The sequence below is a fragment of the Fictibacillus barbaricus genome, assembly GCF_031457135.1.
Taxonomy (GTDB): Bacteria; Bacillota; Bacilli; order Bacillales; family Fictibacillaceae; genus Fictibacillus; species Fictibacillus barbaricus_A.
Genome location: NZ_JAVDWA010000001.1, coordinates 346,028 through 403,698, shown reverse-complemented (window position 1 = coordinate 403,698; position 57,671 = coordinate 346,028). Strand labels below are relative to the sequence as shown.

At 38.3% G+C, this 57,671-nt stretch carries 62 protein-coding genes and 1 pseudogene (1 of these 63 cut by a window edge); 22 read left to right on the top strand and 41 right to left on the bottom strand.

Translation table 11 applies throughout. The features are described from left to right. Window positions 1-51, bottom strand: the 5' end (the start) of a protein-coding gene (locus tag J2X07_RS02125) for a nucleotidyltransferase family protein (RefSeq protein WP_310256030.1). Its footprint begins 519 nt before the window's first position; 51 of the gene's 570 nt are visible here — the first part of the coding sequence; its start codon is at window positions 49-51; its stop codon lies off the left edge, out of view. Window positions 52-96: 45 nt separating this feature from the next. On the opposite strand from J2X07_RS02125, the gene J2X07_RS02120 reads away from it, so the two are divergent. Next, a complete protein-coding gene (locus J2X07_RS02120; RefSeq protein ID WP_310256028.1) occupies window positions 97-561 on the top strand; it encodes a hypothetical protein in 465 nt (154 codons plus the stop codon). Here the strand turns inward: J2X07_RS02120 and J2X07_RS02115 are convergent. The 7 genes and pseudogenes from J2X07_RS02115 to bglX all read right to left on the bottom strand — a co-directional run bounded on the left by J2X07_RS02115 (window position 537) and on the right by bglX (window position 11,173). Further along, a complete protein-coding gene (locus J2X07_RS02115) occupies window positions 537-1,379 on the bottom strand; it encodes a helix-turn-helix transcriptional regulator (protein ID WP_310256027.1) in 843 nt (280 codons plus the stop codon). The two genes, J2X07_RS02120 and J2X07_RS02115, sit on opposite strands and share 25 nt — an antisense overlap. A gap of 46 nt (window positions 1,380-1,425) precedes the next feature. Further along, on the bottom strand, window positions 1,426-2,658 hold the full coding sequence (locus J2X07_RS02110) for an MDR family MFS transporter (RefSeq protein WP_310256026.1): 1,233 nt from the start codon (window positions 2,656-2,658) through the stop codon (window positions 1,426-1,428). 281 nt (window positions 2,659-2,939) lie between these two features. Then, window positions 2,940-3,245 (bottom strand): annotated as a pseudogene (locus tag J2X07_RS02105) (bifunctional 4-hydroxy-2-oxoglutarate aldolase/2-dehydro-3-deoxy-phosphogluconate aldolase); the annotation flags it as partial. Window positions 3,246-3,260: 15 nt separating this feature from the next. After that, window positions 3,261-4,223, bottom strand: coding sequence for an NAD(P)H-dependent glycerol-3-phosphate dehydrogenase (locus tag J2X07_RS02100; RefSeq protein WP_310256025.1), 963 nt, complete (start codon window positions 4,221-4,223; stop codon window positions 3,261-3,263). A 149-nt stretch (window positions 4,224-4,372) separates the two neighbouring features. Further along, window positions 4,373-5,338: a LacI family DNA-binding transcriptional regulator gene (locus J2X07_RS02095; RefSeq protein ID WP_310256024.1), complete on the bottom strand. Its 966-nt coding sequence runs from the start codon at window positions 5,336-5,338 to the stop codon at window positions 4,373-4,375. A 315-nt stretch (window positions 5,339-5,653) separates the two neighbouring features. Next, entirely contained in the window at window positions 5,654-8,995 is a 3,342-nt protein-coding gene (locus J2X07_RS02090) for a GH36-type glycosyl hydrolase domain-containing protein (protein WP_310256023.1), read from the bottom strand. Between the two features lie 18 nt (window positions 8,996-9,013). After that, the gene (gene bglX / locus J2X07_RS02085; protein WP_310256022.1) at window positions 9,014-11,173 is read right to left on the bottom strand and encodes a beta-glucosidase BglX; all 2,160 of its coding nucleotides are present in this window, start codon (window positions 11,171-11,173) and stop codon (window positions 9,014-9,016) included. A gap of 638 nt (window positions 11,174-11,811) precedes the next feature. On the opposite strand from bglX, the gene J2X07_RS02080 reads away from it, so the two are divergent. The 3 genes from J2X07_RS02080 to J2X07_RS02070 all read left to right on the top strand — a co-directional run bounded on the left by J2X07_RS02080 (window position 11,812) and on the right by J2X07_RS02070 (window position 14,898). Next, the gene (locus J2X07_RS02080) at window positions 11,812-13,062 is read left to right on the top strand and encodes a sugar ABC transporter substrate-binding protein (RefSeq protein ID WP_310256021.1); all 1,251 of its coding nucleotides are present in this window, start codon (window positions 11,812-11,814) and stop codon (window positions 13,060-13,062) included. A gap of 92 nt (window positions 13,063-13,154) precedes the next feature. Then, entirely contained in the window at window positions 13,155-14,039 is an 885-nt protein-coding gene (locus J2X07_RS02075; RefSeq protein ID WP_310256020.1) for a carbohydrate ABC transporter permease, read from the top strand. An 85-nt stretch (window positions 14,040-14,124) separates the two neighbouring features. Then, window positions 14,125-14,898 (top strand): carbohydrate ABC transporter permease, encoded by a 774-nt coding sequence (locus tag J2X07_RS02070; protein WP_396193574.1) that lies wholly within the window; start codon window positions 14,125-14,127, stop codon window positions 14,896-14,898. A 60-nt stretch (window positions 14,899-14,958) separates the two neighbouring features. Here J2X07_RS02070 and J2X07_RS02065 read toward each other — a convergent pair whose 3' ends face one another. From J2X07_RS02065 to J2X07_RS02055, 3 genes are all read right to left on the bottom strand, one after another. Continuing rightward, complete coding sequence (locus J2X07_RS02065) at window positions 14,959-15,123, bottom strand: hypothetical protein (RefSeq protein WP_310256018.1); 165 nt, start codon at window positions 15,121-15,123, stop codon at window positions 14,959-14,961. A 194-nt stretch (window positions 15,124-15,317) separates the two neighbouring features. Continuing rightward, on the bottom strand, window positions 15,318-16,934 hold the full coding sequence (locus tag J2X07_RS02060) for an acyl-CoA dehydrogenase family protein (RefSeq protein WP_310256017.1): 1,617 nt from the start codon (window positions 16,932-16,934) through the stop codon (window positions 15,318-15,320). A gap of 197 nt (window positions 16,935-17,131) precedes the next feature. Then, window positions 17,132-18,484, bottom strand: coding sequence for a glucoamylase family protein (locus J2X07_RS02055; RefSeq protein ID WP_310256015.1), 1,353 nt, complete (start codon window positions 18,482-18,484; stop codon window positions 17,132-17,134). Window positions 18,485-18,692: 208 nt separating this feature from the next. Here J2X07_RS02055 and J2X07_RS02050 point away from each other — a divergent pair, with 208 nt between their 5' ends. From J2X07_RS02050 to J2X07_RS02030, 5 genes are all read left to right on the top strand, one after another. Continuing rightward, entirely contained in the window at window positions 18,693-19,214 is a 522-nt protein-coding gene (locus tag J2X07_RS02050; RefSeq protein WP_310256013.1) for a DinB family protein, read from the top strand. 62 nt (window positions 19,215-19,276) lie between these two features. After that, the gene (locus tag J2X07_RS02045; protein WP_310256012.1) at window positions 19,277-19,921 is read left to right on the top strand and encodes an alpha/beta hydrolase; all 645 of its coding nucleotides are present in this window, start codon (window positions 19,277-19,279) and stop codon (window positions 19,919-19,921) included. 114 nt (window positions 19,922-20,035) lie between these two features. Then, on the top strand, window positions 20,036-20,989 hold the full coding sequence (locus J2X07_RS02040) for an ABC transporter permease subunit (protein WP_310256011.1): 954 nt from the start codon (window positions 20,036-20,038) through the stop codon (window positions 20,987-20,989). Next, window positions 20,989-22,017: an ABC transporter permease subunit gene (locus J2X07_RS02035; protein ID WP_310256010.1), complete on the top strand. Its 1,029-nt coding sequence runs from the start codon at window positions 20,989-20,991 to the stop codon at window positions 22,015-22,017. Before J2X07_RS02040 ends, J2X07_RS02035 begins: the two co-directional genes overlap by 1 nt. A 125-nt stretch (window positions 22,018-22,142) precedes the next feature. Further along, window positions 22,143-22,466: a hypothetical protein gene (locus J2X07_RS02030; RefSeq protein WP_310256008.1), complete on the top strand. Its 324-nt coding sequence runs from the start codon at window positions 22,143-22,145 to the stop codon at window positions 22,464-22,466. Between the two features lie 46 nt (window positions 22,467-22,512). On the opposite strand, the gene hmpA is transcribed toward J2X07_RS02030, so the two are convergent. Next, window positions 22,513-23,742, bottom strand: coding sequence for an NO-inducible flavohemoprotein (hmpA, locus tag J2X07_RS02025; RefSeq protein ID WP_310256007.1), 1,230 nt, complete (start codon window positions 23,740-23,742; stop codon window positions 22,513-22,515). A gap of 245 nt (window positions 23,743-23,987) precedes the next feature. Between hmpA and J2X07_RS02020 the strand changes: the two genes are divergently transcribed. The 5 genes from J2X07_RS02020 (at window position 23,988) to J2X07_RS02000 (ending at window position 26,540) form a co-directional block, all read left to right on the top strand. Continuing rightward, the gene (locus tag J2X07_RS02020; protein ID WP_310256006.1) at window positions 23,988-24,467 is read left to right on the top strand and encodes a GNAT family N-acetyltransferase; all 480 of its coding nucleotides are present in this window, start codon (window positions 23,988-23,990) and stop codon (window positions 24,465-24,467) included. Then, window positions 24,468-25,316, top strand: coding sequence for an alpha/beta fold hydrolase (locus J2X07_RS02015; protein WP_310256005.1), 849 nt, complete (start codon window positions 24,468-24,470; stop codon window positions 25,314-25,316). It abuts the gene before it with no gap. A gap of 3 nt (window positions 25,317-25,319) precedes the next feature. After that, window positions 25,320-25,682 carry a hypothetical protein gene (locus J2X07_RS02010; RefSeq protein WP_310256004.1) on the top strand — a complete coding sequence of 121 codons (363 nt, stop codon included), beginning with the start codon at window positions 25,320-25,322 and terminating at the stop codon, window positions 25,680-25,682. A 196-nt stretch (window positions 25,683-25,878) separates the two neighbouring features. Then, window positions 25,879-26,298 (top strand): hypothetical protein, encoded by a 420-nt coding sequence (locus tag J2X07_RS02005; RefSeq protein ID WP_310256002.1) that lies wholly within the window; start codon window positions 25,879-25,881, stop codon window positions 26,296-26,298. Window positions 26,299-26,366: 68 nt separating this feature from the next. Then, window positions 26,367-26,540: a hypothetical protein gene (locus J2X07_RS02000; protein WP_310256001.1), complete on the top strand. Its 174-nt coding sequence runs from the start codon at window positions 26,367-26,369 to the stop codon at window positions 26,538-26,540. Between the two features lie 16 nt (window positions 26,541-26,556). Here the strand turns inward: J2X07_RS02000 and J2X07_RS01995 are convergent, their stop codons facing one another. Continuing rightward, a complete protein-coding gene (locus tag J2X07_RS01995) occupies window positions 26,557-27,003 on the bottom strand; it encodes a DUF4385 domain-containing protein (protein ID WP_310256000.1) in 447 nt (148 codons plus the stop codon). Between the two features lie 67 nt (window positions 27,004-27,070). Between J2X07_RS01995 and J2X07_RS01990 the strand changes: the two genes are divergently transcribed. Next, entirely contained in the window at window positions 27,071-27,256 is a 186-nt protein-coding gene (locus J2X07_RS01990; protein WP_310255999.1) for a hypothetical protein, read from the top strand. A 99-nt stretch (window positions 27,257-27,355) separates the two neighbouring features. Here J2X07_RS01990 and helD read toward each other — a convergent pair whose 3' ends face one another. The 10 genes from helD to J2X07_RS01935 form a co-directional block, all read right to left on the bottom strand. Continuing rightward, complete coding sequence (gene helD / locus J2X07_RS01985; protein WP_310255997.1) at window positions 27,356-29,671, bottom strand: RNA polymerase recycling motor HelD; 2,316 nt, start codon at window positions 29,669-29,671, stop codon at window positions 27,356-27,358. 186 nt (window positions 29,672-29,857) lie between these two features. Beyond that, entirely contained in the window at window positions 29,858-30,331 is a 474-nt protein-coding gene (locus tag J2X07_RS01980) for a DinB family protein (protein ID WP_310255996.1), read from the bottom strand. A 197-nt stretch (window positions 30,332-30,528) separates the two neighbouring features. Further along, on the bottom strand, window positions 30,529-31,041 hold the full coding sequence (locus J2X07_RS01970) for a DUF1572 family protein (protein WP_310255995.1): 513 nt from the start codon (window positions 31,039-31,041) through the stop codon (window positions 30,529-30,531). Between the two features lie 58 nt (window positions 31,042-31,099). Beyond that, a complete protein-coding gene (locus J2X07_RS01965; protein WP_310255994.1) occupies window positions 31,100-31,615 on the bottom strand; it encodes a GNAT family N-acetyltransferase in 516 nt (171 codons plus the stop codon). A gap of 82 nt (window positions 31,616-31,697) precedes the next feature. Further along, the gene (locus J2X07_RS01960) at window positions 31,698-32,240 is read right to left on the bottom strand and encodes a hypothetical protein (RefSeq protein WP_310255993.1); all 543 of its coding nucleotides are present in this window, start codon (window positions 32,238-32,240) and stop codon (window positions 31,698-31,700) included. A 206-nt stretch (window positions 32,241-32,446) separates the two neighbouring features. Beyond that, complete coding sequence (locus J2X07_RS01955; protein ID WP_310255992.1) at window positions 32,447-32,938, bottom strand: methylated-DNA--[protein]-cysteine S-methyltransferase; 492 nt, start codon at window positions 32,936-32,938, stop codon at window positions 32,447-32,449. After that, the gene (locus tag J2X07_RS01950; RefSeq protein ID WP_310255991.1) at window positions 32,931-33,839 is read right to left on the bottom strand and encodes a DNA-3-methyladenine glycosylase family protein; all 909 of its coding nucleotides are present in this window, start codon (window positions 33,837-33,839) and stop codon (window positions 32,931-32,933) included. Before J2X07_RS01950 ends, J2X07_RS01955 begins: the two co-directional genes overlap by 8 nt. Then, entirely contained in the window at window positions 33,826-34,401 is a 576-nt protein-coding gene (locus tag J2X07_RS01945; protein WP_310255990.1) for a bifunctional transcriptional activator/DNA repair enzyme AdaA, read from the bottom strand. Before J2X07_RS01945 ends, J2X07_RS01950 begins: the two co-directional genes overlap by 14 nt. Window positions 34,402-34,790: 389 nt before the next feature. Next, a complete protein-coding gene (locus J2X07_RS01940) occupies window positions 34,791-36,005 on the bottom strand; it encodes an MFS transporter (RefSeq protein WP_310255988.1) in 1,215 nt (404 codons plus the stop codon). 46 nt (window positions 36,006-36,051) lie between these two features. Then, entirely contained in the window at window positions 36,052-36,504 is a 453-nt protein-coding gene (locus J2X07_RS01935; RefSeq protein ID WP_310255987.1) for an NUDIX hydrolase, read from the bottom strand. A 115-nt stretch (window positions 36,505-36,619) separates the two neighbouring features. Here J2X07_RS01935 and J2X07_RS01930 point away from each other — a divergent pair, with 115 nt between their 5' ends. Next, window positions 36,620-38,716 (top strand): DNA topoisomerase III, encoded by a 2,097-nt coding sequence (locus J2X07_RS01930; RefSeq protein WP_310255986.1) that lies wholly within the window; start codon window positions 36,620-36,622, stop codon window positions 38,714-38,716. A gap of 98 nt (window positions 38,717-38,814) precedes the next feature. Further along, complete coding sequence (locus J2X07_RS01925) at window positions 38,815-39,117, top strand: antibiotic biosynthesis monooxygenase family protein (RefSeq protein WP_310255985.1); 303 nt, start codon at window positions 38,815-38,817, stop codon at window positions 39,115-39,117. A 324-nt stretch (window positions 39,118-39,441) separates the two neighbouring features. Here the strand turns inward: J2X07_RS01925 and J2X07_RS01920 are convergent, their stop codons facing one another. From J2X07_RS01920 to J2X07_RS01895, 6 genes are all read right to left on the bottom strand, one after another. Next, window positions 39,442-41,259: a PAS domain S-box protein gene (locus tag J2X07_RS01920; RefSeq protein ID WP_310255984.1), complete on the bottom strand. Its 1,818-nt coding sequence runs from the start codon at window positions 41,257-41,259 to the stop codon at window positions 39,442-39,444. A 133-nt stretch (window positions 41,260-41,392) separates the two neighbouring features. Continuing rightward, window positions 41,393-41,653: a hypothetical protein gene (locus J2X07_RS01915; RefSeq protein ID WP_310255983.1), complete on the bottom strand. Its 261-nt coding sequence runs from the start codon at window positions 41,651-41,653 to the stop codon at window positions 41,393-41,395. Between the two features lie 193 nt (window positions 41,654-41,846). Continuing rightward, window positions 41,847-42,077 carry a hypothetical protein gene (locus tag J2X07_RS01910; RefSeq protein WP_310255982.1) on the bottom strand — a complete coding sequence of 77 codons (231 nt, stop codon included), beginning with the start codon at window positions 42,075-42,077 and terminating at the stop codon, window positions 41,847-41,849. Window positions 42,078-42,169: 92 nt separating this feature from the next. Beyond that, window positions 42,170-43,522, bottom strand: coding sequence for a hemolysin family protein (locus J2X07_RS01905; protein ID WP_310257367.1), 1,353 nt, complete (start codon window positions 43,520-43,522; stop codon window positions 42,170-42,172). A 147-nt stretch (window positions 43,523-43,669) separates the two neighbouring features. Next, the gene (locus tag J2X07_RS01900; RefSeq protein ID WP_310255981.1) at window positions 43,670-43,981 is read right to left on the bottom strand and encodes a hypothetical protein; all 312 of its coding nucleotides are present in this window, start codon (window positions 43,979-43,981) and stop codon (window positions 43,670-43,672) included. A 16-nt stretch (window positions 43,982-43,997) separates the two neighbouring features. Beyond that, on the bottom strand, window positions 43,998-44,174 hold the full coding sequence (locus J2X07_RS01895; RefSeq protein ID WP_310255980.1) for a DUF4083 family protein: 177 nt from the start codon (window positions 44,172-44,174) through the stop codon (window positions 43,998-44,000). A gap of 119 nt (window positions 44,175-44,293) precedes the next feature. Between J2X07_RS01895 and J2X07_RS01890 the strand changes: the two genes are divergently transcribed. Together J2X07_RS01890 and J2X07_RS01885 are read left to right on the top strand one after the other, a co-directional pair. Then, window positions 44,294-44,827: a dihydrofolate reductase family protein gene (locus tag J2X07_RS01890; RefSeq protein ID WP_310255979.1), complete on the top strand. Its 534-nt coding sequence runs from the start codon at window positions 44,294-44,296 to the stop codon at window positions 44,825-44,827. A gap of 79 nt (window positions 44,828-44,906) precedes the next feature. Continuing rightward, on the top strand, window positions 44,907-45,557 hold the full coding sequence (locus J2X07_RS01885) for a hypothetical protein (RefSeq protein ID WP_310255978.1): 651 nt from the start codon (window positions 44,907-44,909) through the stop codon (window positions 45,555-45,557). A 51-nt stretch (window positions 45,558-45,608) separates the two neighbouring features. On the opposite strand, the gene J2X07_RS01880 is transcribed toward J2X07_RS01885, so the two are convergent. Further along, entirely contained in the window at window positions 45,609-47,135 is a 1,527-nt protein-coding gene (locus J2X07_RS01880; protein WP_310255977.1) for an MDR family MFS transporter, read from the bottom strand. A 369-nt stretch (window positions 47,136-47,504) separates the two neighbouring features. Between J2X07_RS01880 and J2X07_RS01875 the strand changes: the two genes are divergently transcribed. Beyond that, window positions 47,505-47,945, top strand: coding sequence for an OsmC family protein (locus J2X07_RS01875; protein ID WP_310255976.1), 441 nt, complete (start codon window positions 47,505-47,507; stop codon window positions 47,943-47,945). A 136-nt stretch (window positions 47,946-48,081) separates the two neighbouring features. Continuing rightward, window positions 48,082-48,309 carry a hypothetical protein gene (locus tag J2X07_RS01870; RefSeq protein ID WP_310255975.1) on the top strand — a complete coding sequence of 76 codons (228 nt, stop codon included), beginning with the start codon at window positions 48,082-48,084 and terminating at the stop codon, window positions 48,307-48,309. A gap of 62 nt (window positions 48,310-48,371) precedes the next feature. Here J2X07_RS01870 and J2X07_RS01865 read toward each other — a convergent pair whose 3' ends face one another. The 5 genes from J2X07_RS01865 to J2X07_RS01845 all read right to left on the bottom strand — a co-directional run bounded on the left by J2X07_RS01865 (window position 48,372) and on the right by J2X07_RS01845 (window position 52,721). Next, a complete protein-coding gene (locus tag J2X07_RS01865; RefSeq protein ID WP_310255974.1) occupies window positions 48,372-48,758 on the bottom strand; it encodes a gamma-glutamylcyclotransferase family protein in 387 nt (128 codons plus the stop codon). A 201-nt stretch (window positions 48,759-48,959) separates the two neighbouring features. After that, entirely contained in the window at window positions 48,960-49,280 is a 321-nt protein-coding gene (locus J2X07_RS01860) for a hypothetical protein (protein ID WP_310255973.1), read from the bottom strand. Window positions 49,281-49,455: 175 nt separating this feature from the next. Next, the gene (locus J2X07_RS01855) at window positions 49,456-50,214 is read right to left on the bottom strand and encodes a gamma-glutamyl-gamma-aminobutyrate hydrolase family protein (protein ID WP_310255972.1); all 759 of its coding nucleotides are present in this window, start codon (window positions 50,212-50,214) and stop codon (window positions 49,456-49,458) included. A 268-nt stretch (window positions 50,215-50,482) separates the two neighbouring features. Beyond that, window positions 50,483-50,728 (bottom strand): hypothetical protein, encoded by a 246-nt coding sequence (locus tag J2X07_RS01850; protein WP_310255971.1) that lies wholly within the window; start codon window positions 50,726-50,728, stop codon window positions 50,483-50,485. Between the two features lie 316 nt (window positions 50,729-51,044). Beyond that, window positions 51,045-52,721: a M3 family oligoendopeptidase gene (locus J2X07_RS01845; RefSeq protein WP_310255969.1), complete on the bottom strand. Its 1,677-nt coding sequence runs from the start codon at window positions 52,719-52,721 to the stop codon at window positions 51,045-51,047. Between the two features lie 296 nt (window positions 52,722-53,017). Between J2X07_RS01845 and J2X07_RS01840 the strand changes: the two genes are divergently transcribed. After that, window positions 53,018-53,338 carry a hypothetical protein gene (locus J2X07_RS01840; RefSeq protein WP_310255967.1) on the top strand — a complete coding sequence of 107 codons (321 nt, stop codon included), beginning with the start codon at window positions 53,018-53,020 and terminating at the stop codon, window positions 53,336-53,338. Between the two features lie 41 nt (window positions 53,339-53,379). On the opposite strand, the gene J2X07_RS01835 is transcribed toward J2X07_RS01840, so the two are convergent. From J2X07_RS01835 to J2X07_RS01810, 6 genes are read right to left on the bottom strand one after another with little or no spacing between them, the layout of a single operon-like run. Beyond that, complete coding sequence (locus tag J2X07_RS01835) at window positions 53,380-54,792, bottom strand: bifunctional metallophosphatase/5'-nucleotidase (RefSeq protein ID WP_310255965.1); 1,413 nt, start codon at window positions 54,790-54,792, stop codon at window positions 53,380-53,382. Window positions 54,793-54,803: 11 nt separating this feature from the next. Beyond that, window positions 54,804-55,196 (bottom strand): VOC family protein, encoded by a 393-nt coding sequence (locus J2X07_RS01830; RefSeq protein ID WP_310255963.1) that lies wholly within the window; start codon window positions 55,194-55,196, stop codon window positions 54,804-54,806. Between the two features lie 28 nt (window positions 55,197-55,224). Beyond that, window positions 55,225-55,623 (bottom strand): GNAT family N-acetyltransferase, encoded by a 399-nt coding sequence (locus J2X07_RS01825; protein ID WP_310255962.1) that lies wholly within the window; start codon window positions 55,621-55,623, stop codon window positions 55,225-55,227. Between the two features lie 10 nt (window positions 55,624-55,633). Then, window positions 55,634-56,392: a sugar phosphate isomerase/epimerase family protein gene (locus J2X07_RS01820; protein ID WP_310255960.1), complete on the bottom strand. Its 759-nt coding sequence runs from the start codon at window positions 56,390-56,392 to the stop codon at window positions 55,634-55,636. Window positions 56,393-56,415: 23 nt separating this feature from the next. Further along, window positions 56,416-56,871, bottom strand: coding sequence for a GNAT family N-acetyltransferase (locus J2X07_RS01815; protein WP_310257366.1), 456 nt, complete (start codon window positions 56,869-56,871; stop codon window positions 56,416-56,418). 15 nt (window positions 56,872-56,886) lie between these two features. Beyond that, window positions 56,887-57,657 (bottom strand): alpha/beta hydrolase, encoded by a 771-nt coding sequence (locus J2X07_RS01810; RefSeq protein ID WP_310255958.1) that lies wholly within the window; start codon window positions 57,655-57,657, stop codon window positions 56,887-56,889. Window positions 57,658-57,671 lie beyond the last annotated feature (14 nt).

Genomic DNA, 57,671 nt, shown 5'->3' with positions numbered 1-57,671 from the left:
CGGATCATTTTTGATTAATTGGATAATGTTCTCTTCCGTTTTTATATTCAAGATGAGTCCCACCATTCTATATTTTCACAAAGGAGGCTTGGTTGTGTGAGGTACAATCGTTTTCTTTTGCTTTTTGTTCTATTCTTTTTTCTCATTCATACTTCGAGTGTATCAGCATCTTCAAAAGTGATAGCAGAAGAAAAAACCTGGGGGTACGAATACAAGTTAATTAAAACACAAGATTCGTTTACTTGGAAAATCCGTCAGCATTACATAACAAGTACGATCTCTGAAAACAAAGATAACCGTGAAGAGCTGGACAGGTTCAAAAGTGCAGTAGATAACATTCATCGATATTACATAGATATCCTTATCTCTTTCTTTTATTTAATCATCGCAGTTCCGCTCGTCAAAATCTTTTTAAAGAAGAAGAAAGTAAGTCTAAGAGATGCGAAACTGATCCTTTTTGCCGTTGTAATGCTTGTCTTTTTTTACTCGGTTTCCCCATTCGTTGAATTGTATTCTGCCTACGAGGATGCGGACTATTATTTTTTTGTATTGAGCAGATAATTTTTTCGATAGTCAGAGATCGACATACCAAACCGTTTTCTAAATGTGCGTTCAAAGGTACTCAAGCTTCCGAAGCCCACTTGAAATCCAGCCGTTGTGATGTCGGTGTTTGTATTTTTTAACAGCTCAACCGCTTTTTCCAATCGTACTTGGATGATGAATTGTCCAGGCGTTATTCCCATCACTTCTTTAAAGGTGCGTATTAAATAATACTTACTCATGTTCGTTTCTTTGGATAAGTCCTCTAGCGAAATAGGAAGTGCTGAATTTTCGTAAATATAAGCTGTCAGGTTTTTAATGACAGGATGATGGTTCAACACCACTTCTTTTTTCCATTTATCACTGTATGAACTCGTTTGCAGGGTCAGCAAGGTTTCGGCAAGCTGCCATTCTAGTTCTGCAATCGTTATATCATCCTCCGGCAGCAATAAGCTTTTCCTGATTAGCTCATCTGCAATCTTGATAAACTTTTCAGATGATCCTGTTTCGACCCTGTTAAAAACGATATCTGTTATTTCATTTTTGAATTTGGAAGAAACCACTTCATCGACAAAATGTTTATTCAGGTTGATTAATAAAATCTTGCTTTCTGTATCTGCTGTAAAATGGAGGTGTTTTTCACCTGGAGAAGTGATTGTTCTCAAAGTTGGGCTAAGCAGATTCGTCTTTTGATTCAAATCAATAAAAGGAGTTCCTGAAAGAGGAATTGAAATTTGATAGTCGTCACCGTGATCGTGTTCGATGGGATCGGAAGACTGTGGCGGTAATTGGGTGATCATCAATTTGCTGTTCTGCAGTTTTAAATTTAATGACCTCATTCGCAATCCCTCTTTTCATAAAAATCCTTTCCTCCTCATCATATACTTAACTTACAGAATATTCATCCGCATCTGCTGTAAAAATTTCCTTCTTTTTTGTTAATAAGATTTCACCGAATTTGAAGAACGGAAACGCGCTCACAGCCAGACCACCTAAAATGGCAAAGATGATCACTCCTTGACCAAATCCGAGCGAGCTCAATAATATCCCGCCTAACCAAGCACTGCCGCCTTGACCGATAAACTGCAGACCTGCTGCCCCATAATAAGCGCCACGCAAATGATTTGGCGCGATATCACTGATTAGCACATCCCCGATAATAAAGCATAAAATCTCACCAGCTGTAAAAAGGAACATTGATAAAAGAAGGACCGGTATAGATTTCGATAAGCCAAAACCGAACAAGCCTAAACCAAATAGAATGCATCCCGCTTTTAAGGCTGTTAAATAGCTATATTTCTTCATCAATTTCATAATCGGAAACTGAAAAAGCAGAATGAATACGGTGTTTGAAATGAAAAGAACGGAATAGGCAGAAACATCCACTGTCCCAAGATACTGAGAGAGAGTCGTATCTAAATGTGAGTACGCACCTGTTACAAAAATATTCCCAATTAAAAAGTATCGAAATACCTTATCTCCTGCAATGATTCTCAAGCTTTCAATAACAGAGACTGCGTTCAAATTATTTTCTTGTTGCCCTTTATTTTTGTATTTAAAATGCCAATACAAAATAATGAGCGCATAGATAAAATAAATACCCGCACTGATCAAAAACGGCAGTGGATTTTTTGAAGCCCCTAAAGAAAGGCCAACCAATGGTCCAATCGCGCCTCCTAAATTAATGGCATAATAGCGTGCATTAAATACTGCTATCCGATTATCATCTGGCGTAACATCAACCAACAATGCTCGGGCAGATGGCTCAAAAACCGACCGGCACAATCCGTTCAACGCATTTAAAAGAAAAAATGTAACAATTTGATCCGCAATCGCAAAGCCAACAAATACGAATCCCCAAAGCAACATGGATGCAAACATGACCGATATTCTGCCCAGCTTGTCAGAAAGAGCTCCTCCAAAGAAACTCATAAACGTACTGACAAAAAAACTGACAGCAAGAATTGCACCAGTAGTTGCCGGATCAACCCCTTTCACTTCATACAAGTAAATACCAAGAAACGGCAAGTTCATAAAGAAACCAGCACGTGATAAGAACGTACCAAATATAACGCCCCATGCGAGCGGATGAAAGTTCAGCTTTTGTTTTAAATTCATATTTTAGCGCCTCATTTCGTACAACATATCATGTAAGTTTCATTATTATTTTACTGGAGCACCTGAAGAATGCCCCTTCATAAATTGCTTAAATTACTGGAGCAATAAGTGCCGTTTCGCTCGTATTTCATATATATCGCTCGTAGTTTCTATAAACCGCTTGTATTTCTCTTATATCGCTCGTATTTTTCATCTTCCGCTCGTATTTCTCGTATTGCGATACTATTTCTATCTCAAAACAAAAAAACGGACTCCGTATCATATGGAGTCCGCTTTCTGATTTACTTTATCGATCTTTTTAACCTGAATACCGTGTTTCTGATTTCTTCCGTCGTCCCTTTTGTCAGATTGCCGCCAAGTCCAATCGCGAAGGCACCTGCTTCGAGCCAACTCTTCGCATTTTGGTCTGAAATTCCGCCAGTTGGTATGAATTCCACCTCAGGGAAAGGATCTCGAAGTCCTTTTAAATAAGAAGGACCGAACAGGTTACTCGGGAAAAGTTTTAAAAGGGTAAGTCCGTGGTTGTACGCCATTACCACTTCTGTAGGTGTCAAAACTCCAGGGATATAAAGTACGTTATCTTCTTTACAATACTTTACGGATTAAAACTCAAACTTAACGGGTCTTAAAATCAAATCTTCCAATGTTTTTTTTGCATCTTTATTCTCGAATAAGATTTCATAGATGGCATCACTGATCGGAAGTTCTACGTGATATTGAGCAGAGAGCTCTTTTAATGCCTTAACCGTCGAAACGCCTTCAGCCAGTTTTCCAAAGTCCTCACCTTGTACAAACATCTGGCCAAACTTGCGGTTATGGCTGTGCAGCGAGAACAATGTTGCCTCGTAATCTCCCAGATGGCTTAATCCATAAATCGTCAGATCATTACCGCCCATCGCCCTGACGAGACGTGAGATTTCCCTTGTTCCCCTAGCCATCAGCGAACCTTTCAAACTGCTATAATTCAATCCATCAAGCATACCGGCTGCAATACCCATTACGTTCTTTGTGGCAGCTCCTATTTCGTTTCCAATCAAGTCCTGTCCATAATAAAACCGGATTAAATCACTGTTGAAGGCTTGTACAATTTTTTTCGTGATTTCGATATTCTCTGAGCTAATTACCATGCAGTTCGGGATATGATTGACAAAATCCTGTACGTGACCTGGTCCTACCCAAACGGCAACATTTGTACTTTTACCGAGCTCTTCAGAAAACACTTGAGTCAGCCTCTTACCGCTATCTGCCTCTAACCCTTTCATGCACAAGATGAAAGTTTTACCTTCTATTTCATTCAATTGACTGAGTTGTTTCGCAAATGAACGGAGCTGCTGAGCACTAATCGAAATGATAATCACTTCAGCCGATGTCACAGCGTTTTCTAATGAGTGACTCAATTCGATTTCATCCGGTAATGTCAAATAATCATTTTTTCTGCTGTCCATTAATACTTGAAGATTTTTTGAACCTTGTCTTCCCCATAACGTAACGTCGTGCCCGGCTTTATTCACATACCAAGCGATGAACGTTCCCCAACGTCCACATCCTAAAACAGATACATTCATGATTTCACCTTTTTTCTTTATGTTCAATTAATCAGATTATAAATCATTATCTATTTCTCTTTACCTTAATTATTTCCTTCTTCAGAAGAGAACCTCAATCCTTATTCACAATGAAAAAACCGGCTCATCTCATCTGAGCCGGCTTCCTTTTATCGTTTTCCTACCGAATCACCTTCTACAAGGCTAACGTTGATTCGTTCGTGATCAATTTCTTGATTTTTGATTAGTTTCAATAAAAGTTCTGAGGCTAATGCACCCCATTTAAACTTCGAGTAGTTAATGGTTGCTAGGCGGGGATGAATATATTGAGCTGTTTCGATATTATCGAAACCGATCACATGAACATCCTTACCAATCTTCAGTTTTTTGCCGCTGAAATAGTTGAACATACCAATCGCCATTTCATCGTTCAAGCAAAATACACCGACTGGCCCTGAAAATTCATCATGAATTTTCTTTGCTGCTGTTTCACCTGATGGTTTATTAAAATCTCCGTCAAGCTCGATGTATTCGATGTGAGAATAGCGCTGCACCGCTTTTCGAACAGCTTCCAGACGCTGACGGGCATCAAACGATTCCTCAGGACCTTTCACTACATACACTTTGTTATGTCCTTTTTCAGCTAAATGGTCAATCGCCAAAGTGGCACCAGCTTTGTTGTCGAGCAATACTTGTGAAATGTTCGGATGATCAATTTTTCTATCCATGACAACAAGCTTATGTCCTCGTTCAGCATGGCTTAAAAGTTCTTCCGTATCGTACGTTGCATCAAGTATGATCGCCCCGTCGACCATACGTTCAGGCAGAAAGCGGTGTGATTCTTTTCCGCTGCACACTATTAACTCGTAACCGTTCTGAGTGAGGGTTTCCATCATTCCTTGCAGCAGCTGACCGTAGAATGCACCGCTATAATCTGTTAAATAAACACCGATGATTTTCGTCTCGCGTTTTTTTAAGGAACGAGCTGCTGCACTTGGAATATAGTCGAGTTCTTTTGCAATCGCTATGATTCTCTCAGATGTTTCCTTTGTTACTTTCGTACTCCCGTTCAAGGCATAGGAGACCGTGGATATGGAAACACCTGCTTTTTTCGCAATGTCTTTTATACTTACCAACGAAATTCTCTCCTATCTCTCTTTGTAAACGTTTTCCTCTATTATACCTTTTTTAGAAAAAGTCGGTACAAGCTTTATTTTTTGACCCTTTTCGCAATTCTTGGTTGTTCTTGAAAGTAGTTTATCTCCGTTTCAGGATGCTCGCTTTCCGCGGGGCAGGCGGTGAGCCACATTTGTACGTTTCACGTATAAGTGTCTCTCCTGCCCACCAGTCCCGCAGGAGTCTCGCACCTTCCACTCCAATCAACAGAGCGATGAAGAGAAGTAGCAAATAATCGAAATATGAAAATATATTAATTAGAAAGAAGCTGTTTTTTAGAAATAAATTTCAACTGTATGATTTTCTTCGCTTAGATGGCTGAGTAATTCATCACGGTTTACGATTACTCCACCTTTACGATATACGTTCTTGTATGGCGTTGTGTTTACTTCGTTTCCGTTTACGATGAGACGAGTTGTTCCTTCATTCTTCTTATGATAAACAAACGTCACTGGCTTTTCATTGATCATGTACTGAAATTCTAATCCGTCCATATCATCTGTCAGCACCGGGTCTAAAATAAGATTCTCGCCATTTGGACGAATTCCTAAACAGTTCGTGATTAGTTGATTCATGAAGATTCCTGGCCCAGAAGAATAGATGCGCCAGCCGCCTTTTACTTTCGCTTCCCCTTTTTTCAGTTCCCCAAAGCGTTCTTGAGCTTCATAACGCGTTTTGAAATCTCCGTCTGAGCTGCTGAAATAAGCGTTGCTTTGACGGCGTTCTGCATTTGGAACTTTATCCTGAATCATAACCGGATTGATCTTTTCTAGTCCGCTCCAAACTTCATCTGTTTTCCCTAATTTCGCCATCGCTTCAACAAATCGAATATGTGCATGAACGTATTGAAGCCCGATCTCGCGTCCAAAGTTTGATGCCTGTTCTGCACGTTTAAAGTGTGTGCTGACACCGCCCTTGTAGTGTGCGGGCTTATCCATTAAACGAACGCCATCCGGACAGTAAAATTTATCCATGATTACATCTAAATGTTTTTCAGCTTGTTCTGGCGTCAAAAGCTCTGCAATCATACTGCGTGTCATTGGCAATAAACGATAGTTGATGCCAGTTGTGTTATCTGTCGGGTGGAGCATGAGCTTCGGCTCGTTAGCGTTTTCCATGTATACAAATCCAGGAATAACGTCATTTTGAAGCATGTATTTTTCATAATCATTTTTTATATTTTTCGCTAGCTCGCTTAATTCGGATGCTTTCTCTTCACGCACATTTTTCAGCAATGAAGAGAATTGATTCATTACTTGATACGTTAATGCAACTGTCCATGAACTAACCATGAACTTCTTAAGTTGCGGGTTAGCTGGCTGCAGCGTATCATCCCAGTCACCATCTCCATAGGAAGAAAGGTGTGTGTCATGCAGGAAGTTCGCTTTCATGTAGTCGATCTGTTTTTGAATATGATCGAGCAATGTTGCTTTTTCATCTGTAAAACCAAATGAATGGTCTGTATAAGGGATCGTCTCATCTAAAATGCTGTAATCGTTTGTTGCAGCTAAATAATCCGTTACAGCTTTCAGTGGCCAAACGATGATATCACCATGAGATTCTTCTTGCTGGAATCTGTAATACTCATCAAACATGAACCATTGCGGCCAGTTTCCAGTCTCTTCGTATTGGTGAGAATACACTGTCAGCAAAATTTCTTTTACAGCATCATAATGTTGGGTCGCCAAGAAATACTCTGTTGGGCCCTGACACACATCACGTGTTCCCCAAGCTGCTCCGCCATATTGTTCTAAACCATGTGGCACAGAATAGTGAATCAGCATGTTGTGTGTATACCAATGTGCCAGCGCATTCATTTTTTGAAGCTCTTCTGTTTCTCTTCCGCCTTTTGACAGGTGGAAGCTGCGGTTCGTTTTCTCGATGAACGCACGGTAGCGCTGAATTTCAACTTCTGCTTCTTTTTCTGTAAATGAAATCTCTTTTCCGTCGATTAATCCTTGAACTGTCAACGTCCACTCGCTTACCGGTTCTAAATCACATACAACAAGTGAAGCAGATAGGGGTTCAATATTTTCACCGAAGATCGTCTCATCCGTAACCTTCATTGATGTGCCTGATACCTTCATACGGTAGCTTAACTTTTCGTATGTTTTTCCGCTGTCAGACGAAGCATCTGCAAAGAATGTAATCGTATCGCCCTTTGTTTCCATCTTAAACGGCACTTCATATTCCATGTTGTTCATTGATACTTGATTCGTCACGACGAATCGGTACGCGTTTCCGCTTTCCGTTTTTAGTTCAAGCTGAACTTCCGGTGTATCTACCGTTGTGAAATTCGTGATGATGAACGTCTCACCATCTGTTTTGTAGTACCAGCGTGTATAGTTAAAGCCCATCTCAAACAGGGATGGCATCGTTAACAGCTTCAGTCCGCCATCGATCTCCACATAAATGCGCTGCCCAGATGTTTTCATCACATTCAATGCATTACGTGCGTTCGTCAGCATCTTATGAAAAGAAGTGTTTCCGACAACAAGCTGCGAATTGAACAGACCGTACATGTACGAAGTCGTCGTAATGGTATCTTCTTTCAGATGTACATTGTTTCCTGTTACTAGAATGTGCCCGTGAGGACGTTCTACGATTCTTTCTTTTTCTTTTAATACGATATGCTCGTATGTTGGAGTAAAAAAGGATAACAACGTGTCTCCTTCATACTCTTCTAAAATTCTGTCAGGATACAAATCATCTACTTCATCCTTCGTAAAATCAGCCGTTTTCAACGTTCCTGCAAATTGTTCGCTTCGTTTCACTTGTGGAAGAATACTTGTTTCTTTTTCTGCAATCTTTTGAACTTCATTCCATGATGTTAGAATTTCATCTGTAAATTCAACATCCGTAACCGCTGCTGCATGATCCTCTTTAAAGCAGCCGTAAAATACAAACTGCTTCGTTCCATCGAGATCTATAGCTTCTGTTTGAAGTGCCGTATAGGCAAACTCATATTGGTACACTTCATTCGGAAGGATTTCTTTATAAAGAGCTTCTGGTGTATCTGTCTCTTTGTAAGAACGGCCAAAGAACTGATAACCATCTGTAGAATAGCCGATTGTTTTCGTCAGGGAACCTTGCTGCAAATAAGGGAAAGCTGTACCGTTCGGCTGATTTTGACGAGAACATACGACATAGCCTAACTTTTCATCTTCAAAAATACGATGATCAACATATTGAGCCATATAAGCCTCATTCGTACGGACCGCACCTCTGTCGGCAAGCCCTACATCCTGTCCATAGATGATATCTGCTTTTACATTTGATCCTGTAAGTTCAATATCCCAGTACCAGATCTCTTTATCAGTTAGTGTGAACGTAACTTTGTAAGTTACTTCTTCAAAAGTCCCTTGCCAAAAAACTTGACGATCTGTGTGTGAAACTTTGCTGCTTGAATGAATGCCTAAAAGTGGTGCAACCGATATCCCATCCTTTTTAAAAAGACGCAAATATAAATTATTCAGAGCTCCATCGATCGGGTTGCTAAGCCATTGGTTGATCATCGTACGTTTATATGAAGCTTCGAAAATATCACCCGTGTTTAAAAAAGTAAAACGAATATCGCCGGATTTTATTTCAAAGTTTCCTTTTGTCTTGGTTGTCATCGTTTTCTCCCCGTTTCTCTATTTAGTAAGTTCGAATGTTGCACTTGAAACATCACGGCTGTTCGGACCGACAAAAATCGTAAATTCACCCGCATCACTTGTATAAGAAAGATCTCTATGGTGATAACGAAGCTGTTCTTCCGAAAGCGTGAATTCGATGGTTTTTGTTTCGCCTGGAGTCAATGTTACTTTCTCGAATGCTTTCAATTCTTTTAAAGGACGGATCACTTCACCGACCATGTCACGCACATACAGCTGTACCACCTCGTCACCAGCGAGTTCTCCTGTATTTGTAACGTTAACCGTAACTATTAACGGCTGATCAAGTGTCATCACGCTTGATGAGACAGATAGATCACTATATTTATAATTTGTATAACTCAACCCGTAACCGAACGGATACAACGGTTCATTCGGGATATCCAAGTATTTAGAAACATATTCATCAACGGCAGCATTTTTAGGACGGCCTGTATTGTAATTGTTGTAATAGATCGGAACTTGTCCAAGTGTATAAGGGAACGACATCGAAAGTTTTCCAGATGGGTTCACGTCTCCAAATAAAAGGTCTGCTAGTGCATTTCCTCCTTCAGTCCCAGGGAACCATGCTTCTAAAATGGCATCTGCCTGTCCTTCCATTCCTGTTAGATCAAGTGGACGGCCGTTAAATAATACGACAACTACTTGCTTCCCAAGCTGTTTCATTTTTGAAAGGAGCTCTAACTGAATCTCAGGTAAACGAATATCAGCACGACACCTTGCTTCACCACTCATGCCTGATTCTTCGCCAATTGCCAATACGATGATGTCAGCTTCTTTACCGATTGCGATGGCTTCGTTCATCATTTCTTCTGAGCCTGTTTCAATGTCGCACCCTTTAGCTGTTAAAAGGTTTTCTGCACTCACTTTCTTATGCATACCTTCATATAAACTAACCGCTTCTTCATGTGATCCCATCCATGACCATGCACCTAAGATGTCTCCGCTTTTTGCAAAGGGTCCGATTAATGCGATTTTCTTTTGATTATTTAATGGGAGAGCTCCTTCATTTTTTAAAAGTACAGTTGATTTCACTGCAAGATCGTATGCTGCTTTTCGATGTGATTCACTTAGAATCACTTCTTTTTCACGCTCTTCATCTGCACCTCGATGAGGATTTTCAAAAAGACCAAGCTTTTCTTTTAGCTCTAAAATGCGATAAACGCCTTCATCGATGATTTGTTCTTCTACTTTTCCTTCTTTAACGAGCGTCTCTAAGTTTTTGATATAGCACGCTGTCATCATTTCAATATCGACGCCTGCCTGAATAGATTTTTCAGCGGCCTCTTTTTCGTTACGAACAACGCCGTGCGGAATTTGTTCTTTTACAGCACCCCAATCCGAGATCAATACACCATTAAAGCCCATCTCTTCTCGAAGGATATCTCGCATCAGCCACTTGTTACCTGTTGCAGGGATGCCTTCTATTGAATTAAAGGAAGTCATCACCATCTCACAGCCTTCATCAAGTGCTGCTTTATAGGCTGGAAGATAGGATTCCCGCAGCTGGCGCTCTGACATATCAACCGTGTTATAATCGCGTCCTGCCTCTGCCGCACCATATGCTGCAAAATGTTTTACACAAGCGGCAACGCGGTCTTTATCCTCTGTTAAGTTATCCCCTTGGAACCCGCGGACAAATGCTCTTGCAAACTCACTGTTCAAATACGGATCTTCTCCCGTACTCTCCATTACTCTTCCCCAGCGCGGATCACGAACGAGGTCAACCATTGGTGCAAATGTGACATGAACACCGCTGACAGATGCTTCTCGGGCTGCTACTTCTGCACTTTTTTCAGCCGCTTCTAAATCCCAAGAACAGCCGATTGCGAGCGGAACCGGGAAAATCGTTTTATATCCATGAACAATATCCGCCATCATTAACAATGGAATTCCATGTCTGTTTTCCTTTAAGTGCATTTCTTGAATACTTTTCACTTCTTTTGCACCAGATGCTCCTAATACAGAACCACTGTTGACTATATCTTCATCATTAACACCAAGTTCAGCCATCGGCCCCGTAATCTGCCCGCCATTTGTTGCTCCTTTATAAAAGGGTGTAGCTAATTGAATGAGCTGAGCGATTTTTTCGTGCAACGTCATTTTTTCAACTAATGATGCAATGCGATTATTGTTCATAAATATCCGCGCTCCTTTATTTATTGTTCTTATTTAATATCCAGTTTGCGTAACCTATGTTGCTTTTGAAAGTAGTTGATCTCCGTTTCAGGATGCTCGCTTTCCGGGGGGCGTGCGGTGAGCCACCTCGTGCTTTGCACCTAAAGTGTCTCACCTGTCCCACTGTTCCCCCAGGAGTCTCGCACCTTGCACTCCAATCAATTTTTCAAGGATGTCTTAGAAAAACAAACTCAAAAGAAACAATGGATTAGAAAAGAGCTTTTAAAAACAAGTCAAAGCAACAAGCTTATAGAAAATTCTCCTGTAAAAAAACCTTAAAATATAAAATAAATCGAAACGTTTCTATTGATTTCATGGCGATTATAAGGTGTAAAGAAAATGAATGTCAAATCCTTCACTTTTAGTTAAACCCTCTATAAACCTAATGAAATCAAGGTATTAATCTCAATTCCTTGAAATAAAAACTTTTTTAACATTATCCAGTTGAAAACGATTACAACTTGAATTATAATGTGCTTATCGAAACGTTTCAACAATAATCTTTACAAAATTCAGGGAATATTAAAAATAGTTGCTTGTTTAACCAGCTGACTAAATGCAGCTGAACAAAAACGAAAGCAAATATAGGGGGAACACACATGAAAAAACATTGGTTTAAGAAAACAATGGTCACATCAATGCTTAGCGCTCTTGTATTATCTGGCGCATTAGCTGGCTGCTCTTCAGGTTCCGATGGAGATAAGAAGACAATCACTGTCTGGGGAATGGGAGAAGAAGCAAAATCTCTTCCTAAAATCGCTGAGGAATTTGAAAAAGAAAACCCTAAGATCGATGTAAAGGTTCAAGCTATCCCTTGGGATCAAGCACACGATAAGCTTTTAACAGCTGTTGCTTCTAAAAAAGGTCCAGATGTTGTTCAAATGGGAACTACTTGGATCCCAGAATTCGGTGCGGCGGGTGCATTAAAAGACTTAACACCTTTTATAAAAGACAACCCTGAACTAGATCCTAAAAATTTCTTTGAAGGCTCAGTTGCAACAACTAAATACGAAGATAAAATGGTAGGCGTTCCGTGGTACGTTGACACGCGTGTACTATATTATAGAACAGACTTGCTCGAAAAAGCAGGGTTTAAAGAAGCTCCAAAAACATGGGAAGAGCTAAAAGCCGCTGCAGACAAGCTGGCTAAACGCGGTAAAGGAAAATACGGAATCAGTCTTGACTCGAAAGAACAGAGTCTTGGTTTCATGTTCGCTCGTCAAAACGGTGCTGAACTATTAGGACCAAACAACGAACCGAAGTTTAACGATCCAAAATTCGTTGAAGCCGTTGACTACTTAAACAGCTTCTATAAAGATGGCGCTACACCGAAAGATGATTTAGGAATCGACATTATCCAAGGTTTCAGCGGTGATGGGATTTTACCGATGTTCATCAGTGGTCCATGGATGATCAAGATGATCAACGACCAAGCTCCAGATCTTAAAGGCAAATGGTCAACAGCCGTACTTCCTAAAAAGGAAAACAACATTTCGGCACTTGGCGGATCTAACTTATCCGTATTTGAATACACGAAGAACGAAAAAGAAGCTGTTAAATTTGCAGCATTTATGAGTAAGCCTGAAACTCAATTAAAATGGATGAAGATGACGAACTCTCTTCCTGCGACTCAAAAATCTTGGGATGATGAATCACTAAAAGGCAATGAGTATTACAAAGCATTCGGCGAGCAAATGAAAGCTTCACAGCCAATGCCTGTCATTAAGCAATGGGAAGAAATCGCTCAAACATATTTGAAGAGCTTTGAGAAAATCTATCGCGGCAAAGCAGATGTAAAATCAGAAATGGATAACTTCCAAAAGCAATCTGAGAAGATCTTAAGCAAATAATGACGATCTGAAATAGGTATAACGGGCAGGTTATCCTGCTCGTTACCTTTTTATTCAGACCCTTTTTTGCCATCACGAAGGATGTGAAATACATGAAAAGCTATTCTAAATCAACTCCCTATCTATTTATTGGTCCTGCTTTAATTTTGCTGGCTGTATTTTCACTGTTTCCGATAGTTGTTGCTTTAGTAATCAGTTTTACAGATATTGATCTTGCTGGTCTTGCTGACTACTCCAATATCAGCTTTATCGGACTTGAAAATTATAAAAATATCTTCTCCGATCCAATCTTTATGAAATCAATCGGCAACACACTTTTTTATGTGGTCATTGGTGTTCCGCTTGTTATCGCCTGTTCGCTGGCTGTTGCTTTATTGATTAATTTTGGGACAGCACGTATTTTTCGTGGTTTCCGTCTGATTTTCTACATGCCTTCCATCACGAACGTAGTCGCTGTGGCGGTAGTTTGGACTTACTTGTACAATCCGCAATTTGGTCTGTTCAACTATTTGTTAGGACTTGTCGGCATTCCTGCTATACCGTGGCTGCAGGACCCGACTATTGCAAAAGGTTCGTTGATCGCTCTTGCTGTCTGGCGTGCAATTGGCGTGAACATGATCATCTTTTTGGCTGCCCTTCAAGGGATTCCAAAAACGTATTATGAAGCGGCACAGCTTGATGGAGCTAACAATTGGAAGCAGCTGACGAATATCACTCTTCCTCTCCTTCGCTATGCGATCTTCTTCGTTTCCATTACAACGATGATTGGCTGGCTGCAATTTTTCGAAGAGCCGTTTGTAATGACGAAAGGCGGACCGCTCGACAGTACGACATCTGTTGCCTTGTTCATCTATCGAAATGGATTCCAGTTAAGCAACTTTGGATATGCTGCAGCAGGTTCATTCGTATTGTTTGTCGCAATCATAATTATTACGATGATTCAGTTCAGACTGCAAAAGAAAGAAACCGACTTTTAGGATTTGGGGTGAGAACATGCAAACAAAATTATCAAATGCTAAAAAAGCTTATCGATCTCAGCAATGGTTAGCCGCTCTCGTCCTGATGATCGGAGGAATTCTTGTGGCGATCCCTTTTATCTGGATGGTTCTCTCTGCTTTCAAACCTGAAAGCGAAGTGTTAAAGCTCACACCGACATTATGGCCAGAAACGTTCACAACGGAGAACTTCCTTTATTTGTTCGAGAATATGAACTTCGGTGTTTATTTAAAAAATACGATTATCGTTGTACTCTGTTCCTTTGTCGGGTTGTTTTTTAATGCGATGGCTGGCTATGCCTTCGCCAAGTACAAGTTTAAAGGCAGTGAAAAGCTCTTTTATCTTGTGCTCGCAACGATGATGATTCCCGGTCAAGTAACAATGATTCCAGTTTATCTTATTTTAAATCAGATGGGATTAACGAATACGATGGCTGGTATCGTACTGCCAGGATTAGTTGGTGCATTCAGCATCTTCTTATTCCGCCAGTTCATGTCAACGATTCCAAATGAACTAATCGAAGCTGCGCGCTTAGATGGTGCAAGTGAATTCCGCGTCTTCATGCAATTGATTTTGCCGATTTCAAAGCCGATTTTGGCTGTACAAGGAATCCTGACGTTCATCGCAGGCTGGAACAGCTTCTTATGGCCGCTAATCATGGCAAACGACGAAAGCTTATATACGCTGTCAGTTGGATTAAGCTTGCTGAAAGGTCAATATGGCGGAAACTTCGCACTTCAAATGGCAGGTTCCACATTTATGGTCGTCCCGATCGTAATCATATTTATCATCTTCCAGAAGCACATTATTGAAGGCTATACGATTTCTGGGATGAAATAGTAATAGGAACAACCCCGATTTTAAGGCCGGGGTTGTTTTTTGTTTGTTTGGTTTCTGGTTTTATTTTTTACCTGTTTTCTTGCTGGCAGCCCAGAATGCTAAAATAATCAAAGGAATAAAGATAAAGAAAGGAATATGAATATGACTGCTAGTAATAAAAGCTAAAAACAGTAAGACTCCAAATCCAATAATTATATATAAACAACCCCTGCCAAACGTTTCCATGAACATCCCCCTAAAAATTCTTCCTATTACCTTCCTCTAATTTCCATTATATTACTTTTTAAAAAATCCTTTCACTTATTTTAATAAATCAAAAAAATGAACGAAAATATCCTCTTTTAATCATTGCTGAAAACAAAAAAAAGAATGACCCATAGTGTTGATTAGCACACTTTCAGGGTCATTCCATTTTTAACCTATTGTCTAATCTCCATAACAGCAACCGTCTGATAAACTTTGAAAAACGAATCACAGAACGTATCCCACTCTTCAGCGGCTTCCAACGACTCTTTGCTCACTTCCCCACAAACTGGTTTTTGCAGCAAGTCAGTGAGCTGTCTAGAAAACGAGTCGATCACCTCAGTTGATGTCCCCTTTAAGACACCCGCAACAAAATCAGCAGGAGGATACCAGTCTGCCACTCTTTGAAGATCACGGTAAATTTGCGTCAATATAAGGTTCCGCGGTCCTTCCCATTGTTCATTAACGACAACATCCCGAAAAATACGGGGAAGCGATGAGAATTCCTCCATCACACCATGACCGCCAAAAATCGAGATCGCATCCCTCAATACTTCTGCTCCCTCATTTGTCGCACAGATTTTTTGCAATAAAATCAGCTCTCTTAAATTGAAAAGCTGCTTTCTATGTTCCAGCGGCTGATCGAGGGGAATACCTGGGTTCAAGGGCTGGTCAAGTTTCAGGAATAAATCATACACCTTAAATGCACCTGCCGTCGTTCGCTCTGCAGCTTCCTCAATTCGTTTTATCGTACGTGCAGAAAGCGGATAATCTTTTACCTTTTTCCCAAAAACAGTACGGAAATCGCTATACAAACTCGCCTCTCTTGCAGCGCGCAGCATAAAACCTGCACATGCAATTCCAATTTCAAGACGGGATAAAGTGAGGACAATTCCTACTGCTACAGCAACACCTTTTCCGGCCGGTCCCACAGGATAGGCAAGAGCTCCAGAATATTGAATTTCTCCTGTCGGCAACTCAGCTGTACCCATCTTCCATTTGATCCGATTGATTTGATAACCGTTTCTTTTTTCCTTCTCTTTATCACCCGGCAGCCATGAAGGAACGATGAAAGTCGAAACTTTATCTGTTCCAGAGATTTTAGCTGTAACGACCGAATAATCACTATGTGCAACAGAACAGAAAAACTTATTTCCGTACAATCGATAGTTTTCCCCGTCAGGTACTGCTTCCACGACATTGGCAGGCAAGTCGGATCCGCCCTGCATTTCACTCATGAATTGAGCGCCGATTGCAAAGTCTCCATCAAGGCCATCTTTTGTGTGCTGTAAAATATTTTGAAGTTCTGGATGCATTTCGTCTGGATATTGCTCGATTAGTGCGATCAAACCAATCGTGCATGTTAGAGGACAAGCAACTCCAGCTTCTCCTAATTGATGAATCAACATCCGCTTTACAAAGCTTTCCCATGAAGGCATCTTAGAGGAAAAAAGACCTTCACCAAACACTTCTTTCTCTAATTGGTGGACTTCCATCGGACGGACAATTCGATCAACACGATTATTGAAACCATCATAATGCAGCATATATGGCCTGACTTCAGGTCTCGCCACCCGTTCAGCTAAACGATTCCATATTGAAGAGGCTTTTGGCGAAAAAGAAAGCATGGCTTGGTGAACATAATCAAAGTCATTTCCCGTATAACACTGAACTGCTTTTTGGAGAAATGGATCATCCCGATACCAATCTAGTTTTTCACGCTTTTGCAGAAATTCTTCGAAAGTATATGAATTCTTACCTTTTGTCTGCTGTTCTTGGGAAGCTATGTGCATGGACATCGACCCCTTTAATTATCCGACTTTTCAGAATAATTTTAAGTCAGTTCATTAGTATCGTCAATGAAACGTCTTTACGTGTTAGAGATGCCTTAAGGCGCGAACTGTGCGTTTAACGAGGTTTTTTCTGAAATCACCTTACTACCTTACTAAAAACACCAACATCCACTAAGGATATTGGTGCTCATCATCAATTATTGAATGGAAAACACTTCTTTTTCTAACAAATCTTCTGGTTTTTTACCAATTGGATCTTGATGGAAGTAATTTCGGATTACACCGTCATTTAAATAGTTCGCGATCGACACCATGATCATGCCTTGATCCAATGCTAAGTAAGCTTTTGCTATCTCTCCTGTTTCCATGTTAACTGAATCATAGAAACCATACTTGCCATATGCACCAAAATCTTTTAACACGTGAATGTTTTTTTGTACAGCAAATGGATCATAGTCTAAAGCTAGGAATGATGCATGAGCTGTTACTGTTGCTCCATCTTTGTAGCCAGAAGTGCCAAGCGGTGTTGCGGCGAATTCACTGTATCCGTCAGGTGTAGCAGAAGGTGAGAATCCCCAAGCTGGATAGCCTTTTGACTTTGCAAAAGCCTGCTGCAGCTGAACGTGGCGTTTGTTGTTCAACCCTAGTGCATTCTTTCCAAGCTCTTTTTCTTTTAATACGATTCCCGGCATGAGACCCTCAAACATACTTCCGCCCCAGCTCGGCACGAATTTCACACCATTGTATTCATAATGCCCCTCATAGACAGTAACCCCATCATATACTACGTTTTGTCCTTCAGGAATTTGAGATTGCCAATCCCACTCTTTCGGCATCGTTCGGTAAAGCTTCCACCAATGTTCTTTTGGCACGTCGCCTTTACCGATCGATATATAGCTTGCGACACGGGGTTCTGTATAGAACTGACCATAATGATGATCGGTATACTTACCTTGTGCAACATCATACCCGCCATAAAACTGACCCATCTCAGGATCATAAAGCTTAGCATAGTTCATGTTCTCAACAAGTTTACTCGTTTGTGGATTCAATTCCTTATAAGCTTGCCCAACTACAATAAGTCCCGCAGAAAGCCAGCCGTTATCAACTTGAGAAATGAACTGCCCCCAATCCTTTTTTAATGTGGCATCATTCGTGTTGTACCAGTTATAAAATAGACCGTTCCATTTATCAAGACGTTCCAATGTACTGATTGTAACTTGAATCCGTTTTACCGCTTCATCCCGAGTAATGATTCCAAGCTGCTGAGCTGAAACTGTGCTCATCATATACATCGCCATGTTTGTAGGTGAAGTATGTGTGGCATCCTTCTTCCCTTCTTCCGTAAAGCGTGTTTCATCAAAAGTCATTCCTGTTTTCGGATCGGTGTTCTCTTGATAAAATTTATACGTTTTTCCTGCAATCGCTTTCAATTCTGTCCTTAAAGCAATATCTTTGCCCAGGTCATTTGCTGAAGCGGTTGGCAGTACAATCAGGTTAGCTAATAGACTCAACATAAGCAGAAAACTTATTATTCTCCCTTTTTTCATTATGTTCTCCCTTCTACACTCACTGTCATTCTCCCTTCGAAACGTTTCACCAATAGTTTATCACTCTCAACATAAAAGGTTAAGTTCTTTTCACAACATTCAGATATTTAGTACAACAGTCGCATGAAATTGAAAATAACTAGGATATACAGGAGTTTAGCACCAACTATAGAAATAAGTAGAAAACGAGTTTAGGGAGCGTTATATCGTGAATTTCAAAATAGAGGAAATGATTGAACTATTAGAGCGAACACCAGAGACGCTCAAACAATTATTGTCAGGTCTTTCTGATGGCTGGGTATTAAGCAATGAAGGCGAGGGTACGTGGAATGCTCTTGAAGTAGTCGGACATTTAATAGAAGCGGAAAAAGTGAACTGGATTCCCCGCGTAAAGATGATCCTGACAAAAGGTGAGTCAGAGACCTTTCCGGACTTTGACCGATTTGCTCATCTTCAGCAAATCCAAGGTAAAACCATGGACGATCTTTTAAATGAGTTTAAACAAGTACGAAATGAAAGTTTAACAGATTTGAAAACTTTGATTACCATTCACACCGATTATGAGCTAAAAGGGACTCATCCCGTTTACGGTTCAGTGAAATTAAGTGAATTGCTTTCGACTTGGGCCGTTCATGATCTGACACACATCACTCAAATTACAAGGGTTATGGCAAAACGATACCGTGGAGATGTAGGATCATGGATTAATTACTTAAGTATTTTAAAATAAATGGCTTGCCTCCAAAAGGTCACTTGGAATATTATGTATATTAAAACAATGGGGAGGCCGCTATGATAAATATCCGCTCTGGCCATATTATAGGCAGCAAAGAAATAAAAGTTCCTTATAACATCTTAAGCATAGCCGAAAAACCGAAAGGACTCGCCATTTTACTTCCTGGTGTTGGTTATACCGTTCAGGCTCCTGTTCTTCACTATTCCACGGGGGTTTTTCTAAGGAAAGATTACGATGTTCTTCACGTAAACTATCAATATGCCAAGGAAGACTATGATGCATTTTCTAATGAAGAGCTTGTAGAGTTCGTAAAGAGAGATGTTCCGAAAGTTATGGAAGAAGTGTTAAAACATTCTACCTACGACTCTTTTTATCTCATTGCAAAATCGTTTGGAAACTATGCTATAGAAAATCTATTGAAAAATGAGGACCTGAAAGAGGCTAAAGTCATTTGGCTTACTCCCCTTCTCGTTAAGGAAGCGGTATTCCAATTCATGATGAACAGCTTGCATAAAGGACTGTGTATAATCGGAGACAACGACTGGGCTTATGAAGCAGAGTTGCTTAATCAGCTGAAACAGAATGAAAACATTGAATTCTTTGTACTTCCTGATGTTAATCATAGTTTGGAGTACGATCACAGTGTTATCGAATCGGTCGATGTTTTAAAAACGGTAACCGAAAAAATCAATCAGTTTTAAACCGTTGCATACTGCAGCGGTTTTCTTATTTTCCAAAAGAAGGGAATTGAGTGTTTTTGTCGAATTGAGAACCAAATAAAAAAGAGAGAAATAGTGATTTAGGGGGGATTTTCTTTGTTTTTAACGGTTTTAAAACGGGCATGCTTTTTTCTTCTGCCTATTGTCGGGGTGTTTTTTATCGGGGCACTTCCTTATTTGTTTTTTAGCAATGTTCGTGCTATAGAAGGTGTCACTCGGCTTTTAGAAATGGGGGTCATCAAAAATGCCCTTTTTTTGAATCAGGATTTAGGAATATTTTTTACGCCTTATATTGAAAAAATTTGGTTGCTGATGGTAAAACTGTTCACTTTTTCTAATGTTGAATATTACGAACACCAGCAAATGAAATACATGTTTCCGACGATTTTACCTTATTTCTACTATTCTCTGAAACTTGTAATTGGCGCATTTTTCCTGGCAGCAGCTTCCTCAGTCCTTCTCGCGTTAATCGTAAAAATCTTACCCGCTAACATACAAAAAGTCATTCGTTTTTTCTTTTTTTCTTTAGAATCTTTACCGGATATTTTTATCGTGGTCATGGCTCAGTATCTTGTCATTCTTCTCTATCGTAAAACAGGTGAACTGCTTTTACCCATCGTTTTTACTAACCAGGAACCCGCATACCTTATGCCAATCGTTTGCTTGGCCATATTGCCAACATTATTTTTAACCAGAACGTTATTGTTTTTATTAGATGACGAGGATTCAAAAACATATGTTGAATTCGCTAGAGCAAAAGGCATTAAGTATTCAATCGTGTTATATATCCACATGCTTAGAAATTCATTAATCAGCCTTTTCTTTTATACGAAAAATGTTTATTGGCTATTGATATCAGGTCTGTTTATGGTGGAATATGTGATGTATATTCCAGGAATTACGAAGTTTATGCTTAATAACGGACCTACTACACCTGACGTAATTACGGTTAGTATCATGCTGATGTTTCTTCCATTCTATATATTGTTTACGATGATCTCCTACATATTAGAAAAGAAAATAAGCCGTACTGAAGAGGAGGTCGCATAATGTCTGTTTGGAAAAGCCCGCTTTTTCTATTTGGATTCCTCATCATCCTTACGATGTTTTTTGGCAGTATCATCTATAGTCATTATGTGCCCGATTCAAAAAAGCCTACAATGATTATTAGGTATGATGAAAACAAGATTCCGATTGATTCTCCGCCCATTGAACCTTTTAAGGAGATGCCGTTTGGTACAGATCGCTTTGGTGTCAGTATGCTTCATAAAGTAATTGATGGCGCTAAGTATACACTCGGATTTGCCTTTCTCATTGCATTTGCAAGACTGTTAGCTGGTACGATTCTTGGTCTGATTTTTAGCCAGTTTCCAAAATCCGTGCTGCGAATGCTAAATAAACTATTTGACTCTTTTTATTACGCACCGGCTACGATTGTTGCCTATTTAATCCTGTACCCGGTTTTACAGATTTTCACATGGTCGATCCCGAAAAACGAACAAACCATTTTCTCTTTTCTAGTACTCGTTTTGATTGCTGTCCCCCCTGTCATGATTACAGTGGCAAGTGAAACGTCGAAGTATCTAGAGAATGAATTTATCTCTTCTGTCAAAATTTTAGGCGGACGCAGGTTACATATTATGCGGAAGCATGTACTCCCTTTTTTAAAACCGCGTTTAAGTATTTTATATAGCCAGCAAGTCGTTTCAACATTATTGCTGCTGGCTCATCTTGGCGTTCTTAAAGTGTTCATTGGAGGAACGGATATTATTACACTTGACCCACTTGAAAATAATACATTGCCTGTCGCCATGATCAACGAATGGTCCAGTATGATTGGAGCTTATATTTATGAACTGCGAGGCAACACATGGGTCATCTACACACCTCTAGCAGGGTTTGCAGTTGCCATTTTGGCGATGAACTTTATGGTAGAAGCCATGAAACGCCAATACTTGGCACAAGGTGGTTATACGGTAACAAAAAGATTATTCCGGAAAAAGAAAATGACAGTACCGGTAAAAAAGATGACAGACGAACAGTTTGAAAGAATCATGAAAACTGGTTCTGAAGGATAATATATCAAGTAAAAAGAGCCCTGTATGAAAGGCTCTTTTTTTCTCATTCTCAAATTGAAATGGAATGTTTATCTACTTGGAGGAATACATAGGGAACAACCTATTTAGTTTAAAGAGGTGAACTTATGTTAAGTGAAGCGGATTTGAATATTATTTTTTATACCCTCTATCTTCTATTAGGGCTTCTGATCAGCTACAAATATGCGGTTTTTACGGTAACGAATACAGGAATGGTCATTCCCCATTTTTTTATCAGCCTGATGATCAACCTTTGCATCGGTGTTTGTGGAATCATTGGATGGATCTTCTTTTCCGTAAGAGTTGATGAATTGTTCATGTTCGGCGGCATTTATCTGGGCGCGCTTATAACTGTCTTGAGTTTAATCGGCTTGTTTATCCTATTGTTGTGGAAGAGAAAAACAATGTTAAACAAGTTTCATAATGGGTAATGTACATGCAAAAAGACCCCTTGGTAGTGGGGTCTTTTCGTTTATTTTAAGCATTTACTTTTTCTTTTTTCCCTAGATCACCTGCTGGTCCAAAGAACTCGAAGTGAATACGTTCTTCAGCGACATTCAGTTCTAGAAGTGCGTGATAAACAGCTCTCATGAATGGAAGCGGACCACAGAAATAGTACTCGGCATCTTGGCCGGTCGGCAGTACATCTCTAAGCCAATCGATGTCTACATATCCTGATTTTTCATAGCCCTCATCATCATCTTCTGGCTTTTCATAAACGAAATAGCTCGTCATGTGATCAGATTCAGCTGTTACAGCTAAAACTTCATCTCTAAGTGCATGTGATTTACCACTGATTGCCGCGTGGATAAACGTCACATCACGGTCCGGTTGTCTTTCAGATGCTGTTTTCAGCATACTTACCATCGGTGTTAACCCTACACCGCCGCTAAGCAGAACAAGCGGACACTCTACTTTGTCATCTAAGTAGAAATCTCCGGCTGGTGCACTTAAGTAAAGAACATCTCCCGCTTTTACGCCGTTATGCAAGTAATTCGATACTACTCCATCAGGAGATTCCATACCTGCTTCTTTTTTAACAGAGATTCTGTAGTATTCTTTTCCAGGTGCATCAGACAAGCTGTATTGTCGGATATGGGTATTTTTTTCTCCGGGGATCTCCATTTTCACACTGATATACTGCCCTGCTCTAAAGTCAGCCGTTTCTTTTCCATCTTGAGGTTTTAAATAGAAAGAAGTAATCACACTGCTTTCTTCAACTTTATCAGCGACAACGAACGGTCTGAAATCTTCCCATCCGCCTTTTTGAGTTTCTGCAGCTTCATACATTTCTTTCTCAATACCGATAAAAGCATCAGCAATAACACCATAAGCTCCAGCCCACGCGTTAATAATTTCATCTGTGGCAGCATCACCAAGTACGTCTTTAATCGCAGCGAGTAAATTTTCGCCTACTACTGGATAATGCTCCGGTTTCACACCTAAACTTCTGTGCTTGTGAGCAATTTGTTTCACAACTGGAATAATGGCTTCCAGTTTATCAATATTCGCAGCAGCTGCATAAACAGCATTAGCAAGTGCTGCTTGCTGACGGCCTTTTTTCTGGTTTGCATGATTAAAAATATTTAATAGTTCTGGATGTTTTTGAAAAAGCAGCTGATAAAAACGGGAAGTAATCGCTTCTCCGTGTACTTCCAATACAGGTACTGTTGACTTAATAATTTCGATTGTTTTTGCTTGAAGCATGTCAATTCCCCCTAAGGTTTTTGTTTACATCCTTATGTTAATCCAAAATAACGATTATAAATGTGATTCAAATCACTTTTCCTTAGGCGGTTTTGTGAACAACGTCACAATGAATATCCACTCGCTTAACTGTTCCCTGAATATTTTTAAAATTAACATAATTACCATCTTTCTTAACCGACTATGTGATAAAATCAAATAATAACCAATTTTTGTTAACCGTACAAATGAAAGGATTACTTTAGATGAAGATTACTCAAACCCGCGATTACGAGACGATAGCATTGCTAAATGAAACTGTACAAACCCTGCATGCAACTCAATTTCCTTCCTATTTTAAACCTTATGAATATGGGCCGATACGAGATTTTTTTAAAGAGATTATTACCGATCCGAAGCAAATTTTTCTTTTAGTTGAAGATGATGATGTTCCAATCGGTTATGCCTGGATGACGATCAGGGAATCAACTGATTCAGCCTTCAAAAAAGCGTCCAAATCCATTTATATCCATCAAATAAGCATAAATGGAAGCAACAGTCACAATGGTGCTGGTTCGAAACTTATCGCCTATACCGAACAATTGGCTAAAGATATTGGTGCAGCAAAGATCGAACTTGATTATTGGATTAATAATACGATTGCTAGAAATTTTTATCAGAAACTAGGCTTTACCATTAATCGTGAAATCGCACAAAAAGAATTGAATTCATATGGAGTGAAATAAATGAAACGATACTTTTTGAAATACAATAACATGCATGTTCACTTAACAGAATGGGGAGAAACGGATAAGCCTGTAATGCTTTGTTTACATGGGTTAGGAAGTACAAGCTTTAGCTTTTTAGATATTGCAGAACGTATAAAAGATGACTTTCGGATCATTGCATTGGACGCTCCAGGTCATGGTAAAACGGATGCTTTCGAAACGGCTGAAGAATACGAAATACCCCAGCTTGCCGATTGGCTGCACGGCTTAATCGAACTTATGAATATCGACCGCTTCTATTTGCTGACACATTCATGGGGCAGTTTTTTAGGACTTCATTACTTAGTCAAGTATCCCGAGAAGGTTATTGATACCTTATTGATTGATGGCGGATATCAAACAAAACGAATTTGGTCGGAGTCAATGGAAGAAGAAATGGACGATTATGAGAAGGATTTTGATGAGTATATATTTGATTCATGGGAAGCTTTTTGCCAATCCGAAAAGGATAGTTATCTAACGTGGTCGCCCCAAATTGAAATAAAAGTCAGAGATTTAGGTGTAGAAAGAGAAGGTAAGGTTTACTGGCATGCAAAAGGCGAAACGGCCAGGCACATCATTCGAGGGATGCATTTGAATGAAACGGAAGACATCTATCATCTCCTCCCAAAAGATATTACCTTGCTGGTGGCCACACTTCCTGAACATTTATTGACAAAGCGGATCGATACGGCCGAAGTTTTTAAACAAACGGCGCTGGCACACGTAAAACTTGTGGATAACAGTACACACTTGCTGCACTGGGATAGACCTGATGCCGTTGAGTACGAAATCAAGTCCAATTGGCTAACAAAAATAGGAGGTTAAGAGATGGCACACCTGCTTGTCTATTTTTATAAAATCAAGCCAGAAGTGAAAGAGAAATTTTTAGAGATCTTAGCTCAAACGAATAAAAAATACCAGGAATACGGCGGGGTTTCTGAACAGCTCTATAAACTGTCTGATGCTCCAAAAAACTACGGAATCTCACCGCTTGCAGAAAAACTCGATATCTGCGAAGGCGAAGAACTTTGGATTGGACTTCTCCACTTTCAATCTGAAGAACACGCCCGCATAACAATGCAAGATTTCGATGCAGATCAAGAAGTAAATGTCCTATTCAATGAGTTTGTTGCCTATGTTGCACCACTCGATAAATTGTTGTTTGGAGAGTTTGATTCCACGAATGCATAATAAGAATTAACCTCTTCTGTTCATTTTATAAGAATGGAAAATTTCAGGATAAAAGAAGTTCGATATTCACGAAAGCAGTGCATAAATCATTTAGAACTCTAGTATGTTTTACCATCATTTTTCCGTTTTTCGTTTCTCCCATATAAGAACATAGGTGTTATACTTTAGGTAACCTTATGAAGAGGAGATTTTAAAGATGGAAAATACCTTAAAGGAAATTCTCAATGAAATAAATAAGGTGAAAACAGAAATTAGTTCTGTAAAAACTGACATTGGTTCTGTAAAAACCGATATTAGTTCTGTAAAAACTGATATTAGTTCTGTAAAAACTGATATTAGTTCTGTAAAAACTGATATTAGTTCAATGAACACTAAAATGGAAACTGGATTTAGTGATGTTCACGCAGAAATGAAAGAGATGCGCGAAGACATTCAAGAATTGAAGGCTGGCCATAACCGAATTGAAGACAAACTTGATAAGTTAAATACGAATGTGATCAGCAGCATGGAAGATTATACAGATAAAATTATTAATCATTTTGACGGCACATCCGAGGCATTGAACAAAAGAGTATTTAAAGTAGAAACGGAAATCGAGAAAATAAGCGAACAGTAAAGACATCTTAAAAAATAAGGTCTTTGCTGTTTTTTTGTAAATACCTTATATATAAGGAGGTTCTCAAAATGACATGGTTTTATTTCTTTGTTATCGGTCTGTTAGGGTTTGCTTTCTTAATTGATTGGCGGCGAAAAAAGATCAATAATAACACCCAGATGCCAACCCATGCAGGGGCAAAACCTGGGGAATCCACAAACTATCAAATGGGTGATAATCGTTATACCAACGGGGACGGATAACAGTCCCTCCCTCTCTTTAACCAAACTCTTTTTGATGCGATTTTTTCAACTTTAAATATTCTTTATCTGTCCGGGCAAGCTTCCATTTTTCTTCAAAGATTGCTGCCGACTTCGCTTTTACAGGGTCAATTTGCCGTTCATTGATTTCACCATTTTCTTTGTATTTTCGGCCGCCTTTGTAATTCGTGTAACGGCGCGCTCTCGTATACCCCATCTGTAAAAATTTACGTGCCATATCGGCGCCGACAAAATCATCTTTTTCTTTATACTCCAGGAAAAGTTCATAAATTTTCTCAGAAGATTTTTTCGCTTCTTCAGGTGTTTTAAACCGCCAATGCGGCAAGATTTCACTTTTATACGGTTCTACAAGAAGAACTCCTTGTTCACCACGGCCTACTCGGTATTTTTCTGGATTCTCTCTAAAGTTTATCTTTTCAAAATCAAGATCATAATTGAAGCTCATACATAACCCTCCTCGTACACTAGCTATACCCTTAACGAGATAAAAATAAATACAAAGGAATGATTTTATGCCGTCTAAGAAAAATTTCACAGCCGTTTTTTGTTTGTTATTTGGAATATCACCCGTCTTAGGTATGACACTTAAAAATGCGATCCCATATTCAGCAGTAATCGGTTGGGGATTTGCGGTTGTGTTTCTCTTATGTGCTGGCATTACGGCCAGCAAGAAAACTCGTGAGGAATATAAAAAATGAGGCATGCTCGATTTTGAGCCTGCCTCATTTTTTTCGATTATTGTGTGGAATTATACCCCGTGGTAAGATTACCTGCCCACACTACCTCTTTTAACTCCCTCACTTTACCTCTTCATATAATTCCTTTGACGCTTCTTTAATAAAAGGGCAGGGTTCTCCTATATAAAAAACGGATAGTTCATGCATAGCACGTGTACAAACAGTATAAAACAGTTTTCGTTCTCTTTCATTTTGATAAGCAGACGCATTATAGATCGCAACTGCATCAAACTCGATCCCTTTTGCTAAATAAGATGGAATGATAATGGTCCCTTTTTGGAAAGCTGTGTTTTCATTGGCCATTAACTTAACATCCAGACGTGTTTTCATTTTTTCATAAACCGCATAGCTTTCTTTTGCTGTTCGGCAAATAATCGCAATCGTATCATGATTATCGTTTTTCCATTTTTGAACGGTTGATTCCAACTCTTCGATCAAACAAGCATCGTCATTTAACTTTACAACAGCAGGCTTTTCACCGGATCTGTTGAACGGAATGATTTCTCCACCATCCTGGAGTATGCTTTTCGTGAATTCCACGATCTCTTTTGTCGATCGGTAGCTTCTCGTTAGAGTAATAATCTCGGGATTCTTTTTATCTAACAGACTTTCCAGCATACCGAAGGAGTTATCTGATGAATGTGCATAGATCGATTGATTTAAGTCTCCGAGTATCGTCAAATTAGCACGCGGAAAAATCCGCTGGATAAAAGCAAACTGAAATGGCGAAAAATCTTGCGCTTCGTCAATAAATACATGCCTTACCGCTGCATTCGACTGAAAACCAATCACTAATTCCTTTAAGTAAAGGAATGGTGTTGCATCTTCGTTGGACAGGAAGTTTTGTTTTAAGTTATACAAGGTATTTTTGCAAACCTCATTCCACGTCCGATAATCAGTCATTCCTTTTTGATTCATTTGAAACAGTTTTGCATAAATCCCTTTCATATCTAGAAAGTCAAAATTCTCAATTGCCTCACGAACAGGCTTAAATGCAAGGCGCGTAATATATGCTGAAAGAACTTTCTGTTCACTTGCCAGATCATTGAAAGAATCATCTCGGTATTTGTTTCTTTTTTGCAGCTGTTCATAAAGTTTTGTATACACATGCTGATCCAAGAGTTGAATTTCCTTCTCGACCCAAGGCTTTTTCCGCTCCCGTCTTTCTGCTTTTTTCAGTTCTTCTAAAATCCAATGAGCTGTATTTTTCATACGGTATGGAACGGTCTCATTCTTATCCAGCGTATAGAAGAACTCGCGTATTTGCTTCGCTGAAATGACGGTTTTCTCACGGAATTTGATATCGTTAAACATCAATCCTGAAACACTTAATTGATCAACATATTTTTGAATAGCTTTAAGAAAATCAACTGAGGCTTTAAATCGAATTCCCTCAAGCCGCACAGAATCACTTGATCCAGAAAGCAGTTCCTCCATTTGTTCAAAAGGGGTTTCCACTAAAAACTGATCGGCTAGATGATGATTAATATAGGCTTGAAAAGTCGTTTGTTCCATGTTTTCTTCCCCAAGCTCAGGAAGGACGTTTGCCACGTAACTATTGAACATGTTGTTAGGTGAAAATAAAACAACATGTTGGGACTGCAGCGTTTCACGATCACGGTACAGCAAATAAGCAACACGTTGAAGTGCCGCAGACGTTTTACCGCAACCGGCAGCTCCTTGCACAATCAGAAGATCACTCGATGTATTACGAATAATTGCATTCTGCTCCTTTTGAATGGTTGCGACGATGCTCTTCATTTGAGTGTTTGCTTGTTTGCCTAACACTTGCTGAAGCAGTTCGTCTCCGATTGCTTCACCTGTATCAAACATGCCCTCTATTTTTGCGTTTTTAATAATAAACTGTCTTTTTAAATCCAAATCACCTTGAATAACACCACCTGGAGCACGATATTGCGCTTCACCTAGAGAATGATCATAATAAAGACTTGAAATTGGAGCCCGCCAGTCATGAACTAAAAAAGTTAATGTTTCTTCATCATAAAAAGAAGCAATCCCTAGATAGACTTTCTCAGGCTCACTTTCTCCCTCTTCCTTAAAATCAATTCGCCCAAAATAGGGGGAGTTTTTCAGTTTTTCATAGGTTTTAAACTGAGCTTCGGCAGAAGTGTGGCTCCGTTCGATCTCAGAAAGCAACTCAGCTTGCTGTTTAATACTGGCTGCCGTTTCTATCGCATCGTCAGGATCATCCAAATTTACCGTAACATCACTCCAGAAGTCTTTACGGATTTGAACAACATCTGCCTTTTTCCCGCCTAAATGACTTTGAAGATGATCTGTTGCTTGAGAAAGATTTTGTACAACTTCATCTACTCGTTTTTGTTCCCTTTCCTGCTCACGATTCCATGTAGTCATTCGATCTCTCCCTAAAAAAATTATTGTTGACATGCTTTTCTGTTTCATAGTATAATATAATTGGACATATCTATACAATAAAATAGAAAAGTGCGTCTTTTAAATTTTAACATAACTATGTATGGAATGTACATAGTTTTATAACGTAAAAAACAGTGGGTCCTCATGGACACCACTGTTTTTTTATTATGATTGCTTGACTGCTAGTTTCTCAATCACTTTTTTCATGGCATTAATCTGACCTGAATGGTATGTTTCATGGTAATTAGAAAATACCGCTAATTCAGCTACCGTGTTTAAACCAAAGAATGGCTGTTTTAATTGGTCTTGAAAACGTTCTGCTGGAATTTGTTTTATACGATCCAATTGATCTTTCAATTGTGTTGTAAGTTCTTGAAGAGTAGGTACTTCACCTTTCCAATCAGCAGGACTTGTTCCTCTGTTAAAAAGCCCGATATAGTTCGCTGGCAGCACTTTTGATTTCTCAGGATAACCAAACATAAAATGCTCTGCAGTGACTAAAACATGACCCACATGCCAACGGATGTTGTTGTTGAACCCTTCCGGCTGAATATCGGCCATCTCAGCACTCATACCTTCAACATTTTTCAGAAAGAAATCACGTGTTAATTCAAAGTTCTTTAATGTAAGCTCACTCACTTTTTACGCCTCCTTGCATTTTTTAGCGCTTTCTAATTCATTATACTAGGGTTCAATTCGCTTTCCTAATCAAACGACAGCCACTAGCGATAATCATTATGGGAAGGATGGAACAAATCTTCTTCTGAATTTCTTACCATGGAGAAATGATCGACATTTTAGTGGCCATGGCTGTATCGATGCAATGCTCTGGCTCTTTATTTATTTCTCGGTATCGTCAGTGTCTTCCATTGATCTGATTTCAGCATCTTCGCAATGTACACAATCTGACCGATGTGATAAGAATAGTGGTACATCTGGCGTTCAATTGCATCCATAACGGTATGTGTTTCATTTCGAATAAATATTTGCCGAAGCAGATCTTCTTCTCTTAAGCTATTTAGCGTTTGAAAGAAAACGTCCCATCCCTTATCCCAAACTTCAAAAAGCTCTTCCCGATTTCTAATGGAATTAACGAATTCACCATCTCGATTTCTTCCCGGTTTTTCTCCATCTGTCTCAAAAATATCAGTCCAGCGGGATACCATGTTGCCACTCATATGTTTTACGATGACCGCAATACTGTTGGAGTCTTCATTCGGATACCAAACTAAATGTTCATCCTCTAGCTGTAAAAACGTCTTTTCAGCATAATCCTTTGCATCTTGAAAACGTGATTTTACGGAGCGTAAGTACTCAGACATGACCTCTGTTTGTGAAGAAGCAAACATGGATACAACCCCTTTTCGATTAGGATACTATACTAATTCTCTTTCCAATTGGTAAATCCTATGAGACAGCATCAAAAGCTGGAGGGTACTTCACTTTTCCTTTTAATCCGTTTAAAGACCCACTCTTCAGTTCATAAACCATAAAAACTTCTTCCGGAACGGGTAATGGTGATTCAATGCCTTTTTGTGTAGCCGATACAAAACCAAACTTTGGATAAAAAGAAGGATGTCCAAGGACAACAACATGTTCAAATCCTAAGACTTTTGCTTTTTTCAACCCTTCTTTAACTAAAAGTGAGCCAATAGCCTGGTTCTGGTATTCTGGATGAACCGCCATAGGTGCCAATGCCAATGTAGGAATTAAACTCGTTTCTGTTTCAATGGATACACCGCTGAACAAAATATGGCCGATAATATCATTTTTTACTGCGACTAAAGATAATTCTGGGATAAAGAACTCAGATTTGCGGATGGCATCTACTAATCTGCCTTCGTTTTCTCCTTTAAAAGCAAGATTATTTACCATTTGAATAGCACCCAAATCACTTGGCTGCTCATGTCTAATCTTTATCATCCTATTCCCCTCTAGATCATTTGAATTAAATGCTTATAAAAAAACTGCTTCCTCAAAAAAGAGAAAACAGTTTCATCGCATCTTAAAGTTCTTTAGCAAAGTTACCAGGAATTAATTTAAGATCTTCGTGGATTGAGTTTAATTTATCTTGGAATGAAGTAAATAAAGTGTCTGCTTCCGTAGCTTTTGCTTCATCTTCTAATCCAGCAACTCTTGCTTCATATGACTTTTTGAGCTCTTCTAACGCACCTTTAGCTGCTGCTTGGTGATCTTCAGTTAGATCTGAAGGTACTTCAATGGAAGGAATTTCAGCAACTGCTTTTTCTCCAGATGCTTTTGCGTCAGCCTTTAGTTTATCAAGGTCCGCTTTAGGAAGTGCTTCTTCACCTTCTTTTTCTAATCCAGCAGCGTAAGCGTTAAATGCTGCATGGTATGAGCGAAGTTTTAGGACAAGATCTCCTTCAAACGCTAAAAGAGATTGCTTTTCAGCCATTGTTTCGTCTTTTTTCTCTGTTGCTGCGGCCGGTTTTGCTTCTTCTTTTTTCTTCGGTTCTGCTTCATCCTTACTGCAGCCAACGCTAAACGCAAGAAGAGCAGCAGCTGTAACAGCTAATAATTTTTTCATAGAGAAAAACCCCCTGTATTTCTATTATTTGGAACTTTCTTATTTTAATACTTTTTCTCAAAATTGTAAATTAAATGATCACTTTTTTTCAAAAAAAAAGAATAACAGGGTTTTAAACATTGTTATTACTGAATTTTATAAATATTTTGACAATGAATGCCATTAATATTTTGAACATAAAAGTTATATTAAGAAAGCAAATGTGTTTACACCGTTTTATTTTTTACGACAAAATTCTTCTCGTGTTTTAACAGCCATTCTTTTCTCCATAAACCACCGGCATAACCCGTTAGCTTTCCGTTTGAACCTATGATTCGGTGACATGGAATAACAATGCTCAGTTTATTTTTTCCATTTGCATTCCCTACCGCCCGAATGGCTTTTTCATTTTTTATAACGTTTGCTATGTCTTGATAAGAAACAGTTTGGCCATACGATATATCTATTAATGCATTCCAAACCATCTCTTGGAAAGGTGTTCCTTTCAATAGATAAGGAAAAGTAAACTCCTGGCGTTTTCCTTTAAAATATTCATGGATCTGTTCATAGCAATTCCTCAGAACTTGTGGAACAACTTCTGGAACACTCACATCCTCGTTTTGATCGTTAAACATAATGGAAATGACGGCATCATCATTGCTAACAAGTGCAAGTGTTCCGATAGGTGAATCATAGTTTAGCTTATAAGTTTTATTCATACAATGACCTCCATAGATAAAACGTTGCGTAGGCTTCCCATCCGCTCCAGTTTTTCGCTAGATTCATAATCTCCTCAGGACCCGGTTTTGCATCTAATCCTAATTGTATTTTTATTGCATTGTGAAGACCCACATCTGCAATCGGAAATGCACCAGGCTGGAGCAAACATTTCATGCTGACATAATCAGCCGTCCATGCGCCGACACCTCTTAATTTAATCAATGCGTCCCGCTGCTCGTCTAAATCTTGTAATGTAAGTAAGTTTTCTTTTGATAGTTCACCCGCAGCCATCAATTTTGCCGTATGAATCACATATTCTGCTTTACGTGTGGTAAATTGAAGTTTTCGTAAATCGTCCTCTTTTAAGGCAGCTATTTTTTCATAAGAAGGATAAAGCCAAAACGTGCGGCCATCATATTCCAATTTTTCACCATACTTTTCTACAAATCTGCTCTTTATCGTATACGCAAATGCAAGATTGATCTGCTGACCCATGATCGCCCAAGTGAGAGCCTCAAACAAGTCAGGAATTCCAATGATTCGCAGACCTTTATGTCCCGCAACCGTTCTCTTAAGTACTTGGTCATTTGAAGCAATCTTATAAAAATCAGATAGATCTCGTTTTAGATCAAAGTACTCCGTTACATACTCAGAAATTTTTTCTGTATCCTCATTGACAGGTTTTTCATCGGGAAACTCAATGATTAAAGTATTCTCCTCAATGCTAATCTTTAATAAGATGTGCTGATCTTTCAATTTAATCAATTTATATAAAGAATCATTTTCTATATGATGGAGAATTTCTTTATCCGATCGACCAAGAAACACAAGACATTCTTGGAACTTGAAATCACTTGGAGCCTCTATTTTCAGTACAGAGTTTTGATTAGTTTGTAACATTTTGGTGCTCCTTATTTTTTCGATATTCACTCGGAGAACAATTCTTGTATTTTCGAAAGGCTTTATAAAAGTTGGAAGGGCTATGAAAGCCGACTTCAAAACAGATTTCTAAATTTGATTTTGCTGTCGCGGCAAGTAGATAAGCGGCTTTGTCTAGTCGAATTTTTTCTAAATATTCTCGAGGTGTAACCTTCATTTCTTCTTTATATAGCCTTTCTAAATAAAACGGACTGACACCAATGTGTTCTGCAATATCTTGCAGGACCACTCTTTTAGTAGAATGATTGATTAAATACTCGCAAGCCTTTCTTACTAAATCCATTTGCGGGCAGTCTTTAATCTCAGGCTGGCACCTCTTACACGCTCGATATCCTAAAGCTTCACACTCAGACATCGTCCGATAAAATTCCACATTCATTTTTTTCGGTTTCCTAGATCGGCATGATGGCCGGCAATAGATTTTTGTCGTTTTAACTGCTGTGTAAAACAAACCATCATAGGAGCGGTCACATTCCATAATCTTATCCCACTTCTCATCAAACGACAGATTGATCGTCTCCATCTTGCAGCCTCCCCTTCACGTTTGTTTGTTACCTATAGTTTATCAATTCATTGACGATAAAACGTCCTTTTTCTTGCTATTATGGTCTGGTGTAAAACAAAAGGCTGGAGAAGTACTTCACTGATAAGTTGGCTGGAGTGAAAGATGCGAGACTCCTCGAAAATAAAAATCAATTTTCTTCGTGCGATGTTCCGCTGCCGAAGCCTTCCTTGTCCTGCGGGATTAGCGGGACAGGTGAGACCCCAAAAGTGCAAGGCGCTAGGGAGGCTCAACGCACACCCCGCGGAAAGCGAGCATCCTGAAACGGAAATCAACCGCATCTAAGTACAACAATGTTTACGAAAATTGTAAAACAAAAAAGACAGCCTGCAGACTGTCTTTTTAAAAGCCTATTTTGTTAGAGCAACCTTTTTCCTCTGTTGCTTTCCACGAACCTGATATTGCAGTAAAATTAGTGATGCTATTATAAAAGAGGTAATACCAAATCCGATTACCATCTTCTCAAGACCGATTGTATCTAAAAACAATCCCGTTAAGAGCATCAGAATTTGGAAAATAATATTATCTACCATCCCTTTTATCGAAAAGAACCGTCCATGATAATCAGACGGGACATCCGTTTGAAAAATAGTCGTTACGACAGGAAAAAGCGTTCCTGCCGCAAGTCCAAACAGACCGAATGATACAACAGACATAGCAGGAAGATGTGCTAGAAATAAAGAAGTATGTGCCGTTGCGATAATAAACGTAATGGCCAACATGTAAGAAAGCTTTGGATTATCCCTGAAAAATCTTTTCGATAAAAACGTTCCTATAAAAACACAAACACCTTCTGTGGTATAAAGAATCCCTTTGATACCCGGATTATGCTGAAGGTCGCTGATTTCGATCACCATCAAGTTAAATCCTGAAAGAAAAAGATAAGCAGGCAATAGCAAGAAAATCCCATAAACCACCTTCTGCTGCTTTTTCACCATCGGATACAGCTCACCAAGTGTTCTGAAGAAGCTTTCCTTCTTGTCATTCTTATTGAACTCTTTTGGCTTTTCTTCCACATGGATAAAAAGGGTTGAAATCAAAAGAATAATATAAGAAATTAATGTGACCGTATACAAGGAAAAGAGAGACATACTGACGAGCATCACTCCCCCAAGCGCCGTTCCAACAATCCTTGAACCTGTAAAAATATTCATGTTGATGCCGTTCGCGTCCAACAATTCTTCTTTTTTAACGATTAGCGGAAGCATCGTCTGCATGGCAGGCTGCGAAAATGTGCCTGATATTCCGATCACTAAAGTATAGACCACCATCCACCATACATGGTTAGAAGCAATCGCTAAATACATAAAAAAGATGGCTGCACATCTGGCAAATCCTGCATAGATCAAAATCTTTTTCTTATTGCTTCGGTCAATAATTCTTCCAGCCATTGGCGCCAAAAATATTCCCACTAAAAACCCTGCTAAAATGATAAGTGCCTGTAAAAAAGAAGATTCCACGTTCTTTTGCAAGAATTCAAGATTCCCAATGATCCCTACCCAAAGCCCTGTACTCGATACACCAAGCCCAAACATCAGCAATAAAAAATTCCGGTTTTTCCACATGATTGATTTCCCCTTTAGTTCACCGAAATCATTTTTGATCAGGAACTTATTTCATTTTTTTCAATACTTGTAAATCTATTAGATCAAAATATCCGATTTCTTCTTCTGTATCCCACAACATAATATCGGATGTTTCCTCATTTTCATGAAAGGGCTGCAAAGATTCAAGTTCTCCGTAATAAACAGGATTGAATTTCAATTCCCCATTCGTTCTATTAATAAGTTTCAGCAAGCCTTTAAATTTCAAATTATCCACACGTTGTCCTGTTTCTTCATATAACTCACGAATTGCACACTCTTTCGGCGTTTCTCCATGCTCTCTTTTCCCTGCAGGAAGCTCCCATTGATTTCTCCACTTGTTATAACAAATTAAGAATTTTCCTTCACAGGTAATAACTGCAAATGATCCCGCTAATTTCTTATATTTTTCAATTTCACCTTCGTCAACCGGTAGAAGGTCCATATATTCATAATGATTATTCGTAAAGTTTGGATTCATCTTATTACTCCTGATCACTTTTCATGCTACTTCATTATACCATTTATATACAATCAGGTATCTCTCATCTTCCTCTGTTATAATGACTAAAGTAGATTGTGGAAAGGGGTACGTTATGAAACAACTAATTCTCGCTGAGAAGCCGAGTGTAGCGCGTGATTTGGCACGTGTATTAGGCTGTAAGCAAACCAATAAAAGCTATATCGAAGGACCGAAGCATATTGTAACGTGGGCACTTGGTCACCTCGTTGAACTAAAAATGCCTGAAGACTATGACAAACAATATAAACAATGGCGATTAGAAGATCTGCCGATTATTCCGAAACATATGGGGCTGAAAATTATACGCCAAGTGAGTCATCAGTTTCGTGCGATCGAACAGCTTGCAAAACGAAAAGACCTCGCCGAACTTGTCATCGCTACAGATGCAGGACGTGAAGGTGAACTTGTAGCACGCTGGATCATCGAAAAAGTAAAGTGGCAAAAACCAATTAAACGTTTATGGATTTCTTCACAAACCGATAAAGCGATCCGTGATGGTTTCAATCAATTAAAACCAGCGAAGCAGTACGATAATTTATATCAATCTGCCGTTTGCCGCTCAGAGGCTGACTGGCTGATCGGACTGAATGTTACACGGGCACTCACTACGAAATACAATGATCCCCTATCAGCTGGACGTGTACAGACTCCTACACTAGCGATGATTTTGGAACGCGAACAAGAAATCAACACATTCCAGCCAAAAGACTATTGGACGATTGATGCTTCAATTGGTCTTCTAAAAGCTTCTTGGGAACAAAATGGAGAGAAGCGTATTTTTGATGAGAAGAAAGCAAAAGACATCGTGAACCAGGTAAAAGGAAAATCGGCGAAAGTGGAATCTCTTTTAAAGAAAGAAAAAACCGAGTCCCAGCCGATGCCTTACGATCTGACAGAACTTCAGCGAGATGCGAACCGCCGCTTCGGTTTCTCTGCGAAGAAGACTTCATCCGTCCTGCAAAAGCTTTACGAGCAATACAAACTAGTAACGTATCCAAGAACAGATTCCCGTTATTTAACAAGTGACATGGAAAATACGATGTACGAACGACTGCAAGGAATGTCTGCTGGCTACCGTGACGAAGTACAGCCTCTTCTTAAACAAAAAGGAAAAGTGGCAGCCAAAAAAGTTTTTAATGACAGCAAAGTAACCGATCATCACGCTATCATTCCGACTGATGAACCGCTTCACCTTGGCGATTTGGACAACGATGAGCGTAAGCTGTACGACATTATCGCGCGCCGGTTCCTTGCGCTTTTCTATCCGGTTTACAAAGCGGAAACATTAACAGCCACGCTAAAAGTGGACCGCGAATCCTTTGTCGCACGAGAAACGATTGTGCTGGATCCAGGTTTTAAAGTACTGTCAGGTAAAGAAGAAGAAAGTCCCAGAGCTTTAGCCAACTTAACAGAAGGACAGTCGTTATCTGTTAAAGATGTTCATTTGGAGAAAAAGCTTACTGAACCGCCAGCTCGTTTTACAGAGGCTGATCTTCTTTCCCGTATGGAAAAGTACAGTCTTGGAACACCAGCAACACGTGCAGATATTATCGAGCGTTTACTAGGTTCAGAGGTACTGGATCGAAAAAATAATAAGCTTCATCCTACACCAAAAGGAAAACAGCTGATCGATTTAGTGAATGATGAATTGAAGTCGCCTGAATTAACAGCGAAGTGGGAACAGGAGCTTGAAGCAATCGCACGCGGAAAAGGAAATCCGAAAGAGTTCTTAGAGAATATTCGCAAGCAAACGAAGCAACTCGTAATGGAAATCAAAACGAGTTCACAAGAATACCGAGCACACAATCTTACTGGATCGAAATGTCCGGAATGCGGAAAGTTATTAAAAGAAGTTAAAGGCCGCGATGGCAAAGTGTTAGTGTGTTCGGACCGTGAATGTTCGTATCGCCGACGCAAGGATCCAAAACTCTCTAACCGACGATGCCCTCAGTGTCATAAAAAAATGGAGATTCATAACGGTAAAGCCGGAACGTATTTTCAATGCAAGCCATGTAACATTGTGGACAAAGCAGATGACACGAAAAAGAAAGTAACGAAGCGCGAAGAACGACAATTGATGAAAAAATATAGCGCTAACAATAAAGAAGATGAAGGTTTTGGCAATAGCCTGGCAGATGCGTTGAAAGCTGCGATGAAGGATAAAAAGTAAAACAAGACAGTTCCCTATTTTTTTGGGGAGCTGCTTTTTCTATTTCCCGTTACTTATCGATATAATTTAAAGAGCTGTAAGACAGGAGGATTTTACGAATGAAAAATTACTATGCCGTGATTTTCACATCTCAAAGAACTGTATCCGATTCTCAAGGATATTATTTAATGTCTGAAAAAATGGCAGAACTAGCAAAGAAACAGCCAGGGTTTATTGATATAGTAAGCTCCAGAGACAGCAATGGGTTTGGAATTACGATTTCGTATTGGGAATCCTTAGAAGCCATCCAAAAATGGAAAGAAAATATGCAGCACCAAACCGCACAGCACAAAGGAAAAGAAACATGGTACAGCAGCTATCATGTGCGAATTTGTAAAGTTGAAAGAGAGTATTCCTTTTAAGTTTTACGATTATTGTTCGAATTTAGTAGTTTCGTGGTTAAATGGAGTTTAACGTGGATAATTTTTGGATTCACCGTGGATCTTTTGGAGATCACCATTTCTTAGTACAGAAATGATAAACAAAACATGACCATTAGTCTAAAAACTCCATTAAAAAGAAAAACTGACTCAAAATCATTAAACTTGAGTCAGTTACCTTTGTTTTTAATTACTTTTAGCCTCTATTAATTTCATCTTCACACTTTGCCGGACACGATAAAGTCTTGATATTACAGCAGTACGTGAAATATGAAGTTTGGAGGCGATCTCTTCTTTTAGTCCATGTTATCGTACATTTTTTAAAAGAGTTACGGCTACTGTTGTTCCTTTGCCTGGTATACTCTCAATGTGAAGACTGCCTTTGTGATCGGTTATGATTTTATTACTCACAGTTAGTCCAAGCCCTATACCTCTTTCTTTATTCGTATAAAAGGGTACTCCAATTCTCTTTAAGCGGTCTTCCTCTATCCCCACACCTGTATCTGCAAAAAGAAGCTTCACAGAACCGTCTTCCAGTTCATCTATACCTACCGTTAACACCCCTCCATTACTCATCGCCTCAAGTGCGTTTTTGATGATGTTAACAAATACTTGCTTTATCTGATTCTTTTCACAAGAAACAAAAAGGTCCATTTCTTTAAATAGGAGTCTGATTTCTACGTTGTATAAATCAGCTTGAGATGAAAAAAGGAGAAGAGTGTCCTGAAGCAGCTTTACTACATTTACTTCATTCGCATATTGCATAGCATCTGGTTTTGCAAGTCCCATAAATTCGTTTACAATTTGCTCGATATGATTTAGCTCTTTTGTTATTACATCATGATAAAAGTGTTGTTTTTCTCCATTAATTTCTCCATTTTTTAACAAGTCAAACAAACCCTTTATCGATGTGAGAGGATTCCGAATTTCATGCGCCACCCCCGCGGCAAGTTCTCCTACAACTGCTAGCTTTTCGCTGTTCCTTTTATATTCGTCTGCCTTTCTCTTTTCCGTAATATCTCTAGAAATAAAAACGATGCCTTCTACTTCCCCTTTTACTGAAAGCATTGACATTCCTTTCCCTTCAAGAAACACTTCACTTCCTGAAGCATGTATCTTCCTATATATAAGCGGCTGAACATATTGAGATTCTGTAATATGTGACATATATTCTTGAACAGCAGTATGGTCTTCATGATGAATATGTTTTAATGCTGGCTGACCTAGAAGATTCTTTGGGTCAATTCCTAAAATATCCTTATACGATCTCGAAGCATATAAATAATTTGACTGCCGGTCAATTAAACAAATTAAATCATTGCTATGTTCCAAAATAAGACGATGTGTGTGTTCACTTTTTTCAAGTGCGAATTCTGCCATTTTACGCTGTGTAATATCCCTGGATGCAACGACAGCATATTTCCCTTTATTTTTTTCTATAACTGGTGTACCTTTTGATTCTAGCCAAATGAAAGTACGGTCTTTTTTCAAGTATCGATATTCGACTGTTACAGGTACTTGCTCACTAATCATTCTCATAAACTCGCTTATGATATGATGTTGATCATCAGGATGGACCAATGTAAATGTAGAGGTTCCGATCGCTTCATTCTTCGGATAACCTGTCACCCACTCATACGAAGGAGTAAGATAGGTAAACAATCCCTCTTCGTTCACAAGCCCAATAATGTCTATCATATTTTCTGTAATAAGCTTTAAATGGTCGGACGTTTCTTTTTCCACAAGCTTTTGTTGTGTAATATCCCTGATGATCACTTGTGTAGCATCGGATGAAAATATGAGCGGGAATCCAATGACTTCAACAATTATTTGATTTCCTTTTTGAGTAATCCAATTCTGTTCACGCGGCATTGGAGCAATGCCATTGTTGCATGACTGAATTGTATCTTCAACGGTTTCATGAATTTCTGAAGGAAGATTGTTCCATATTGGCTTACCGATGATATCTTCTTCCGCTTCAAGGATCTTCCTTGCTGCCGGGTTAACATATTTCCATTTGCGGTCGTCCTGAATAAGAAATGGCGTGTCTGATGCTTCAAAATGATTCATGTATTGATCTACTAGTGCATTTGAGACGATTGGAAGACCTTTTGGAACTTTCATTTCACCCTCCTGCTGGATCTGACATTTCATTTGGAATTTGTTTTACATTTTAAATTATAAACATATGTTCTTTTGTAAATAAAGAAATTTCTTGAAATATATTTTTAATTTTTTGAATTATTGAGACGAAAACTCAGTAAGGAACTTCTAAAATCGGAGGGGGATTATGCTTATTTTCATAGCGTTGTTTAGAAAGTTTAAAAGATTGCAGAGCTAATTTAATTGCTGTTTTTCGGACTATATCAGTCTTAGAAACCATAATCATTTGTTCATTTCTGTAGTCAATTATGCTGATGACCACTGTTGTTTTGTCTGGATACTGAAAAATGTCAATATCAATTAACTCACCTCCCATGATCACTCGAAAAAACCGATACTGCGGGGAACTTTTCACTTTTTATCAACCCCTTTTCATTTTTTCAAGCTATTATGTTTAATATAAAAGTTTTGTACCTAAATCATAATTTCATTCGGGTAATTTGTCAATATATTCTGTCAATTTAAGTCGATTTCCTAGGAAATAAGTAGTAAATTATTTCTTTATGACATAATAGAGATAAGAAAAGGACGAGAATTAACTCGCCCTTTTAATTTTGTTTATTTGGTGGAGATTGCGGTGGTGAAGATTGACCGCCTGCACTTGTTGAGTCTTTATCCGGTTTAACTGGCTGTTTCTCCACTTCTTTAGATGGCTCATGTTTTATAGAAATAAGCTGAAAGCCAGTCCCATACAGCTGTTCCTCTAATTTAGATTCTACTTCTAGTCCTTCATGTAATACTCTTTCATCATATTCAAGGTTAACTGTTATAGATTTCATGTATGAATCATCTCCCATATTGCTTCCTTTCCCCACTCATTTTCTTCATAAACAAAAAAAGACCAGTACGATTTGACTGATCTTCATCTATATTAAGCTTCTTTTTCGATTAAATTTTGATCTGATTCAGGTGTTTGTAAATCTTCATGATCCTCTTCAGAAATTCTTTTAGACACTTCAATCTTTTTAACCTGATGTCCATCCAATTCGATGACTTTAAAATTATAACCATCAAATGAAATGATTTCTTGTTCCTGAATCTCTGAATTTTGCGACAAAATCCATCCGCCAATTGTATCTAATTCACTATCGTCTATAGATAGTCCATAAATCTCATTTACTTCAGGTATTAAGACTTTCCCGTCAAAATGCTTTATGTTAGGACTAACAGCTTGAATCATCGGTGACTCATCCTCGTCAAATTCATCTCGAATTTCACCGACAAGTTCTTCAATAATATCTTCAATCGTTACGATTCCAGCTGTTCCACCATATTCATCAACAAGAACCGCCATGTGAAATCCTTTTTTCTGAAGTTTTAACAAGGTTTCTTTAATTGGCGTATTTTCAAAGACACTTAATGTTGGTCGGATGTAATGGTCTAATGGGAATTCTTTTCCTTTAATAAGATCAAAGAACACTTCCTTTGCATTTACCATACCTAATACATTGTCTTTATCTTCACCCACAACAGGGTACCGTGTATATTTTTCATCGCCGATAATACTTATATTTTCTTGCAGCGTATTATCTGCATATAAACAAACCATTTCTGTACGAGGGACCATAATCTCTTTTGCAGTTCTGTCGTCAAATTCGAATACTTTCTCTACATAACTGAACTCAGATTTGTTGATTTCACCACTTTTATAGCTTTCACTTAAGATTAAGCGAAGCTCTTCTTCCGTATGTGCCATTTCATGTTCAGATGCAGGTTTTAAACCAAACATTCTCACTAAAAGCTGTGCACTTCCGTTTAAAAACCAAATGAAAGGAAACATCACTCTGTAGAATCCAGTCAAAAATGGAGAAAGCCACAAGCTAATTGTTTCTGCTTTTTGAATAGCAACGGTCTTTGGCGCAAGTTCACCAAGTACAACATGTAAAAAAGTAATAGATGCAAATGCAATTGCAAATGACAACGTATGAACGAGTGTCTCATTTAAATTCAAGCTTTCAAAGAATGGACCAAGCAAGGCTTCTACCGTAGGTTCACCAAGCCAACCTAATCCTAGTGCGGTTATGGTTATACCCAACTGGCAGGCAGAAAGTGACCCATCCAGGTTTCCAATAACCTTTTGCGCAGCTATCGCACGCTTGTTTCCTTCTTCAGCCAATTGATCAATCCTTGACTTACGGATTTTAACGATGGCAAATTCTGCGGCTACAAAAAAAGCTGTTAATAGAATTAAAAGAGCTACTGCAAGTAATTTCAGTAAGGTCAAACTGTCCAAAAAGACTCCTTATACCCCAGATGTACCGGAATATAAGTTGTCACCTCCTAAGAATATAAATTTTATCAATTTAGAAAAGTATATCATAAAATACAAGAAGTTACTGTAAATATCACTCTGCGCATATTTACCATCCCTTTATTCCAAGTTTTCCTCCACTGTATCCAAATTAACATCTTGTTTAAGTACCAATTTGTTTTCTTTGTCATTATAATAATAAATTTTCATTTTGTTATCATCTTCAGACTGCCTATCTCCGCTATATAGTCCAAAATATCCGTTTCCAAGCGGAACTAAATTTTTATGGTATGTTGAAGCTTCGGTAAATTGTTCATCACTATGATCCACTGTTACATTTGTACTTCCTCCACCTGAAAATAAAAGAATAATCGTCATAACCACTAATGTAATTCTAATTCTCCTTAACTCATCTGCTGGCTGATAATACATGGATGCGCCCCCGTTCCTACCGTTTCTTCATATTCTTCTGATTTTGCAGTACTTCATCTAACTTAAGATTCAAATGGGCAAGTTCAATCTGTTGGTCTTTTTGACGTTTAATCTTGTTAGAAATAAAAAGTATAAATGAAAAGATAAAAAGAGCCAGTAATGAAACGATTATGATTGGAAAAAAACTTTTCAAAATGATGAACACCTCCAACATTTAGTATCTTATCTTAAATTTTACCATAAAAAGGAATGTGCTTATGACATTTTTATTGTATGTTTACTACATAGAACTTAAGTTTGAGGAGGAATTGTATGCGGAAAGTGGTTTTATTTATAGCAGCCAGTCTTGATGGTTTCATTGCAAGGGAAAATGGTGAAATCGATTGGCTCATTGAATCAGAAGGCGGTGAAGGTGATAACGGTTATAAAGAATTTTATGATGGGATTTCAACCGTCATCATGGGGAACAGCACATATAAACATGTTCTTATATTATCTGAACAATTTCCTTATGCAGATAAAGAAGTGTATGTATTTACTGCGGAACCCGATAAAATAAACCCACCAGAACTTCAATATTATTCTGGAAGTGCCTCAAAATTAATTGATGAGTTACGAACGAAAGATCAACCTGGAGACATCTGGCTAGTTGGAGGAGCAAATCTTGCTGAAACGTTCTTGAGGGAAAAACTTGTTGATGAATTAATCTTAACTTACATACCTGTAGTAATAGGGCGAGGTATTCCTTTGTTCAATGAGAATACACCAGAAACATCACTCCATCTGAAATCGGTAAAAACTTACAACCAATTTGTAACATTGCATTATGAATTTCTAAATAAATAATCCAATAGTTGGAAGATATCTTTCACTTCAAATGATATCCTTTTATTGGAAAATATAAATGAAGGGATGTTCTATATTAATGGATTTTGTTTTAAACAATAAGTGGCTTTTCCTTATTCTTGCAGAGACTGTATTTTGGATTTCCACCCTCTCATTCTTAGTGGTGCGTTACTGGTTTAATCTCAAAATATTAAGCACTGTCTTCTTCCTGCTATTTGTCTTAAATGACCTTTGGATCGCAACGATGGGATATTTTGATTTTATGAGAACGGGGGAATTTTCATCTTATCAGTTTATCATTTTGATTGTTATTGTTTATGCGCTGACTTATGGCAGAGGCGATTTCCAAAAACTTGATGGCTTTATCCAACGGAAAGTAGCTAAGTGGCGCGGATTAACTCTACCGGAAACTAAACAAAAGAAACGTCTATACGGCTTCGAACACGCAAAACAGGAACGCAAGAACATGTATAGGCATATAATTCTATTTTTTGCTGTTCAGCTATTGTTCTTCTTCACTTTTGGATTCTCTAATGCTGTCTGGAACATACAGATGGATACACTGTTCCATGATTGGTATGACCAAGTTGAAACCGATCTTTTCTATAAAAATATAATTGCCAATAATATAACTCGTTTATGGGCTTTAATACTTACGATTGATATTGTCGTTTCCTTTTCTTACACCCTATTTCTTAAAAAGGATAAATCAACTACTCATGCAATCTAATATAAAGAAGGAAAACGCCCGGTGCTAAAATGTACCAGGCGTTTTTGAATATTATTTTTGTGCTTCTTGTTTAGGTTGCTTTGACTTTTCTACCCTTTCATTCCCCATTAGAATGACGAACACCGCTGAAATGGCGATCGGGAAAAGGGCATATGTGAATACTGTTGTGATTGAATCAGACATTGCATGTATCAATCCATTCAGTACTTCTGGCGGTATATGTGCCCGCTCACTCGCCTGGAAAATCTTTTGAGGATCAAATTTTGGAAGCCCGGCACCAGCACCTCCACCAAAACCTTTAAAGTTCTCCATTAATTTATCTGTAAAAATTCTATTTTGTATAGAACCAAAAATCGCAACTCCAAGTGTCATGCCAAGAGAGCGAAGAAACGCATTAGTTGAGTTGGCCGAACCTCTGTAACGGAACTCCATTTTGTTGATAGAGGCTGCAGGCAATAGAGAAAATGAAAAACCCATGCCAAAACCTACAATTATCATAAACAGTGTTAACATCATACGAGTCGTGTCAGGTGTCATTCCGCTTAAAAGGTACATGCCTGTAAAATATGAAATAACAGAAATGATCATCAAGTTTCTGAAACTAGTTCTTGCTTGAAAAATCCCGCCGATCATACTCCCTGCTACGGATCCGAGCATCATCGGTGTCAGCACTAGACCGGCCTGTGAAGCAGATCCTCCATATACCGCTTGTACGAAGATTGGAATAAACACCGCCAAAATGATAAACGTGCTTCCGTATAAAAACCCTAGAATCTGTGATGTTGCAAATAAACGTTTCTTAAACATCCAAAATGAAATGATCGGTTCGGATGCTTTTTGTTCTACAGCAAAGAACACGATAAAAAACACAGTGAATATTGTAAACAAAGAAACAATTTGTGTAGAATCCCATGCATATGTTTTTCCACCCAGTTCAAGGGCGAACATTAAACTAACAACAGCGATAACAAGTGTAATTGCTCCCCACCAATCGATTTTCTGCTCACGATGCTCAAGACTCTCTTTATAATAACGGAAAATAAGGTAAAACGAAGCAATGCCTATCGGCACATTAATGTAAAAAACCCAATGCCAGCTGATTGCATCCGTAATGAATGCACCTAATAAAGGGCCAAGAACGCTGGATGTTCCAAACACCGCCCCAAGAAGACCTGTCATCTTTCCTCTTTTTTCTGGTGGAAAGAGATCGAATACGATTGTAAAAGCAATCGGCATTAACGCTCCGCCTCCAATACCTTGAATGACGCGAAACGCAATTAACTGCTCCATACTTTGTGCTAATCCGCATAGGGCAGAACCTAGTAAAAATACTAATAGACCAAAAATGAAAAACCGCTTGCGTCCATACATATCAGAAAGCTTCCCGTAAATCGGCATCCCTGCCATTACTGCAACCATATAAGAACCTGTTACCCATACAAACTTGTCAAAACCGCCGAGATCGGCAACAATCGTGCCCATCGCAGTTGCGACAATTGTATTATCCATAGCTGCCATTAGAATACCAAGCAGCAAACCGGCAACTACTAATTTAAGATTCCCTTCCTTATTAGCCATTTCTCCATCTCCTAACTTACCTGCCAATTAATTGCTTAATAAACTTAAGTATACTATGGGGTCTGACCCCCAACAATTTATTTCCTTCATTAATATTCTTTTTTTCTTAGGAGAGTTTGCTCGATTTCATACCCTCTAATTTGCAGTTTTATTTTTAGCTTTAATAAAGCCAATTCCCGTTTTGGTGTATTTTTCATGATTTAATGATTAATTTCCCCACAAAAAAGGAGTCCGCTTTCTGCGGTCTCCTTTTTGCTGAAAAACTCTATAACTTTTTTAATGACAACTACCCTAAAAATAAACAGATAATATGACGAAACACGCAATATCATTTACACTAGAATTATAATAAAATGAGGTGAAAATCGTATGGCAGAGCATGTATTTCATTTAAAAGCACATTGGCCAGGCGGAAGAAATGATTCCGGTATAATTGAAACAAAGAACTTGCAGACAAAGGTGTCGATTCCTCCTGAGATGGATGGACCGGGAATTGGAACAAATCCTGATGAAATGCTGCTTGGTGCTGCTGCTGCGTGCTACATCATTACACTCGCAGCGATGATTGAGAGAAGTAAAATTGAAACTGTGGATTTAACGATGGAATCAGTAGGAATTGTGGATGTTACAGACGGGGTTATTACTTATAAAAAAATTATTCATAATCCTGTGGTCACCATCAAACAAGAAAATAAAAAAACAAAGAGTTTATTACAAAAACTTGCATTAAAAGCTGAAAAATCATGTATGATTTCACGAGCATTGAAAGGTAATGTCGAAGTGGAAGCCATATTGTCGATAAGTAATTAGCACCATTTAGCAATTAACAGCCGAGATACCTGTACTTTCCAATTTTACTATGTTAGCATAAAACTTAACCAAGGAAAATATTATATTATTTGGGTTCTTAACAAGTTCCCCCATAATAGAAAGGGGACGATGTATCATGAACCAACAAGATGTGAAAGCCATACTTTTGAACTTGCAGAGTAAACAATATATCGAATCCGATATCACTCACACTTTTGGAGAAAACAATACTGCTGTTTTTTCAGTAAAGTACTCCAAAAATGATGAAACATTTGATGTTATGCTTATTGAAACAGATTCCCTTGAAAAGTTTCATGATGTTGACTCTGCTGTGCATTGCATTACAAACCTTATTCGTAAATAGAGAAGAACTCTCATTTTCATATTTAAAGAGGTTCACCGGTTTCGGTGACCTCTTTTGTTTTTTTAACTTCTATATTTAACCCAGTCATTTTCTAAAATTCGTTTATACTGTTTCACTTTTTTGTGCATCACATAAACAATGCAATCTTTTTCTCCTTGCTGAGTAGACACTTTTCCGATCAATCTTTCATATAAATTGTTCTGTCCTCCCTCTTCATACCCCTCTAACCGGTCTAGCTGTTTCAATTGTTCAGTCGTTACTTTATAAATCTCACCATTTACTGGAATATCTCCTTTTTCTTGAAACAAGGCCGGATAACCATGACCTGTATCATATAACTGACCTTCGAAAGTACAATTTTCATCGACACATTCTGCATGATGCAAAAAATGAGAATTGACTTCATTTTTCCGAAGAGTTCCGTAAACAAAAACAAGATGATAATCCACGTTGTTTCCCTCCTCATTCTGCAATAAATATCGTTCTAGGAATATTCACTCACCTTAATATCATTTTAGATGTGTTTTCAAAATTTCCTTTTTTAAATAGTCTGTTTTCGCAAAGTTTGTTGCTCTAGTAATGGTTGATTTCCGCTACTAAAAAACACTTCTCATCATTTCCGATAAAAAGTGTCTTTACATGATTTTAGTTTATTTTGCATTAATAATATGATCGTTTCTTCTTCGGTCTCCCCTAATAACATCAATAAACAAAATAACGGCTGTTACTATATGCATGACCATTCCTAGTCCTGGAATAAATGCTACAACTGATGTAATCATCCCTGCTACGCTGCCGTGGACTCTTTGTTTTTGAACAAAACACACAATAAATGTTACTAAATGAAGAAAAAACATGAACTGCAAAGGAGCCCATCCTGATGCAATTACAATTAATCCGCCTAAAAAAGGTATACCTAGAAATGCTTCAATTCCACCCGATATCAACTTCAAAAGTCTCGAGACACTCATGAGACATCCTCCTCCATGATTTCTATCTATTATTACGTAAAAATCAATAAAAAGTTCCCTAAATGTAAAACGACCTAAATTAGGCCGTTTTTTGTAGTAAATAAAGATTTATACATAAATGATTTTAAAATCTCATACAAAAAACCCCCACAACAGTGGAGGTTTACCATCTCACTTATTTCGATTTGGTTTTGCTTGCTTCATCAATAAACGTTTTTATGATTTCCATCATCTTTTCGTTTTCATGTCGCAGTTCTTCTGGATGCCACTGTGTTCCCAATAAAAATGAACCATTTCTATCTTCTAGCTCTAACGCTTCAATCACACCGTCTTCCGCTTTTGCGGTTGCACGTAACCCTTTACCTACTTCACCAATCGCCTGATGATGGAAGCTGTTAACAGCAACATCATTTTCTCCGATGATCTCGTGAAGAAGGCTATCTTCTTCAATCTTTACCATATGTGAAGGTTCTGTACGAGTGCTTGAAAGCTGAAAGTGATTGATGCTGTCACTAAATTCACTTTTAACATCCTGGATAATTGAACCTCCAAAGCTAACGTTTATCATATGATATCCTCTGCACATTCCTAAAATGGCTTTCTTTTCTTTATGCGCCATTTGTACGAGCTCCATTTCAAAATCATCACGATGCTTGTTGACCTGTTTTACTTCTGGATGTGGCTTATGCCCATATGTGAGAGCACTAATATCCTCACCGCCTGTGAATATAATTCCATCACAAAGCTTAACGTAATTGGATGCTTCCTCTGCATCTCCCATCGGAATAACAATCGGTATTCCTCCAGCTTCTCTAACGGTTTCAGCGAATTTATTATATACGACCACAGTTGGAATGGTTTGTTCTTTATTCTCAATTGTACTCGTCTCCATAATTGTACTTGTGAGTCCAATGACTGGTTTCTTTCCCATCATTTGGTCCCTCCTTTTTAATCTTGCTTCCTCATATGTATCCTTAAAAGCAACTTTTAAAACATATGAGAGTATTATTCCTCGTTTACTCATAGAAATATTCTTTAAAACCAACTAGTATTTTCCATGTACTTATTATCATTTCTATATAAGGGTGTTTTCGACATTTTACAGCTATTGAGTGGTTAAATTCCGCTTCAATTACCTCACACAGAAGTTCTTTCAAAAGTGTCCTCGAACATTAACAGCTTTAAACAAAAAAAAAACCCCACTATTGTATGGGGTTATACTGCTTAGCTGATGTATAAACCAGCTCAATGTCGCCATTATCTTTTATACATTTGACGGTATATGTCTTTTCTACACCTTGTTCTGTATTATGGAACGTAATTCGATCTCCTTCTGAAAACTCGAAGTTAATTGTGTCCCATAACTTTTCTTCAGCCGATTTGCCCATAAACCCATCACCCCAATTTTCTTCCGTTTTATCCGCTCTCTTTAATATGCAATAATTCATTTTTTCCCTCACAAAGGAAAAAGTAATCCAAAAAAACTTAAAATAAGTCTTAAGATGCATATTTTTGCTTCTCGGTATTGAGAATCCAGTATAGTTATTTGGTTTATACTGGGTAGGAGAATCCGGCTCAATAACGGATGATATATGTTGGTGTTTAATACTCTCTCACCACCGGGTTTGACGAGAATTTATGGACACCTCTTCAGAAATCTCGAAAATAATGACGAAATGTGTTTGAGTGCCTTACACATATATTTCTACACTAATAATAAATACCCTTTAATATATTTAATTTTATTAATTATTAAAAAATTTATTATATCTCAACAGCTAACAAATCCAGTTCTTTTTCTACAAATTCCATTAGCTCAGCAATAGTTTCTTCTGAAAAATCGAACTTAATTCCAGCTGCAGAATAGATTTCCGGCAATGATTTAGAACTGCCGAGGCTTAATGCAGCACGATAGTTGCTGATCGTTTGATCTGGATTTTCCTTAAACAACTTATACATTTGCAATGCGCCAATTTGAGCAATCGCATACTCGATATAATAAAATGGCACCTCAAAAATATGGAGAATATACATCCAGCTCTTCTCTTTCCAATCTTCAAATCCATCCCACTGTATTAGAGATGCGGCATAATAATCCTTTAAATCACCAAACTTTTTATTTCGCTCTTGCCATGAATGTTTTGGATTTTGATACAGCCAATGCTGGAACTGGTCGACAACCATAATGTATGGAATTAGCCCTACAGCTGATTTAATCAGTTCCTTTTTTGCACGGTTGAGATCTTCTTTCTCTTTATAAAATTCATTCCAGCCGTTCAAGCTAAAGAATTCCATACTCATACTCGCAAGTTCAGCAGATTCCATAGGTATTTGTTTATAAGCATATAACTCCTGATCGCTTTTCAGCGCGTCATGTATGCCATGACCCATTTCATGCATAAAAGTGAGTAAATCATCATGAGTTTTGGACATGTTCATGAAGATAAACGAAAGGCCAGTTTCTGGGAGTGATTCACAAAAACCTCCCTGTGTTTTTCCTTTGCGGCTTGTGAGATCAAGAAGGTTCTTTTTATCCATTTTAAGAACCAGTTCTCCAAATTCTTGATGAAGATTTCCTAACACTTTTGCAGACTTTGAGATTAATTCCTCTGATGTCTCCACAGGTTTTAATGGTTTTTTTCCGGCACGCTCTCCATGCATGTCCCATGGCAAATATGCATCTACCTTTAATTCTTTTTTATGTTCTTCTTCAATTTTTTTAACAAGCGGTGCTACGTGTTTACGGACAGATTCTGCAAACTGTTTACAATCTTCAGGTGTGTAATCATTTCTGTTATATTTTTTAAACATATAGTCTGTAAAGCTTGTGAGTTCTGCATTTTCCGCTTTATTCACACGAAGTTCAATAAGCTCATCCAATATTTTTTGAATTTCATCTTCTTTTTCAATGATTGGTGTATATATGGCTTCAAATGCTTTTTTACGGATTTCGCGATTAGAATCTCTTGCATGGGCATAAAGTTCACTTATTGTGACCTCTTGACCTTCCCACATGGAAGTTAGTCCTCCCGTAATTTCAAAGTAACGGTTAATTAATTGGTCTTCTTCTTTTTCAATGTCTAAGTTAGATTCGTGAAATAGAGATGCTTGTATTTGAAGCTTTTTTTTATACTCTCCAAATTCCTCATCTGACAAAAGTTTAAAGAAAGGAGAACTTAGTACTTTTTGATCCAGCAGGGATTGAAACTTTTTGTAGAGTGGTTTGATATGCTGCTGATCATATTCATACTTCCGCTTGTTTTCTTCGTCATCACTGAAGCATTGGAAGGTGATGTAATGTCTTAACAACTTTTCATCTACCTTTTCATAAAGTTTCTTTTGCTTTTGTAAAAAAGAAGCTAATTCTTCTGCAAATTCAATCTTCATGTCTAGCAGACTTTCAAACTCTTTCGTTATTTGTTCGAGCGAATATACTTTCAAGATAAGCCCTCCCTTATTGTCTTATTGTTAACATTACCATAAAATCCCTGTTTCCACACTTGATCTCCATTAAATCCATATACAATAATTTACATATGCGTTATTCTTTCTATAAAATATATTCGATTCAAAATGGGTGCGAACTTTGTTGACCGTATTCTTAATTTTTCTCATAGTTGCTTTAGGTATTGGTATGGTTGAAAACAATTTCAAAAAAGATCCAACACAAAATAAACAGATTATTGAGTTGTTGAAGAGCATAAACTGGTATCATGACTAAATCTGAGGAGGCGCACATGAAGTCATTTTTTCAAAACCCTTCCAAAGTTTCATTGACTTGTATGATTGCTACCGTTGCTGTTGCACTATCTTTAATTTTGCTATTCGAATTCGGAAGCTCCCATTCCGAATTGGTAAAGATGTTTGCAAAGATTTATATTGCCGCTGCACTCCCGTTCTTGATTATCACGCCGCTCATCGGCTTTATCTACTCGTTTTTCATAAAAGGTAATTGGAAGTACCTGTATCTCATATTGAATCTAGCTGCCATTTGTACGATTTCGCTTTTTGCGCTTACTTCATTTATGTTCAGATATTTTGTTTCTTTTGGACCTTAATAGATAACAAAGAGCCCTCTTATTTTAGAGGACTCTTTTCACTAAACGGTAGATTTATTTTTAGATGCGTTGTATTGTTCTTTCAAGTAATTGATTAAGACATCTTTAATCATAATATCTTTACCTAAATCAATTAATTCATTTCCTTCGACACTGAGATAACCGCATACCTCTTCGTACAAAAACGGTGTACCAGTGCCTATCGTATACGTTTTATTTAAATCAATTGGCTCACCATTTACGAGTATATTAGAAATCTCATCATCATGACCATCCCAGCTTACTCCTGAAAATTGAATCTTACCGATCGGTATTCCATGCGGACGGAAACCGCTTCCATATACTTTTTTACTTGTGATTTCTTCCATGTAAGACTGTTTAATAAGCCCGGTAATTTTCTCGCCGTTTAGAGTCATAATAACGGGTGTGTGCATGCTTTTACAGATGTTCAGAAGAGTTCCTTTGGTCACATCACCCTCCTTAAGTCCTTCAGTCATGCCCCCGCCATACATGATGCCAATATCAGTTCCCCAAAATTCTTTAAGGCTATCCGAGCATATCCTTACTAGGTCTTCATGAGAAATGTCATCATCTGCTTGATAAATGATTTCTGACAAGAATGATTCTGTTTCAAGACGTCCTTTTTCCATTACTTCCTTTAGTTCCGGGTCGCACTCGTCTTCCAATGAAATCTCATTTAAATGACCGCTGTGGTTTAATACTTTTTTATTTTCAATATCTACCGTCAGCTTCAGTTCACCTACATATTGCCCGTAACATCCGGCTTGAACAATGATGACGTCTGAAACCACTTCAGGCTTCTGTAAAACCGTATGGGAATGTGCACCAATAATAACATCGATCTCACCTGATACCTGAGGTGCGATTTCCAAATCTGCTTTGTACCCTAAATGCGATAGGAAAATGATAAGATTTGCACCGTTTTCTTTCAATGATGCAACACCTGCTTTAATGGCAGACAACGTATCTCGATTACGAAAACCATGCTTGTTTTCATACAGATCTTCAAATTGGTCGGTTGCACTGAACAGCCCTATCTTCAGATGTTCTCCTTTTTCGAGAATCAGGGTTTCTTTTGTTCCACCGATTGATGAGCCATCCGGTTCTTCTAAGTTCAATAAAAGCCATGGCACTTTCGAGTCTGAGCTTAACTTCCTGATTTTTTGCTTAGGCAAGCGCAAGAGCTCATTATTTCCGACTGCCATCGCATCATACTCTGTGGCCGCAAGCATATCCAGATGAATATAACCTTCTGTCGCTAAGCACTCATTCATGCTCATATCCATATGGTCACCGCCATCTAACAATAAGACATTCTCGTTTTGAGCATGAAGTTCTTTTTTTCTTTTTTTTATAAAAGCAGCCTGTCTCAATGCAAATTCATAATGCCCATGCAAATCGTTTGTGTGCAGAATCGTAATTGTTTCTTTCATTTGATTGACCATCAACAATTACAGATCATAACGATATTTCCATCTGGGTCCTCTACATTAAACCAAGCAACTTCTCCATGCCATTCGATTTCGCGCGTAACCTTTATTCCTTTATTTTTAATGTCACTGTAGGCTGCGTCAATATCTGGAGCAAAAAGATTAAACATCGGACCTGATCCTGGTGTGCGATGAAAGGATGGATCAAACGTATGATCATCAAGTGAAAGCCCCGTTTGCCCAGTAACAGGAATGTTGTGTACGGGAGAGTTCACCGCATCTAAATCAATAGATACTCCTAAAATCTTCGCATACCATTCTACTGATTTTTTTAGATCAGATACGTGGACAAAAACATTATTAATATGACTTTGTACCGGTGCAATACTCGTTACTTTTTCACTCATTCAAACTTCCTCCTTGGAATAAAAAAATTTATTCATTGTATGTTTTTCGAAATCCATAAAACGCTCTAAACTTCTGTGATTCGTAGAAAGTATGTGAAGTGCTCGATGCCAGCATTTCCATTCTTGCTTGTGGATACTTACTATGAACATGCTTTAAAAGTGCAGCACCTATTCCATGTCCGCGGTATTCTTTTAAAATGAGCATCTCACAAATGTATACCGTTACATGACCGTCTGTTAGACCACGTACATATCCAATAACGGATTTTTCTTCATTAAAGACAACATAGGCAACATTAGAATTTCCCCAAGCCTGGTACGTTTGCTCGTTCCGTTTAACGAGCTGTGACCATCCCACTTGCTGATTTAAATTTTGTATACTTTGAAAATAGTTTTCTTCATAGGGAATGATTTTAAAAGACTGCATGATCAAACTCCTAATCCTCTATAAGTGCCTTTACGTTCTGTACTCCTTTTTCAACTTCTAAAAGAGGATTTCCTTCAAAATGCTCTTGTTCAATGACTAAGTAATCTACTTTTTGTTCTTCTGCCAGATTTAAAAATCCTTTAATATCCAGTACCCCTTCACCTGCGATTGTTGTAGATTTTTCTTCGCCTATTTGTTTCATGTCTTTTATATGAAAAGAGACACAACGGGTTCTATATGTATTTAAAAGTTCGGAAGGTTCGTATCCCGCATATTTCGCCCAGTATGTATCCAATTCCATTTTCACAAGCTCCGGATCGGTTTCTGTGTAGATAAGATCAAACGGCATTTTATTATCTATTTGATAGAACTCAAAATCGTGGTTGTGGTAAGCCACCTTAATTCCAAACTCCTTGCTGCGAAAACCAGCTTCGTTCAAAATATCTGCTACACGCTTATAATCATCCAATGATTTCCGCTGTTCTTCAGTAAGATAAGGCATGATCATCAAGTCGTTGCCTAAAATGAGCTGATCCTCCATTTGGCGCTTAAACGCTTCTCCAGAAAATTGATCGAATGGCACATGTGCACCAGCTGCTGACAACCCAGTTGAATCTAATACTTTCTTTACCTCTTTCGCAGAAATTCCGAATAGACCGGCAAATTGTACACTGTCATACCCCATATTTCGCACATTCTCTAATGTATCTAAGAAATTTTTTTCAGCCTCTGAATGTATGGAGTACAGCTGCAATCCGATTTTACGCATGTTTACCCTCTCCTTTTCATGTTTTATAAAACTTTGTTCATACTTATAGATGCTTGTTCATAGCCTAATCTTTTATACAGTTCAATTGCATTTACATTGCTGCCGAAAACATGCAGACCGAGAGAAGCAGCATCTTCTGTTCTAGCTTCTTCCTCAAAGAAGCCTAACGCTTTCTTAGCAACCCCTTGTTTTCGGAATGAATCTAGTATGTATATATGATAAAGAAACGCTTTCTTCTCATCCTTCTTTATATGAAACCAAAGATATCCTGCATTTTCGTTATCTTTTTTGATGAGGTATAAATGGTGTCCTTCTGTTTTTTCCTGATCCGGCAGCAAATTCTTCATCTGCTGTTCTGCTTCTTCATTTGCCTTTTCAATTGCTATTAAATAATGTTCAGAGATGTCACGGGCATAATCTGGAAGCATGAATTCCATGTACTCTTGAAATTCAGTTTGATTCATTTTTTCATATGTCACCAATTTCAACAGCTCCTATTTCATCAGATAATGTATGATTCCAGGCATACGCTCGCGCCAAGATGATTCGTGGTGCTTAGCGCCTTCAATGACTTCAAAGCGAACATCTACTCCCTTACTTTTTAGTATTTCATAAACTTTTTCTGAGGAGTGAATATAATGCCTCGAATCTACTTTTGACGTGTCCTCATCAGATCCAATATCCATATAGAACTTCCTAATCGCTGTTAAATCACTGTTTTTGATAAAATCCTCGATCTCATCCTGGTTAAACCAATATGCTGTTGAAAGACTCGCTATTTTACTGAAAATGTGCGGATACCGGCACGCCGCGTACGTTGAGATCAACCCACCCATAGAACTGCCCGCCATTATAGTTTCTTCCGGTTTTGTCCGGTATTTTTCATCGATTAAAGGTTTGAGTGTATATAGAAGAAATTCAATATAAGCCTCTCCCTTTCCGCCATAAACACCATCAATCTGAAGAAGCTCAGGTCCCACAGTTGGATTTTCCCATGGACCATATTCATTTAATCGTTCAAATCCTTCATGATTGCAGTCAACCCCAACAATGATAAGAGGTGTTTTTGTCTCTTGAAGAAAGTCTTCCAAACCCCAGGAAACGCCATAACTGGCATCTTCATCACGAAAAAGATTTTGGCCATCATGCATGTAAAGTACAGGATAACGGTCATGGCTCTTTTCATAGCCTTCTGGCAAACAAACTCGAATTTGGCGTTCAATTCCGCCAAATTGATCAATCGGAATCTTAAATTCTTGAATCATAGTAATCTCCTAAA

Coding starts and splice junctions, on each gene's coding strand:
- J2X07_RS02115 (WP_310256027.1), bottom strand. CDS start 1,379: ATGAGGTCATTAAATTTAAAACTGCAGAACAGCAAATTGATGATCACC.
- J2X07_RS02110 (WP_310256026.1), bottom strand. CDS start 2,658: ATGAATTTAAAACAAAAGCTGAACTTTCATCCGCTCGCATGGGGCGTT.
- J2X07_RS02100 (WP_310256025.1), bottom strand. CDS start 4,223: ATGAATGTATCTGTTTTAGGATGTGGACGTTGGGGAACGTTCATCGCT.
- J2X07_RS02090 (WP_310256023.1), bottom strand. CDS start 8,995: ATGACAACCAAGACAAAAGGAAACTTTGAAATAAAATCCGGCGATATT.
- bglX (WP_310256022.1), bottom strand. CDS start 11,173: ATGAACAATAATCGCATTGCATCATTAGTTGAAAAAATGACGTTGCAC.
- J2X07_RS02080 (WP_310256021.1), top strand. CDS start 11,812: ATGAAAAAACATTGGTTTAAGAAAACAATGGTCACATCAATGCTTAGC.
- J2X07_RS02075 (WP_310256020.1), top strand. CDS start 13,155: ATGAAAAGCTATTCTAAATCAACTCCCTATCTATTTATTGGTCCTGCT.
- J2X07_RS02070 (WP_396193574.1), top strand. CDS start 14,125: ATGATCGGAGGAATTCTTGTGGCGATCCCTTTTATCTGGATGGTTCTC.
- J2X07_RS02065 (WP_310256018.1), bottom strand. CDS start 15,123: ATGGAAACGTTTGGCAGGGGTTGTTTATATATAATTATTGGATTTGGA.
- J2X07_RS02060 (WP_310256017.1), bottom strand. CDS start 16,934: ATGCACATAGCTTCCCAAGAACAGCAGACAAAAGGTAAGAATTCATAT.
- J2X07_RS02055 (WP_310256015.1), bottom strand. CDS start 18,484: ATGAAAAAAGGGAGAATAATAAGTTTTCTGCTTATGTTGAGTCTATTA.
- J2X07_RS02045 (WP_310256012.1), top strand. CDS start 19,277: ATGATAAATATCCGCTCTGGCCATATTATAGGCAGCAAAGAAATAAAA.
- J2X07_RS02035 (WP_310256010.1), top strand. CDS start 20,989: ATGTCTGTTTGGAAAAGCCCGCTTTTTCTATTTGGATTCCTCATCATC.
- J2X07_RS02030 (WP_310256008.1), top strand. CDS start 22,143: ATGTTAAGTGAAGCGGATTTGAATATTATTTTTTATACCCTCTATCTT.
- hmpA (WP_310256007.1), bottom strand. CDS start 23,742: ATGCTTCAAGCAAAAACAATCGAAATTATTAAGTCAACAGTACCTGTA.
- J2X07_RS02020 (WP_310256006.1), top strand. CDS start 23,988: ATGAAGATTACTCAAACCCGCGATTACGAGACGATAGCATTGCTAAAT.
- J2X07_RS02015 (WP_310256005.1), top strand. CDS start 24,468: ATGAAACGATACTTTTTGAAATACAATAACATGCATGTTCACTTAACA.
- J2X07_RS02010 (WP_310256004.1), top strand. CDS start 25,320: ATGGCACACCTGCTTGTCTATTTTTATAAAATCAAGCCAGAAGTGAAA.
- J2X07_RS02005 (WP_310256002.1), top strand. CDS start 25,879: ATGGAAAATACCTTAAAGGAAATTCTCAATGAAATAAATAAGGTGAAA.
- J2X07_RS02000 (WP_310256001.1), top strand. CDS start 26,367: ATGACATGGTTTTATTTCTTTGTTATCGGTCTGTTAGGGTTTGCTTTC.
- J2X07_RS01995 (WP_310256000.1), bottom strand. CDS start 27,003: ATGAGCTTCAATTATGATCTTGATTTTGAAAAGATAAACTTTAGAGAG.
- J2X07_RS01990 (WP_310255999.1), top strand. CDS start 27,071: ATGCCGTCTAAGAAAAATTTCACAGCCGTTTTTTGTTTGTTATTTGGA.
- helD (WP_310255997.1), bottom strand. CDS start 29,671: ATGACTACATGGAATCGTGAGCAGGAAAGGGAACAAAAACGAGTAGAT.
- J2X07_RS01970 (WP_310255995.1), bottom strand. CDS start 31,041: ATGTTTGCTTCTTCACAAACAGAGGTCATGTCTGAGTACTTACGCTCC.
- J2X07_RS01965 (WP_310255994.1), bottom strand. CDS start 31,615: ATGATAAAGATTAGACATGAGCAGCCAAGTGATTTGGGTGCTATTCAA.
- J2X07_RS01960 (WP_310255993.1), bottom strand. CDS start 32,240: ATGAAAAAATTATTAGCTGTTACAGCTGCTGCTCTTCTTGCGTTTAGC.
- J2X07_RS01955 (WP_310255992.1), bottom strand. CDS start 32,938: ATGAATAAAACTTATAAGCTAAACTATGATTCACCTATCGGAACACTT.
- J2X07_RS01950 (WP_310255991.1), bottom strand. CDS start 33,839: ATGTTACAAACTAATCAAAACTCTGTACTGAAAATAGAGGCTCCAAGT.
- J2X07_RS01945 (WP_310255990.1), bottom strand. CDS start 34,401: ATGGAGACGATCAATCTGTCGTTTGATGAGAAGTGGGATAAGATTATG.
- J2X07_RS01940 (WP_310255988.1), bottom strand. CDS start 36,005: ATGTGGAAAAACCGGAATTTTTTATTGCTGATGTTTGGGCTTGGTGTA.
- J2X07_RS01935 (WP_310255987.1), bottom strand. CDS start 36,504: ATGAATCCAAACTTTACGAATAATCATTATGAATATATGGACCTTCTA.
- J2X07_RS01930 (WP_310255986.1), top strand. CDS start 36,620: ATGAAACAACTAATTCTCGCTGAGAAGCCGAGTGTAGCGCGTGATTTG.
- J2X07_RS01925 (WP_310255985.1), top strand. CDS start 38,815: ATGAAAAATTACTATGCCGTGATTTTCACATCTCAAAGAACTGTATCC.
- J2X07_RS01920 (WP_310255984.1), bottom strand. CDS start 41,259: ATGAAAGTTCCAAAAGGTCTTCCAATCGTCTCAAATGCACTAGTAGAT.
- J2X07_RS01910 (WP_310255982.1), bottom strand. CDS start 42,077: ATGAAATCTATAACAGTTAACCTTGAATATGATGAAAGAGTATTACAT.
- J2X07_RS01900 (WP_310255981.1), bottom strand. CDS start 43,981: ATGTATTATCAGCCAGCAGATGAGTTAAGGAGAATTAGAATTACATTA.
- J2X07_RS01890 (WP_310255979.1), top strand. CDS start 44,294: ATGCGGAAAGTGGTTTTATTTATAGCAGCCAGTCTTGATGGTTTCATT.
- J2X07_RS01885 (WP_310255978.1), top strand. CDS start 44,907: ATGGATTTTGTTTTAAACAATAAGTGGCTTTTCCTTATTCTTGCAGAG.
- J2X07_RS01880 (WP_310255977.1), bottom strand. CDS start 47,135: ATGGCTAATAAGGAAGGGAATCTTAAATTAGTAGTTGCCGGTTTGCTG.
- J2X07_RS01875 (WP_310255976.1), top strand. CDS start 47,505: ATGGCAGAGCATGTATTTCATTTAAAAGCACATTGGCCAGGCGGAAGA.
- J2X07_RS01870 (WP_310255975.1), top strand. CDS start 48,082: ATGAACCAACAAGATGTGAAAGCCATACTTTTGAACTTGCAGAGTAAA.
- J2X07_RS01860 (WP_310255973.1), bottom strand. CDS start 49,280: ATGAGTGTCTCGAGACTTTTGAAGTTGATATCGGGTGGAATTGAAGCA.
- J2X07_RS01855 (WP_310255972.1), bottom strand. CDS start 50,214: ATGATGGGAAAGAAACCAGTCATTGGACTCACAAGTACAATTATGGAG.
- J2X07_RS01850 (WP_310255971.1), bottom strand. CDS start 50,728: ATGAATTATTGCATATTAAAGAGAGCGGATAAAACGGAAGAAAATTGG.
- J2X07_RS01840 (WP_310255967.1), top strand. CDS start 53,018: ATGAAGTCATTTTTTCAAAACCCTTCCAAAGTTTCATTGACTTGTATG.
- J2X07_RS01835 (WP_310255965.1), bottom strand. CDS start 54,792: ATGAAAGAAACAATTACGATTCTGCACACAAACGATTTGCATGGGCAT.
- J2X07_RS01830 (WP_310255963.1), bottom strand. CDS start 55,196: ATGAGTGAAAAAGTAACGAGTATTGCACCGGTACAAAGTCATATTAAT.
- J2X07_RS01825 (WP_310255962.1), bottom strand. CDS start 55,623: ATGCAGTCTTTTAAAATCATTCCCTATGAAGAAAACTATTTTCAAAGT.
- J2X07_RS01820 (WP_310255960.1), bottom strand. CDS start 56,392: ATGCGTAAAATCGGATTGCAGCTGTACTCCATACATTCAGAGGCTGAA.
- J2X07_RS01810 (WP_310255958.1), bottom strand. CDS start 57,657: ATGATTCAAGAATTTAAGATTCCGATTGATCAATTTGGCGGAATTGAA.